The organism is Gilvimarinus sp. 1_MG-2023 (genome assembly GCF_030548285.1).
Map to the genome: position 1 here is coordinate 55,258 of NZ_JAUOSC010000005.1, position 56,491 is coordinate 111,748.

At 51.8% G+C, this 56,491-nt stretch carries 61 protein-coding genes and 3 tRNA genes (2 of these 64 running past the window's edge); 53 read left to right on the forward strand and 11 right to left on the reverse strand.

All coding sequences use genetic code 11. The features are described 5' to 3' along the window. The 7 genes in view from Q4563_RS08060 to Q4563_RS08090 are tightly spaced (at most 52 nt apart) and all read left to right on the forward strand, a layout consistent with a single transcriptional unit that may run on beyond the window. Positions 1-526: the 3' portion of a hypothetical protein gene (locus tag Q4563_RS08060; protein ID WP_303604201.1), read on the forward strand. 29 nt of this gene lie to the left of the window's left edge; only the last 526 of its 555 coding nucleotides appear in the window; the start codon falls outside the window, past its left edge; the stop codon is at positions 524-526. Then, positions 510-2,147 (forward strand): phage terminase large subunit, encoded by a 1,638-nt coding sequence (gene terL, locus Q4563_RS08065; protein WP_303604202.1) that lies wholly within the window; start codon positions 510-512, stop codon positions 2,145-2,147. Before Q4563_RS08060 ends, terL begins: the two co-directional genes overlap by 17 nt. After that, a complete protein-coding gene (locus Q4563_RS08070; protein ID WP_303604203.1) occupies positions 2,147-3,637 on the forward strand; it encodes a DUF935 domain-containing protein in 1,491 nt (496 codons plus the stop codon). Before terL ends, Q4563_RS08070 begins: the two co-directional genes overlap by 1 nt. Beyond that, a complete protein-coding gene (locus Q4563_RS08075; RefSeq protein ID WP_303604204.1) occupies positions 3,634-5,322 on the forward strand; it encodes a phage head morphogenesis protein in 1,689 nt (562 codons plus the stop codon). Before Q4563_RS08070 ends, Q4563_RS08075 begins: the two co-directional genes overlap by 4 nt. Beyond that, positions 5,322-5,615, forward strand: coding sequence for a hypothetical protein (locus Q4563_RS08080; RefSeq protein ID WP_303604205.1), 294 nt, complete (start codon positions 5,322-5,324; stop codon positions 5,613-5,615). The genes Q4563_RS08075 and Q4563_RS08080 overlap by 1 nt, the downstream gene beginning before the upstream one ends. A gap of 52 nt (positions 5,616-5,667) precedes the next feature. Beyond that, positions 5,668-6,057, forward strand: coding sequence for a hypothetical protein (locus Q4563_RS08085; RefSeq protein WP_303604206.1), 390 nt, complete (start codon positions 5,668-5,670; stop codon positions 6,055-6,057). Next, complete coding sequence (locus Q4563_RS08090) at positions 6,035-6,523, forward strand: DUF4124 domain-containing protein (protein WP_303604207.1); 489 nt, start codon at positions 6,035-6,037, stop codon at positions 6,521-6,523. Before Q4563_RS08085 ends, Q4563_RS08090 begins: the two co-directional genes overlap by 23 nt. A 15-nt stretch (positions 6,524-6,538) precedes the next feature. Here Q4563_RS08090 and Q4563_RS08095 read toward each other — a convergent pair whose 3' ends face one another. Continuing rightward, positions 6,539-7,864 carry a hypothetical protein gene (locus Q4563_RS08095; protein ID WP_303604208.1) on the reverse strand — a complete coding sequence of 442 codons (1,326 nt, stop codon included), beginning with the start codon at positions 7,862-7,864 and terminating at the stop codon, positions 6,539-6,541. Between the two features lie 184 nt (positions 7,865-8,048). On the opposite strand from Q4563_RS08095, the gene Q4563_RS08100 reads away from it, so the two are divergent. The 5 genes from Q4563_RS08100 (at position 8,049) to rdgC (ending at position 10,557) form a co-directional block, all read left to right on the forward strand. Further along, positions 8,049-8,261 (forward strand): hypothetical protein, encoded by a 213-nt coding sequence (locus Q4563_RS08100; protein WP_303604209.1) that lies wholly within the window; start codon positions 8,049-8,051, stop codon positions 8,259-8,261. Further along, positions 8,251-8,742: a single-stranded DNA-binding protein gene (locus tag Q4563_RS08105; RefSeq protein WP_303604210.1), complete on the forward strand. Its 492-nt coding sequence runs from the start codon at positions 8,251-8,253 to the stop codon at positions 8,740-8,742. The genes Q4563_RS08100 and Q4563_RS08105 overlap by 11 nt, the downstream gene beginning before the upstream one ends. Next, positions 8,742-9,014, forward strand: a complete 273-nt coding sequence (locus tag Q4563_RS08110) for a hypothetical protein (protein ID WP_303604211.1) — start codon at positions 8,742-8,744, stop codon at positions 9,012-9,014. The genes Q4563_RS08105 and Q4563_RS08110 overlap by 1 nt, the downstream gene beginning before the upstream one ends. Positions 9,015-9,116: 102 nt before the next feature. After that, complete coding sequence (locus tag Q4563_RS08115) at positions 9,117-9,284, forward strand: hypothetical protein (protein ID WP_303604212.1); 168 nt, start codon at positions 9,117-9,119, stop codon at positions 9,282-9,284. A 34-nt stretch (positions 9,285-9,318) separates the two neighbouring features. Beyond that, complete coding sequence (gene rdgC / locus Q4563_RS08120; RefSeq protein ID WP_303604213.1) at positions 9,319-10,557, forward strand: recombination-associated protein RdgC; 1,239 nt, start codon at positions 9,319-9,321, stop codon at positions 10,555-10,557. Positions 10,558-10,604: 47 nt separating this feature from the next. Here the strand turns inward: rdgC and Q4563_RS08125 are convergent, their stop codons facing one another. The 3 genes from Q4563_RS08125 to Q4563_RS08135 all read right to left on the reverse strand — a co-directional run bounded on the left by Q4563_RS08125 (position 10,605) and on the right by Q4563_RS08135 (position 12,689). Then, the gene (locus Q4563_RS08125; protein WP_303604214.1) at positions 10,605-10,994 is read right to left on the reverse strand and encodes a hypothetical protein; all 390 of its coding nucleotides are present in this window, start codon (positions 10,992-10,994) and stop codon (positions 10,605-10,607) included. 131 nt (positions 10,995-11,125) lie between these two features. Next, positions 11,126-11,959 carry a hypothetical protein gene (locus Q4563_RS08130; protein ID WP_303604215.1) on the reverse strand — a complete coding sequence of 278 codons (834 nt, stop codon included), beginning with the start codon at positions 11,957-11,959 and terminating at the stop codon, positions 11,126-11,128. Positions 11,960-12,071: 112 nt separating this feature from the next. Further along, positions 12,072-12,689 (reverse strand): hypothetical protein, encoded by a 618-nt coding sequence (locus Q4563_RS08135; RefSeq protein ID WP_303604216.1) that lies wholly within the window; start codon positions 12,687-12,689, stop codon positions 12,072-12,074. Between the two features lie 100 nt (positions 12,690-12,789). Here Q4563_RS08135 and Q4563_RS08140 point away from each other — a divergent pair, with 100 nt between their 5' ends. The 17 genes from Q4563_RS08140 to Q4563_RS08220 all read left to right on the forward strand — a co-directional run bounded on the left by Q4563_RS08140 (position 12,790) and on the right by Q4563_RS08220 (position 29,272). Beyond that, positions 12,790-13,911, forward strand: a complete 1,122-nt coding sequence (locus Q4563_RS08140; RefSeq protein ID WP_303604217.1) for a phage protease — start codon at positions 12,790-12,792, stop codon at positions 13,909-13,911. A 36-nt stretch (positions 13,912-13,947) separates the two neighbouring features. Continuing rightward, positions 13,948-14,322, forward strand: a complete 375-nt coding sequence (locus tag Q4563_RS08145) for a capsid cement protein (protein ID WP_303604218.1) — start codon at positions 13,948-13,950, stop codon at positions 14,320-14,322. Positions 14,323-14,359: 37 nt separating this feature from the next. Further along, a complete protein-coding gene (locus Q4563_RS08150) occupies positions 14,360-15,289 on the forward strand; it encodes a hypothetical protein (protein ID WP_303604219.1) in 930 nt (309 codons plus the stop codon). Positions 15,290-15,366: 77 nt separating this feature from the next. Continuing rightward, complete coding sequence (locus tag Q4563_RS08155) at positions 15,367-15,666, forward strand: hypothetical protein (protein WP_303604220.1); 300 nt, start codon at positions 15,367-15,369, stop codon at positions 15,664-15,666. After that, complete coding sequence (locus Q4563_RS08160) at positions 15,666-16,088, forward strand: gp436 family protein (RefSeq protein ID WP_303604221.1); 423 nt, start codon at positions 15,666-15,668, stop codon at positions 16,086-16,088. Before Q4563_RS08155 ends, Q4563_RS08160 begins: the two co-directional genes overlap by 1 nt. After that, positions 16,089-16,562, forward strand: a complete 474-nt coding sequence (locus Q4563_RS08165; protein ID WP_303604222.1) for a phage virion morphogenesis protein — start codon at positions 16,089-16,091, stop codon at positions 16,560-16,562. Then, positions 16,555-17,001 (forward strand): phage protein Gp37, encoded by a 447-nt coding sequence (locus tag Q4563_RS08170; protein WP_303604223.1) that lies wholly within the window; start codon positions 16,555-16,557, stop codon positions 16,999-17,001. Before Q4563_RS08165 ends, Q4563_RS08170 begins: the two co-directional genes overlap by 8 nt. Positions 17,002-17,010: 9 nt before the next feature. Continuing rightward, positions 17,011-17,769 carry a hypothetical protein gene (locus Q4563_RS08175; protein ID WP_303604224.1) on the forward strand — a complete coding sequence of 253 codons (759 nt, stop codon included), beginning with the start codon at positions 17,011-17,013 and terminating at the stop codon, positions 17,767-17,769. Between the two features lie 89 nt (positions 17,770-17,858). Next, positions 17,859-21,302, forward strand: coding sequence for a tape measure protein (locus tag Q4563_RS08180; protein ID WP_303604225.1), 3,444 nt, complete (start codon positions 17,859-17,861; stop codon positions 21,300-21,302). Between the two features lie 2 nt (positions 21,303-21,304). Then, positions 21,305-21,694, forward strand: coding sequence for a hypothetical protein (locus Q4563_RS08185; RefSeq protein ID WP_303604226.1), 390 nt, complete (start codon positions 21,305-21,307; stop codon positions 21,692-21,694). Further along, entirely contained in the window at positions 21,691-23,172 is a 1,482-nt protein-coding gene (locus Q4563_RS08190) for a hypothetical protein (RefSeq protein WP_303604227.1), read from the forward strand. Before Q4563_RS08185 ends, Q4563_RS08190 begins: the two co-directional genes overlap by 4 nt. Positions 23,173-23,180: 8 nt before the next feature. After that, the gene (locus Q4563_RS08195; protein ID WP_303604228.1) at positions 23,181-23,600 is read left to right on the forward strand and encodes a hypothetical protein; all 420 of its coding nucleotides are present in this window, start codon (positions 23,181-23,183) and stop codon (positions 23,598-23,600) included. Between the two features lie 18 nt (positions 23,601-23,618). Further along, on the forward strand, positions 23,619-25,373 hold the full coding sequence (locus Q4563_RS08200; RefSeq protein ID WP_303604229.1) for a hypothetical protein: 1,755 nt from the start codon (positions 23,619-23,621) through the stop codon (positions 25,371-25,373). Continuing rightward, a complete protein-coding gene (locus Q4563_RS08205) occupies positions 25,373-26,359 on the forward strand; it encodes a hypothetical protein (RefSeq protein ID WP_303604230.1) in 987 nt (328 codons plus the stop codon). The genes Q4563_RS08200 and Q4563_RS08205 overlap by 1 nt, the downstream gene beginning before the upstream one ends. Then, complete coding sequence (locus tag Q4563_RS08210) at positions 26,359-27,138, forward strand: hypothetical protein (protein ID WP_303604231.1); 780 nt, start codon at positions 26,359-26,361, stop codon at positions 27,136-27,138. The genes Q4563_RS08205 and Q4563_RS08210 overlap by 1 nt, the downstream gene beginning before the upstream one ends. Further along, the gene (locus Q4563_RS08215) at positions 27,138-29,039 is read left to right on the forward strand and encodes a hypothetical protein (protein ID WP_303604232.1); all 1,902 of its coding nucleotides are present in this window, start codon (positions 27,138-27,140) and stop codon (positions 29,037-29,039) included. Before Q4563_RS08210 ends, Q4563_RS08215 begins: the two co-directional genes overlap by 1 nt. Continuing rightward, entirely contained in the window at positions 29,039-29,272 is a 234-nt protein-coding gene (locus Q4563_RS08220) for a hypothetical protein (protein ID WP_303604233.1), read from the forward strand. The genes Q4563_RS08215 and Q4563_RS08220 overlap by 1 nt, the downstream gene beginning before the upstream one ends. Position 29,273: 1 nt before the next feature. Here the strand turns inward: Q4563_RS08220 and Q4563_RS08225 are convergent, their stop codons facing one another. Then, positions 29,274-29,636, reverse strand: coding sequence for a hypothetical protein (locus Q4563_RS08225; RefSeq protein ID WP_303604234.1), 363 nt, complete (start codon positions 29,634-29,636; stop codon positions 29,274-29,276). Between the two features lie 170 nt (positions 29,637-29,806). Here Q4563_RS08225 and Q4563_RS08230 point away from each other — a divergent pair, with 170 nt between their 5' ends. Next, complete coding sequence (locus Q4563_RS08230) at positions 29,807-30,040, forward strand: hypothetical protein (protein ID WP_303604235.1); 234 nt, start codon at positions 29,807-29,809, stop codon at positions 30,038-30,040. Between the two features lie 228 nt (positions 30,041-30,268). Here the strand turns inward: Q4563_RS08230 and Q4563_RS08235 are convergent. The 3 genes from Q4563_RS08235 to Q4563_RS08245 all read right to left on the reverse strand — a co-directional run bounded on the left by Q4563_RS08235 (position 30,269) and on the right by Q4563_RS08245 (position 30,632). After that, positions 30,269-30,344: transfer RNA gene (locus Q4563_RS08235), tRNA-His, on the reverse strand. Positions 30,345-30,461: 117 nt separating this feature from the next. Beyond that, a tRNA-Arg gene (locus tag Q4563_RS08240) sits at positions 30,462-30,538 on the reverse strand. A 17-nt stretch (positions 30,539-30,555) separates the two neighbouring features. Further along, positions 30,556-30,632: transfer RNA gene (locus Q4563_RS08245), tRNA-Pro, on the reverse strand. Between the two features lie 235 nt (positions 30,633-30,867). Here Q4563_RS08245 and Q4563_RS08250 point away from each other — a divergent pair. The 6 genes from Q4563_RS08250 (at position 30,868) to Q4563_RS08275 (ending at position 35,670) form a co-directional block, all read left to right on the forward strand. Then, positions 30,868-31,368: a flavin reductase family protein gene (locus Q4563_RS08250; protein ID WP_215975475.1), complete on the forward strand. Its 501-nt coding sequence runs from the start codon at positions 30,868-30,870 to the stop codon at positions 31,366-31,368. 581 nt (positions 31,369-31,949) lie between these two features. After that, positions 31,950-32,978 carry an NAD(P)H-dependent glycerol-3-phosphate dehydrogenase gene (locus tag Q4563_RS08255; RefSeq protein WP_215975476.1) on the forward strand — a complete coding sequence of 343 codons (1,029 nt, stop codon included), beginning with the start codon at positions 31,950-31,952 and terminating at the stop codon, positions 32,976-32,978. Continuing rightward, positions 32,968-33,351 (forward strand): DUF4389 domain-containing protein, encoded by a 384-nt coding sequence (locus tag Q4563_RS08260; protein ID WP_215975477.1) that lies wholly within the window; start codon positions 32,968-32,970, stop codon positions 33,349-33,351. Before Q4563_RS08255 ends, Q4563_RS08260 begins: the two co-directional genes overlap by 11 nt. A 5-nt stretch (positions 33,352-33,356) precedes the next feature. After that, positions 33,357-33,812, forward strand: coding sequence for a phosphohistidine phosphatase SixA (gene sixA, locus Q4563_RS08265; protein ID WP_303604236.1), 456 nt, complete (start codon positions 33,357-33,359; stop codon positions 33,810-33,812). A 75-nt stretch (positions 33,813-33,887) separates the two neighbouring features. Continuing rightward, on the forward strand, positions 33,888-34,742 hold the full coding sequence (locus Q4563_RS08270) for an alpha/beta fold hydrolase (RefSeq protein WP_215975479.1): 855 nt from the start codon (positions 33,888-33,890) through the stop codon (positions 34,740-34,742). 85 nt (positions 34,743-34,827) lie between these two features. Next, entirely contained in the window at positions 34,828-35,670 is an 843-nt protein-coding gene (locus tag Q4563_RS08275; RefSeq protein WP_303604237.1) for a DUF4892 domain-containing protein, read from the forward strand. A 20-nt stretch (positions 35,671-35,690) separates the two neighbouring features. Here the strand turns inward: Q4563_RS08275 and folE are convergent, their stop codons facing one another. After that, positions 35,691-36,230: a GTP cyclohydrolase I FolE gene (gene folE, locus Q4563_RS08280; protein WP_215975481.1), complete on the reverse strand. Its 540-nt coding sequence runs from the start codon at positions 36,228-36,230 to the stop codon at positions 35,691-35,693. 206 nt (positions 36,231-36,436) lie between these two features. Here folE and prmB point away from each other — a divergent pair, with 206 nt between their 5' ends. The 7 genes from prmB (at position 36,437) to Q4563_RS08315 (ending at position 42,858) form a co-directional block, all read left to right on the forward strand. Beyond that, positions 36,437-37,339, forward strand: a complete 903-nt coding sequence (gene prmB, locus Q4563_RS08285; RefSeq protein WP_215975482.1) for a 50S ribosomal protein L3 N(5)-glutamine methyltransferase — start codon at positions 36,437-36,439, stop codon at positions 37,337-37,339. Between the two features lie 65 nt (positions 37,340-37,404). Further along, complete coding sequence (gene aroC / locus Q4563_RS08290; protein ID WP_215975483.1) at positions 37,405-38,502, forward strand: chorismate synthase; 1,098 nt, start codon at positions 37,405-37,407, stop codon at positions 38,500-38,502. A gap of 7 nt (positions 38,503-38,509) precedes the next feature. After that, positions 38,510-39,286 (forward strand): amidohydrolase, encoded by a 777-nt coding sequence (locus tag Q4563_RS08295; protein WP_215975484.1) that lies wholly within the window; start codon positions 38,510-38,512, stop codon positions 39,284-39,286. Positions 39,287-39,468: 182 nt separating this feature from the next. Further along, complete coding sequence (locus Q4563_RS08300) at positions 39,469-40,473, forward strand: MipA/OmpV family protein (RefSeq protein ID WP_215975485.1); 1,005 nt, start codon at positions 39,469-39,471, stop codon at positions 40,471-40,473. Positions 40,474-40,486: 13 nt separating this feature from the next. After that, positions 40,487-40,867 (forward strand): DUF3019 domain-containing protein, encoded by a 381-nt coding sequence (locus Q4563_RS08305; protein ID WP_303604238.1) that lies wholly within the window; start codon positions 40,487-40,489, stop codon positions 40,865-40,867. Continuing rightward, positions 40,867-41,556, forward strand: coding sequence for a response regulator transcription factor (locus tag Q4563_RS08310; RefSeq protein ID WP_215975487.1), 690 nt, complete (start codon positions 40,867-40,869; stop codon positions 41,554-41,556). The genes Q4563_RS08305 and Q4563_RS08310 overlap by 1 nt, the downstream gene beginning before the upstream one ends. Positions 41,557-41,568: 12 nt before the next feature. Next, positions 41,569-42,858, forward strand: coding sequence for an ATP-binding protein (locus Q4563_RS08315; RefSeq protein ID WP_303604239.1), 1,290 nt, complete (start codon positions 41,569-41,571; stop codon positions 42,856-42,858). 24 nt (positions 42,859-42,882) lie between these two features. Here the strand turns inward: Q4563_RS08315 and Q4563_RS08320 are convergent, their stop codons facing one another. Both Q4563_RS08320 and Q4563_RS08325 read right to left on the reverse strand, forming a co-directional pair. Continuing rightward, positions 42,883-43,620 (reverse strand): TIGR04219 family outer membrane beta-barrel protein, encoded by a 738-nt coding sequence (locus Q4563_RS08320; protein ID WP_215975489.1) that lies wholly within the window; start codon positions 43,618-43,620, stop codon positions 42,883-42,885. Positions 43,621-43,693: 73 nt separating this feature from the next. Beyond that, positions 43,694-44,584, reverse strand: coding sequence for a LysR family transcriptional regulator (locus tag Q4563_RS08325; RefSeq protein ID WP_215975490.1), 891 nt, complete (start codon positions 44,582-44,584; stop codon positions 43,694-43,696). A gap of 154 nt (positions 44,585-44,738) precedes the next feature. Here Q4563_RS08325 and leuC point away from each other — a divergent pair, with 154 nt between their 5' ends. The 10 genes from leuC to trpA all read left to right on the forward strand — a co-directional run. Continuing rightward, positions 44,739-46,169 (forward strand): 3-isopropylmalate dehydratase large subunit, encoded by a 1,431-nt coding sequence (gene leuC, locus Q4563_RS08330; protein ID WP_215975491.1) that lies wholly within the window; start codon positions 44,739-44,741, stop codon positions 46,167-46,169. 11 nt (positions 46,170-46,180) lie between these two features. Beyond that, a complete protein-coding gene (gene leuD / locus Q4563_RS08335) occupies positions 46,181-46,831 on the forward strand; it encodes a 3-isopropylmalate dehydratase small subunit (protein ID WP_303604240.1) in 651 nt (216 codons plus the stop codon). A 37-nt stretch (positions 46,832-46,868) separates the two neighbouring features. After that, complete coding sequence (locus tag Q4563_RS08340; RefSeq protein ID WP_303604241.1) at positions 46,869-47,180, forward strand: hypothetical protein; 312 nt, start codon at positions 46,869-46,871, stop codon at positions 47,178-47,180. Between the two features lie 40 nt (positions 47,181-47,220). Next, positions 47,221-48,297, forward strand: a complete 1,077-nt coding sequence (gene leuB / locus Q4563_RS08345; protein WP_215975494.1) for a 3-isopropylmalate dehydrogenase — start codon at positions 47,221-47,223, stop codon at positions 48,295-48,297. Between the two features lie 120 nt (positions 48,298-48,417). Then, positions 48,418-49,527: an aspartate-semialdehyde dehydrogenase gene (gene asd, locus Q4563_RS08350; RefSeq protein WP_215975495.1), complete on the forward strand. Its 1,110-nt coding sequence runs from the start codon at positions 48,418-48,420 to the stop codon at positions 49,525-49,527. A gap of 331 nt (positions 49,528-49,858) precedes the next feature. Further along, positions 49,859-53,017 (forward strand): FimV/HubP family polar landmark protein, encoded by a 3,159-nt coding sequence (locus Q4563_RS08355; RefSeq protein ID WP_303604242.1) that lies wholly within the window; start codon positions 49,859-49,861, stop codon positions 53,015-53,017. A 70-nt stretch (positions 53,018-53,087) separates the two neighbouring features. Further along, positions 53,088-53,978, forward strand: a complete 891-nt coding sequence (truA, locus tag Q4563_RS08360; RefSeq protein WP_303604243.1) for a tRNA pseudouridine(38-40) synthase TruA — start codon at positions 53,088-53,090, stop codon at positions 53,976-53,978. A gap of 48 nt (positions 53,979-54,026) precedes the next feature. Next, on the forward strand, positions 54,027-54,647 hold the full coding sequence (locus Q4563_RS08365; protein WP_303604277.1) for a phosphoribosylanthranilate isomerase: 621 nt from the start codon (positions 54,027-54,029) through the stop codon (positions 54,645-54,647). Between the two features lie 8 nt (positions 54,648-54,655). Further along, positions 54,656-55,879 (forward strand): tryptophan synthase subunit beta, encoded by a 1,224-nt coding sequence (gene trpB / locus Q4563_RS08370; protein ID WP_215975497.1) that lies wholly within the window; start codon positions 54,656-54,658, stop codon positions 55,877-55,879. Positions 55,880-55,899: 20 nt separating this feature from the next. Further along, positions 55,900-56,491, forward strand: the 5' portion of a protein-coding gene (gene trpA / locus Q4563_RS08375) for a tryptophan synthase subunit alpha (protein ID WP_215975498.1). The gene runs 218 nt beyond the window's last position; 592 of the gene's 810 nt are visible here — the first part of the coding sequence; its start codon is at positions 55,900-55,902; the stop codon falls past the right edge of the window.

A 56,491-nucleotide genomic window follows, 5' to 3' on the forward strand; every position in this document is an offset into this window, starting at 1 on the left:
GATAGCGCGCGATAGAGCCGATATCGCGGATATGTATCTGCGTGGCTGGCAGCAAGTGCGTATTGCAGAGCACCTGACCCAGAAGAGCGAAGACGGTATTCAGTACAGCTTGGATATGGTGCGCCGCGATTTACGTGAAGTGCGCGCTCAGTGGCGTAAGTCTGCGTTAATTGATTTTGATGCGGCCAAGCAAGAACAGCTGGCAAAGCTCGATATGATGGAATGCCAAGTGTGGGATCAGTGGTTACGCTCTTGCGAGGACTACAAAAAGCACACCACAGGCAAGGGCGCTCAGGGCCCAATCGATAAGACTGAAACCGGCGGGCAAACCGGTGACCCGCGGTACATGAATGTACTGTTATCGATCATTGAACGCCGTTGCAAGTTGCTTGGCCTTGACGCCCCGACCAAAGTGGCGCCCACCGATCCTGATGGTAAGGAGCCGTATAACCCACCCAGTAGCGAAGAGGCGACTAAGCGTATTGCCGAGCTAATGGCTAAGTTGAACTATGCAGGCGGCAACTAGAGAGCAAATTGAGCTGCTGACATTACTGGAAGAGCAGCACCGGCAACGCGCCCGCGATGACTTGAATCACTATTGCCGGTATATCGAGATTCCCGGTGTGCCACTGTTGGCCGATAGCTGCAAACTCGGTGACAAGTGCGATGATCCCAAGTGTAAAAATCACGAAATCACGATGGCGTTCTATCCGGATAACGTCGAGCCGGCTGAACACCATGAACTACTTAATAGCGCGCTGCAGAAAGTCGAAGCAGGCGAAATTAAACGGCTGATGGTGTTCATGCCACCGGGATCTGCCAAAAGCACCTATGCCAGCGTGGTGTTCCCCAGCTATTACATGGGGAAGAACCCTTTGCACAATATCATTTGTGCAAGTTATGCCAGCGGCCTTGCCAAAAAGTTTGGCCGAAAGGTGCGCAGCATCTGCAAATCGTCACAGTTCAAAGAGTTGTGGAATTCGGCTCTTAACCAGGACAACCAAGCCGCCAACGATTGGAGTCTGAATAACGGATCCACCTACATGAGCGGGGGGATTCTCTCGGGTATCACTGGTAACCGTGCTGACGGCTTGATTATCGATGACCCCGTAAAAGGCCGTGAGGACGCTGACAGCCCCGTCATTCGAGAAAAAACATGGGATGCTTACCTGAATGATTTGGATACGCGCCTGAAACCTGAAGGCTGGCAGGTGATCATTCAAACGCGCTGGCACGAAGACGATTTGAGCGGCCGAATCCTTCCCGAAAACTACGATGGTGAAAGTGGGTGGGTGAAATCTCGGCAGGGTGAGGACTGGTATGTCATCTGCTTACAGGCCGAATGTGAACGTGAAGACGATCCGTTAGGCCGCAAGATCGGTGAATGGCTGTGGCCTAAGTGGTTCACCCCTAAATACTGGCGCGCGAAAAAGCAAAAGCAAGGTGAACGTAATTGGTCAGCATTGTTTCAGCAGCGGCCCAAACCCTCCGAGGGCTCATTGGTTAAGCGCGCATGGCCGCGCCGGTACCGAACCCCGCCCGTGGCATTTTCTCGCATTGTGTTATCGCTTGATACCGCTTACAAACCTGAACAGATAAACGACCCGAGTGTGATCGGTGCCTGGGGGCAATTGTTCCGAGGTGATATGGCTGGCCATTACTTGCTTGATGTGTGGCGTGACCGGGTGGAGTACCCCGATTTAAAGCGCGCATTAATTGGAATGTATGAGAAGTGGAATCCAAGCGCGGTACTGATCGAAGACAAGGCCAGCGGTCAGTCATTGATTCAAGAGTGCAGGGCAAAAACACAGATGCCGGTTATCGCAATCGATACCGAGGGGCAGAACAAGGTAGTCCGGCTGGTTGATGTCAGTCCGATAATCGAGTCAGGCCAGCTGTGGTTGCCAGAGAAGTCACCTTGGATCATGGATTATGAAAGCGAGCTGTTCGGCTTTCCGCTGGCCACGCACGATGACCAGGTTGATATGACCAGCCAGTACCTAAAGTGGGCCCGCCGGAATGGTGGCCAGATTGTGCACGAAAGTACTGGGGTACAACGGGCCGCACTCAGCGAAGGCGATCAACACGATTACGACGATGACGGTTACAGCGTATCCGGTGGCAATGACTTTGGAGGCTTTTTGTAATGGCGAGTAGCAAACCGACAATGGGCGAGATTGCCCAGGACGATCACGGCATATTCATGGCTCAGGCACACGTTGCGACATTGCTGGATAATCCGGACGATACCGTTTTACGCGCTCGAGGCCGTGATCTTCGCATCTACGATGAACTGCTGCGTGACGACCAGGTGACCAGTACCTTTGGCCAGCGTGTCGACTCAGTTGTCAGTAAGGAAACTGAGGTGATACCCGGCGGTAAACGTGCGATCGATAAGGCCGCGGCTGATTTTATCCGAGAACAGATTGACGGCCTTGGCCGTTGGGACGATATCTACCGCAAAATGAGCTATGCCCTGTTTTATGGCTGGGGCACCGGCGAATGTGTCTGGCGCATTGGCTCGCGCTATATCGAGCTCGCTGATGTCAGGGTGCGCGATCGCTCGCGCTTTCGGTTTAACGCCGATAACGAGCTTGTATTGATCAGTACTAAGCACCCACAAGGCGAAGTGATGCCAGACCGTAAGTTTTGGCAGTTCAATAGCGGTGCCAGCCACGACGATAACCCCTATGGCTTAGGTCTTGCCCACGCCATTTACTGGCCCGTATTTTTCAAGCGCAACGGCATCAAGTTTTGGCTGATGTTTTTGGAGAAGTTCGGGATGCCCACTGCAGGCGTTAAGTTGCCGGCCGGTAAAATTGATGACCCTGCCGAGCGCCGCAAAGCCTTGGCTGTAATCAAGTCGATTCAGGCCGATAGCGGTGTTGTGATCCCTGATGACTTTGTTGTGGAGCTGATCGAAGCATCCCGCTCTGGCACCGCCGATTACGATAAGCTCTGTGAGCGCATGGACAAGGCTATCAGCAAGGTGATGGTGGGGCAGACCATGACTACCGACGATGGCAGCAGCCGTTCACAGGCAGAAGTGCACAAAGATGTTAGCGAAGCCATACAGAAGGCCGATGCCGATTTGATCTGTGGCAGCTTTAACAACACTGTCGTCAAGTGGCTGATTGATTGGAACTTCCCTGGTGCGGCTTACCCGAGGGTGTGGCGCAAAGTCGAGCCCGAAGAAGACCTGGTACAGCGTGTCGAGCGTGACAATAAAATCGCTACCCTCGGCTATGAACCAACAGAGCAATACATTAAAGATACTTACGGTGATGGCTGGGTGAAGAAAGAAGTTGCGCCGTTGCCCCCGCGCGGTGATGGCCGTGGCCCGATGGGGCCTGAGTTTTCCGAGCTGAACGCACTGGCCCAGAAGCGTATCGATAATAGGGCCGATCAGGCGGAGTTGACAGCTGCTGCCGAGGCGTTCGCCACGCAATACAACGAAATGTATGGCAAGCGCGTAGAGCAGCTGTTAGCGGTTTTGGGGGAGACTGACGACTTTACCGAATTTCAAAAGCGCATCACCGAAATGATGGCCGAAGCGCCGGCACCTGGCACTGTTGAGAAAGTCCGTAACGCTACCTTTGGCGCTCGCTTGATGGGATTGCTACGGGGCCAGCGTTGATCACTAAGATTCTTAGTTTTGCCGAGATCCTTGGCCGGTTTGATTTAAAGCCCGCAAAGGCCATCGAATATTTTCAGCAGAAAGGCTTGCGGGAAACGTTCGACTGGCGCGATATGCTCGGTGAAGAGCACAACGGTGCTTTTACCGTGGCCAAGATGATGGACATGGATTTGCTGAGCACTGTGCAGGAGCGATTGCAGCGCGCACTTGATGACGGGTCCACATTTGAAACCTTTGCCCGTGAGCTCATACCACAGCTGCAAAAGTCTGGTTGGTGGGGAAAAAAAGATGTGGTGGATCCGCTTACAGGCCAAGTGATAGAGGCCCAACTAGGAAGCGCCAGCCGCTTAGAGCAGATATTCCGCAGCAACCTGCAGAGCGCATACAGTGTTGGCCGCTGGGACATGATTCAGCGCAATGCTAAGTACGCTCCCTACCTGATGTATGACGCGGTGGATGATCATCGCACACGGGACGAACACAGCAAGTGGGACGAAACCGTTTTGCCTGTCAGTAATGCGTTCTGGTTCGAGTTCTTCCCGCCCAATGGGTACAACTGTCGCTGTGGCACCATCCAAATGTCACAGGCTGATTTAAACGATTACGGTCTCAAGCTATCCCCACCGCCGAAGGTTGCCCGCCGTAAGTGGGAAAACCCGCGCACTGGTAAAACCGAGGTTATTCCGGAAGACATTACACCAGGTTGGAACAAAAACCCGGGCAAGGCCCGTTTATCTTCGCTGGTTGACACCAAAGAGCAGAAGCGCAAAAAGCTACCGCCAGAACAAGCCCAGGCAGTCACCAAAACCCCTGAACCTGAATTGCCTGATATCGGACCGGAATTGAATTATTCCCATGATGAAATGAAACAGCGGGGTGGTGATCAGCTTACTTCGTTATTTGATGAGCGCATGAGCGATGCTCTATACGAAGGCCAGAGCCGCCTGGAGGTTCTGAATCATCTGGTCGATGGTAATTTGGATGATCCAAGGTTGGTTGATTGGGCGGAGGATTTTCAGCAGTCGCTACTGGTGAGGCTGGAGCAGGTGCGACCAATCAGTACTCCGGCCGCTATCGAAGGACGGGGAAAAGGTGTGACTGCGGTTAAGGAAGCCTCTAAGCGCTACCCGGATGATTGGACCAAGGCGACCGATGAAGTTGGCCCGCTCTATGTGAAATATTCAACCTCCCGCGGCTTCGAGGTGAGTATTGATCAGGATTTCACGGGGAAAATCCCAATATTAGGCCGGCCATCTGCCAAGAAGCGTGAGTTCTGGCCCAAAGGCACTGGATTTATTCTCACGGATGAAAGCAGCACGGCTGCCCATGAATATGCGCACCGCATTCAGTTTGCCTTGAAAGGTCTTGATGATTATTTCAACGAAGAGCACCGGCGGCGCACTGCTGGCGATCCGTTGAAGCGGATGCGTGATTTGACTGGTATGAATTATGACCGCCGGGAAGTGACTCGAGAGGATGGTTACTATCACCCATACATGGGCAAAGAATATACAATCGATAAAGAGCGGCCTGCCATGGAGGTTATGACCATGGCATTTGAACCCTTGCTTGGCACTATGAGCCAAAAAAATGCTCTTAACTTGTCTAAACTATTGTCAGTGGATCCTGATATGGCTCAGCTGGCAATCGGGCTTTTATTTTACTATCGCGTGTCGGAGCGTTAATGATTTACAAAGGTATTCTGCAGCCACGAGAGGCGGTAAAGCCGCTTAGCATCGCATGGAACAGTGAAACAGGTGAATTCACTGGTGTTGATGCACAGAGGGCTCAAGCATTTGTCGATACGGTCGTTGAAGACGGCTATGTTGAGGTGTTGCCTTGCTTGAATCACCACTTCAATGGCGAGATGCTTACCGCTGAAGAAGTGGGCACAATTTTGAATGTTATGTGGTTTGCTGGCGAAGTGTTTCCTCTGCTGCAACCTGATAATGATATCCCTGAAGGCGTTGTATCGTAGCGTGTGATTTCAACATCATGACGTGATCCCGCCGGCGCGCTATTATTCCCCCATGTGGCTATTTACTGACAAAGGTTTCATCAGCGTAATTGCTGACTGCATTGATCCAAACCGTGTGATTGTGCGCGCTCACAAGTCTGAGCACATCGAGGCGTTGTTTGGTGAAGAGTGGGGCAGCATCGAGGTGTTGAATCTGGTTCATCGCAGTCCCCGCTTGGGTGCTGATGACTATCGGTTTCGACGCTTTGTGACACGCGATCAACTGCGAGAGGTGCTTTTGCAGCAAGTCGACCGGTTGCAGATTGGCACATTTCGAGATCGGATTCCTGATCACGATTATTTTGATGCCTGCAGCCATGCTAAATATGAAATGTACCGCATGGATAGAACTATACCGCCCGATATCAGGGATCGAATGTTTGGAGAATTTGAAGATGATTAAACTAATTGTTGCCGTTGTATTGATTGCCGGTGCCACCAGCGCCAATGCCGCCCAGGTGTTCAAGTGCACCGATGAAAATGGAAAAGTTGAGTTCAGCCAGCGCCCCTGTGACGAAGCCAAGGCGGTGACAGAAGAGCAGCTGACGATTGAAAATGGCTCCAAAGGCCTGGACGTGGTGGCTGGGGGAGATTGGTCAAAGGTCGAGGCGGAAAATGAAGAGCGGGGCCGTGTGCGCACTATCGACCGGAAGATAAATACCCATCAGCAGAATATTGATATCCTCATTGATGAGCGTGATGCGAAGATTGCCATATTGCGAGGTGAGCAGGGCAACGCCCGAAACAATGCGGCCGGTGCTGCCTATCACAACAGCCTGGCTACAGAGATTCAGACGATCACCCTTGATTACAACAGCCGGATTCAGGCAGAAAGGGACGCCATTGCAAGGCTACGCGAGCAATATTGATGGCGCCCCAATGACCTAGAAAGCGAACCTAAACCCAATTGAAACGGCTGAGCCGACATTAATTGAAGAGCCAGTGAGTATATCTGAATCAACAGCAGCGTCTAATTTTTGATTTTCTTCGTAGGTACCGTTCAGCTCATCAAACTCCTGAAAAGCAACGCCAGCTGAGAACATCAGGTTGGTATTGAAAATCAAACTGTAGCCCGCGTAGGCAAAAATGTCAGATTGATTAACCCCGATTCCACCCGTTGGTCCGGCTGAGTAACGATCATCAGGGCCCCACATTAGGTGTTGGTAAGTAAACATAATCGTAGGGGCAAACAAAATTGAATCTTGGTCACCTTGTTTGGCAACTCTATATTCATATTGAATACCATCATCGCCTTGAACCTCCTCTCTTTTGGAGTACCAGGAGGTCCCTCTGTTATCGATGAATGTGAATCCAACGTGTGTGACAAAACCATTGTCTTTGCTGTTAGATTTAGCTTTCGAGAGCTCCTTGCCGCCCCTTGAAAGGGTTACAGTAACCATCTGAGAAGATTTGACTTGTATTTCTTTTGTGAAAATCGTGCTGTCAATCGCTTTCTGAGCAGACGCTTTTGCTTTATCTATGGTGCAGGCCAGCTTATCAGCTTCTTTAAGCGCCTGAATATTCTTTTGGGCGCCAGCAATGGTTTTACGCTCGGCTTCTATTTTCTTTGATTTTTCTATGATGATATTTGATATTTCTTCGATTTGATCTGATGGGGTTTTAGCGATTTTGGCAGATAATTCGGTTACCTCATTAGTTAAGCTAGTTATTGTTTTTTCACTTTTGGCAATGGTTGCTTCTAATATTTTAATATCTTTTTCGTTGGTTTGAGGTTTTGAGTCGATATAGTCAGCCAGTTTTTTTTGTATGTTGGCTATCGCTTCTGGGACTTCCGCCTCTTTTGTTAGCCCAATTTCCAGCTTTGTGATTTCTTCTTTCAGGTCTTTACAGAAATCTGCAGGTGTTTTTGGGGGCTGCGCGATTTCATTAGTACCAGCCTCCCTTTCGTTTGATTTCTCTCCGAGGACTACTGACGGCAAATATTCAGCCATAGCCTCACGATTGAATTCTAGGGGTGGTACCCCTTCATAATCAGCTTGGATGTCTAAGTGGTAATGCTTCCTCATATGGGGTAGCAGGTTAGTTGCTTTGATAAGGAGGGGGCCAGCTTTAACATTAAAGCTTTGTTCCGTTTTTATGTCTTCAGCCGCGTTTAAAATAATGGACTGGCCGGTGGTTGGGTCGTCTGAGTAGGCGTAGACAGAGAAAAAATAAAGAACGGGAACAACTTTCCATAACCCTTTGTACATATCGAAATCCTCTTCGCTTCCATTGTATTTAGGTGTCACTTACTGTGATTCTGGTCACAAAATATTCTATTTCCAGCAACACTGCAACCAAGAAGCTTCAGGTAGATTGATTAGATCTTTTGTACAGAAAAGCTTGACATTGGGTACAGTTATACTTAACTTTGTGTTCAGAAGGAGTGTACTTATGCGAACAAACCCAATCGAAAAAGCCTGCCGAGTGATCGCCAGCTGCAATACACCGGAACAGCTTGCAGTAGCCGCTCGCTATGCCGAGCGCGCAGCCAAGCATGCCAAAGGCGGCGATGAAGTGCTATTGAGGTGCCAGCTCAGAGCTACCCACGCCATGCTGCCCTTAGCAGAATGTATTGAAGTCCAGGAGGCTGCCAATGCTGTCTGAACTTTGCCGCTTGGGTGCGGATGCTGAACTGAAATACACGCCCGATCAAACTCCGGTCGCAGAGCTGCGCTTGGCCTACGACGTGCGCGTGAAGGGCGAAACCCGCACCCAGTGGATCACGGCCAGCCTGTGGGGTAAGCGCGCTGAAAATACCGCTCCGTACCTGACAAAGGGCAAACAGCTGTTCGTGACCATGGAGAGCCCCTATGTGCGCAAGTGGGACAACGGCGAGGGCGTAAGCGTTATGTCCCGGGTGATTGATTTCAAGTTCGCAGGTGGGCAGCAAGATCAGGGCGGGCAGGGCTATCAAGCACCTGCCCAAGATTATCGCGGGCACTCTGGAAGCAATCAGCCCAACCCAACTTACCAGCAGGGCCAGCCAGCGCAACAGCAGCAACCAGCGCCACAGGGCGGCTTTGATTCCTTTGATGATGACATTCCGTTTGATATCGCTTATCGCGGTATGGGGTTGGTGGTGTGATGACTGAAACCTACGACAAAGAGAGCCGTAAAACTTGGTATGACCCGAACCGGGAAAAGCCGACGCGAGAGCAGCTGCAGCTTGGCTGCCTCCAGCGCATAGCCGATGCCACAGAAGCGATGTGCAAAGACCGCGAGAAGCTAGAGCGCGATTATCGGTATATGCGAGAGAGCCGAGACCGTTATCGGGCTGACTGTGAACGGTTAGAGCGAAGGAATGCCGCGCTGAGAGGTGTTATCACCCGCATGAAGCGTAAGGCTCAAGGTAAGTAGAACCCCACAGGCCGGCTCCCATGGGCACCTTGCGCACCTGGTGGCCCTACAGCCGGGGGCAGCACATGCGACAAGACGGACTAACAGTATAGGAGATTTGTTATGCCAGAGCTATTAGCTCAAATATGGGCCTTAGGTTTTGTACTGTTCATGGCCGACTACCTGGGCAGTTATGAAAACCGATTATTACGCCCTATGTGGCTTTGCATTGCCGCATGTGCAGCGTGGTTTCTGTTGCTGCCGCTTGGGCTTAGAGAACGCAAAATTTAGTCTTTACTCAATACACCATAAACCGAGGTGGCCTATGTTGTTTAAGAACGCATTTATTTATACATTTCCGAGAGTGCCCCTAATCACAGAAGATGCTATTGCTGCAGCTCAGGCGAAGCCGTGCGGGCCTCAGGAAATGATGCGGGTGGGGTTCGTGAAGCCTGCCTGGTCGTACACTTATGTTTTGGAGGAAAGCGGCTATTTGCTTCTGTGCCTGAACGCAGAAGAGAAGATTCTGCCACCGGCGGTGATCAATAAACACACCGATGAAAAGGTGCGGAATGTAGAGGAAACCGAAGGCCGTAAGGTATTGAGTAAAGAGCGCGCGCTGATCAAAGACGAAGTAACCTTTGAGCTGTTACCGAAGGCATTTACTAAGAATCGTCGCACCTACGCTATATTCGATACAGTAAACCACTTCTTGATTGTGGATCAGGCCAGCCCGAATAAGGCCGAAGAGTTCTGTTCTGCGCTGCGTGATGCTGTGGGTTCACTCGAGGTAACCCCCATTCGCTGCGGCGAAAGCCCCGATGTCGTGATGACTGCCTGGGTTGATCAGGAGTCAACTGTATTCATGCCTGGCCAGCTGCGCTTCGGAAGTTGTGCCAAGCTCAAGCACCCGAACGAAGGGCCGTCCTATGCGATCCAGGATGATGACCTTGAAGGCGAGCATGTGCAGGGTCTTATTCAGTCCGGTTTGGGGATTGTTGAGGTAGAGCTGAAAAGCGAGCATCAATTTAATTTCACGCTTACAGACGGCTTCATTCTGAAAGGTCTGCATTATTCGGATTCGCTCATCAGCGAGTCTTACGAACAGGCTGGTGAAGATGGTGATCTGTTTGCTCTGGCCCGCTCTGATTTACTTATAAACGGCCGCACGATTAGCGACACGGTAAAGCTGCTGTCTGAGGCCTTTGGCGGCGCTATCACTGGGCAGCTTGATTTTGACGAACCGAATGACGATCGCGAGCCAACGCCGGAAGACTGGAGGAGGGCTGTTCAGAATGCGGCAGCCGCTGCCAAAGCTTCCCAAGCTGAATTAAAAGAAGTTGAGCAAAAGTACGGCGCCAACTCTGAAGATCCGCTTTACCCCGAAGGTGTTAAGTTCGTGCGAGAGAAGGATCGTGCAACGATTTCTGGGCTTCAACGCGGCCTCCGAATAGGCTACAACCGCGCCGCCCGCATGATCGAGCAGATGGAATCTGACGGCATTGTGTCTGCGATGGATGATACCGGTACCCGGGTGGTGTACCAGGATGATTCAGCGGCTTAGCCACTTAGGAAGATAGCTCCTGTCCTTTGCCGCCTTCGGGCGGTTTTTTAACCAGGGGCTGTCATAGATATCAGGTTAAGTATTTTTAGTATGATGTATAGAAGGGCAAGCATTGCCGTTGCTGTGGTTGATATGACAAAGCTGCTCACTGATTCTCGCGTAAGCGGTTCCTTGTAAACCAAGAATAGGATGGTATAAATGACCCATGAAGAAAAAAATAAACAGATAGCAAAGCCAGATAATCCCCACGCGCCAATGCAAATAACTCCAGCTGCAAAGAGTAAGATCGCGGAAATTCTGGATATAATATCTATATCTTTGATTTTGTTGTCACTGTTTTTCAACCAACTAAAAAACAATTCAAATATTTTTGCTGTTGTGAATATCGCACCTGCAGCTGTTAACCAAAATTGGACCATTGAATTTATGTCTTCCATTTCTCTTCTCCTTTTTACGATGTCTTGTTTAGTCCGTTATCTCCCAGGCTATTTGGCAGATATCATTCAATCTTTGAAGGGTTAGTTATCCCAAGATGAGTGCGATATTTATGTTAATACTTTAGTTCAAGTTACAAATATTTTCTGGCTTTCAAGGGTTCCATTGCTAGCTTTTCAATTTTGTTTTTTTGAGATTGAAATTCTCTTACAAGTCCGGACATGTAGGATTCATTAGGTTTCCTCCTTTCATTGTAATCGTCTTTTAAGGATAGTTTGTTGTAAATAATTTCGTAAATAATAGCCTTCTCGGCCTCTTCTTTTTCAGGGTCTAAAATAACAAGTGTGCGCTTGTAGGTTGTAAATATATTTTCTAGAATTCGTAAAAGCTCTTCGTATGATGATTTAATTTCTTCATTGATGGTTATGCTTGCGTCCAAAACATCAGAATATGCTTTCTCTTTTAACTCTTTATAAACTGATATTTTTCCCTCAATGGTTTTGGATAATGACTCGTGAAGGAGGGGGGTGACTGTGTGTCTGTCGATCATTTTGTTTAGCTTGTCAGGTAGTGTTACATATTCTTTAAATTTATTTTCATCTTCTATTAGATCTATGAATTTGTCTAGTTGAATGTTCTTTACCGTTGATGGCGTTGGAGGTTCATTTTGGCCTTCTGATGGGAACTGGAAGTGATGAAGAGCTATGTACTGCGAAGATAAAGCAGTGGGAAAGTTGCCGAACTTGTCAAGAATTATCATTATTTTTTTTGCTGCGTCCAGTTTAGATCTACCGTCGTGCTCGATCTTCCAAGAGTTTAAACCCTTATAAGCAGCACGTGTGCCTAGTCCGGCGAAAATGGCGATAGTGCAGCTCGCTACTGTTTGAGCAATGGGGATCCAGTTACTGACAAATGTATTGAATGCAGCTTCAATGGTTGTTTTAAAAATAAGTATGAATAGTTCCATGCTTCTCCCTTTATAAGTGAATTCCGGTTCAGGTTATTCGTATAGTGCAATACCGTCGTATGATGTGGTAATAAAACCTGAACTTCCAGGCATATCCTGCAGTAGGCGCCCCCTAGGTGAGTCGCCCCATTTGAAAGTTTTTCCTTTTCCCTCTAGGTAGTTTTATGTGCGTGAAATATACTGTTCCATCTAAACCATACTCAGAGTGCCACCGGTTACTATATATGTCTGAGTATATTATTCTGATTCTAATATCGTGAAGTTCGTCTTGAGGCCGTCGGTCGTTATTTGCCTTAAAGCTATGAAATTTCACAGAGATCAGCGGTTTGCGCTCACCGACCAAAATTGAATGCTTCCCTTCGGCTTCACATACGGTGAAGCTTTTGGGTTTACCGTGATCTAACAGCTTATTCCCAAGTTGCTGTGTTGTAAGGCGATCGTCTTTTATTTGAATAGCTTCTCCATTTTCGTTTAGCCAAACCATAGACTCTATAATGCATGGGCCAATACCAGAATTAAAAAGCTCCCAGGAAACCCTCAGCTTTTCGTGTATATCGCTAGAGTCGATACTCAGCCCCACACCTGGTTGAACAGAAAGTACTCTCTCTTTCTTGTTGGCCCGGCTTTCAAATACAGTGAAAAACAAAGCCAATAGAGCAACGACAATACTTGAAATACCAATAATCGCCTGCCAGTCAGCACTGCACCCCAATTCAATCACTTTCTCCATAACCTTCCCTTAGTTTCCCGGCATTTTTTATCAGTGTTTATCCCTTCCGCCTTCGGTAAAACATCACCATTGATAGTTTTAACCGGAAAAGCGGGCGAACATGAAGCGCATCAACATATTTAGAGCAGGTACCCACACCAGCGCCGGCGGCGCCACTTTGAGCTTTAGCGAGGCTGATTTACAGGCCTCGGTGGATGCCTACGACCCCGCGTTACACGAAGCCCCTATCACCGTAGGCCACCCCAAAGACAATTTACCGGCTTACGGCTGGATATCTAGTTTGGCATTTTCGGAGGAACGCGGCCTTGATGCAACCCCGCATCAGGTAGATGAAGACTTTGCCGAAATGGTGAGCAAGGGCCGGTTTAAGAAGATCAGTGCCAGCTTTTACGGGTCAGACGCCCCCAACAACCCAGCGCCCGGCGGTTACTACTTGCGCCACGTTGCCTTTCTAGGTGCCCAGCCCCCAGCGGTTAAGGGCTTGAAGCCGCTGGAGTTCAGCGAAGTAGAAGAGGGCGTAGTGGAGTTTACCGAGGCTTGGGATACTCAATCCATAGCTGGCATGTTTCGCAAGCTGCGCGAATTCATCATCGATAAGTTCAGTAAGGACGAAGCCGATGCTGTGATTTCGGATTACGCCATTCAGGACTTGGAGGATTCCGTGCGCCGTCAGATGGCCCGTGATGCCGAGCCTGCCCCCGATTTTAGCGAACCCACTGGAGACACCACCATGACCAAAGAAGAGCTTGAACAGCGCGAAAAAGACCTGAAAGCGCGTGAAGCGAAAATTGCCGCTCAAGAAACCAGCTTCAGCGAGCGTGAAAGCACCCTTGCTGCCACCGAGGCCACCCAGCGCCGCGCCGGCGTAGTTGCGAAAGTTGATGCCTTGGTCAAAGCCGGCAAAGTGCTGCCAGCCGAGAAAGAGCGCATCACCGAGTTTGCCTGTTCTTTGGCTGATGACTCAGTGGTTGAGTTCAAGGAGGGAGATGAAGACAAAAAAACAGCCGGGCGTGATCTGCTGTTTGAATTCTTGGAAGGCCTGGAGTCCCGCGTGGATACCACTGAACGCGCCAAGGACGATGACGAGCCAGCGGCCCCAACCGATGCCGGCGCAATTGCCAAGCTAGCGGTTAACTACCGCGAAGAGCAGGCGGGCAAGGGCATTGTGGTATCGGCTTCCGAGGCCGTGGCACACGTCACCAAACAACAGCAAGCCGACTAACGGCGGGCGCTCACTCACTCTGTTGGAGTAACAACCATGCGTACAGACTTATTGATTAAATCATTCCAGGCGCCCACTGCTGTTGCCGGCTATTTGCTGGTTAAGCCGGGCGCTGCTGATGGCCAGGTGGCTGCAGGCTCAGCGTCAACTGACACCTTGATGGGTGTTACCACTCAAATTGGCACCCAAGATAACGGCAGTTGTGACGTGATCTTGGTGGGCCCTACCGAGGTGCGTGCTGGTGCCGCGGTAAGCGCTGGCACTTGGGTTACCGCTGACTCTAGTGGCCGGGCAGTTCCAGTAGGTAGCTCTGCAGGTTGCACTGCAGGTTTTGCTTTGACCTCAGCGGCTGAAGCTGACGACATTTTCAGCATCATGCTTGCCCCTGGCATTAACCCCGCAACCGCGTAAGCGCTGAGCGATAAAATTTAAACCGGAGAACAACACCATGGCTAATGCACCATTTAAAACAGATCAGATCCGCACAGCGATTGCGATTGCCTACACCAATGCGGAGTACATTGCTGATCTGGCGCTGCCTCGCGTACAAGTAGGCGCGCGCGAGTACAAATACACGGTATTCAATAAGAAGGATCGTTTTACCGCTAACGATGCCTCGGTAGGCCGTAAAGGCAAGGTGAATGAAGTAGAGATGGGCGCGGACGAAGCCAGCGGCATGATCCGCGATTACGGATTGGAAGATCCTATTCCGCAGTCTGACATTGATGCCGCCGCTAATACCGATTATGACCCGCTGAGCGATTCAACCGAGTGGCTGACCGATCAGATCATGTTGGGCCGCGAGATTCGTGTTGCCAATATTGTTCACGCAAAAGCGAACTATGAGAACAAAGACACGATCAGCGGCTCTGACCAGTGGACTCATGCGGACAGTGACCCGATTGAGCAGATCACTGATGCGTTAGAGAGCTGCATTGTGCGCCCTAACACGATGACATTAAGCGGCGCTAGCGCGTTGGCTCTGCGACGTAATGCGGCCGTAGTTAAAGCGTTTAACGGCACCTTAGGCGATAGCGGCTTGGTGCCACTGTCATTCTTGCGTGAGCTGCTAGAGCTAGAGCGTATTTTGATCGGCCGCGCTAAGCACAATACAGCAAACAAAGGCCAGGACATGTCGCTGGCTGACATTTGGAAAAACCATTGCGCGTTAACCTACCTGAACCCGCAGGCGCGGCCAAATCGTGGCTTGACGTTCGGTTGGACAGCGCAATTCAAGACCCGCGTGTCCGGTAACCGTATTGATCCAGATATTGGTTTAGAGGGCGGCACTCGCGTTCGCGTTGGTGAAATGGTCGAAGAGAAAGTTGTGTCATCGGATGCCGGTTACTTTTTAGAGAACGTAATCGCCGCAAGCTAAGCCTCCCCAAAAAAGCCTCGGTCACTTTAAATGACTAGGGGCTTTTTTATCCCACTCTAATACCCAGGAGAGTACCCATGGCCACAGCCAGAAAACAATATCATTGCTTGAATGCAGTGCTCCACAACGGCAAGCGCTACACCAAAACTATTAACCTGACCGATGGCGAGGCAGAACCATTGCTGAAGTCACACGCCATTACCAAGCATAACCCTAATGCGAAAGCCGAAGCTGATGCCAAAATCGAAGCGGAGAAAAAAGCCGCTGCCGAAAAAGCGAAGGCTGACGAAGAGGCCAAGCTGAAAGCAGAGGCGGAAGCCAAAGCGAAAGCCGAAGCTGATGCAAAAGCCAAGGCAGAGCAGGGCGATAAGAAGTAATGCCTTATTGCACCCAGCAAGACTTGCAATCACGGTTTGGTGATGCGGAGTTAATCCGTATCGCTGACCGTGATCGCGATGGTGAGATTGATGCTGATGTCGTGAACGTTGCACTGAATGATGCCAGCAACGAAATCGATGCGTATGTGGGCAGTCGGTATTCGGTACCTATGAGCCCGGCACCGGATCTGTTGAAGCGTCTGTGCGCTGATATCGCCCGTTACCGGCTTTACGATGAACGCCCACTGGAAGAGGTCGAGAATCGCTATAAACAGGCTGTGGCCACCCTTCGCGACATAGCCAATGGTCGTGCCTCCCTCAAAGACCCCAGCGCCTCCAGCAGCAATTCAGGTGGCGGCGTGGAAGTTATTAAGACTGATGCCGACCGCGTGTTCACCATGGACTCGCTGCGAGGCTTCTAGGTGAGCATTAGCTTTGAGCTAGACGCCAAGGATGTTAATGCCCTGATCGATAAAGCCATGCGCTTTGGCAAAACCAAGGCATTAATGGAGCGAACCGGCCGGGCTACCCATACAGATACCATGATGAATTTTCGCCGGAGCATGGATCCGTTCGGCAATCAGTGGGCACCTATTACCCACCGTAAGGGCAAGCCGCTGATAGATACCAGGAGAATGCAAAACTCGGTTCACATGGAGGCCAGCGACGAAGAAGCCACCGTGGGTACCAATGTGAAGTACGCCGCTGTCCACAACTTCGGCGCAACCATCAAGCCGCGCAAAGGTCGCTTTCTGAAATTCAAAATTGGCGACAAGTGGGTTTATAAAAAATCGGTCGTGATCCCCGCTCGCCAGTTCCTGGGCTTTGGCCCGCGCGTCATCCGCAAGATTGAGCGCGAAACCTCCCTTTGGGCAGAGGAAATTATCGATGATTAATGATTTTTTGGCCGATGTAACGGCTGAACTAAAAAACCAACTGGCTGAACTAGCCACCGATGTTGAAACCCACCCCGGGCGCTTTACCGAAGATGAAATTCGACACATTGCCCGGGCACCGCGCGCGGTACGTGTGGCAGTAGAGGACATTCTGGAAACCAAGATAAATGCCATGGGAAAACGTAAGCAGCACACAGTTGCTGTTTTTGCCGTGGTTATCTGCAGTGACCAGTATGGGGCAGATCGAGCACAGTCAGCCATTGATGTTGTGGAAAAACTTATCAGTGTTATTTATCGAAACCGGTGGAATAGTGACGACTACCAAGCGGTGCTGGATAACAGCATCAGTGCTCAGAACATTTACAGCGGTGAAACTGAGCGCAGCGGCATTGCCATGTGGGCAGTGACCTGGAACCAAACCATTACCGGAAACCTTTAGGAGCCAATCATGCCTATTTCCGTAGTTCACAAAGAGATGTCGTTTATCGGTGTCGGCGTTGTTTACCTTGAGCTGATTGGCTCGAACACAGGCCTGATCAACATCGGTAACGTGTCCACCCTTGAATACGCTTTTGATGAAGAGAAGCAAGAGCAGCGCAACTTTATGACACCCGGCGGCGGTAACGCCAACGTACAGAGCTCTATCAGCTCGTTCACGGGCAGTATGACACTGGTGGATTACACCCCCGAAAACTTGGCGAAAGCCTTGCGTGGCTCGGTTACGGCCGTGACAGCGGGTGCGGTGACTGAAGAGGCTCACAGCTGCGCTGGTGTTGACGGTGAATTAATCCCGTTTGACTTCCCTGCGGATCACTCTGAAGACATCACAGTGGTGACTACGGCGGATGGTGCACTGGTTCAGGACACTGACTACACAATTTCGAGCACCGGTATTGTTGTGATCGGTACAGGCTCGATCGACAACACCGGCGTGAAGATTTCGTACACCAAAGCGGCTGGTGCAATTGTCGAAGCGCTGGTGGAGTCAGGCCAAGAGTATAAGTTGCACTTTGATGGCTTGAACGATGCGCAAAATGGTAAACCTGTTGCTGTGATTAACCACCGCGTGAAGATCAGCCCAACCAGCGGGCTTGGCTTCTTGAATTCTGAATTCGCAGAGATACCCATCAGCTTTGATGTGATCAGTGATCCGAATGTGACCGGTACAGGTCTATCCAAGTACATGAAAATTGTACAGGCCGCGTAACTGCTCTCCTCGGTGACGGCTTGGCAAATACCGCGATAGCGGGCTCAGGGCACCCAACGCGGTGCCCTTTTTTTTGATCGGATGAATCCATGGCACTGAAAGATTCTGTTCTCAATATTGTTATTAAGGCTAAGAATTTAGCCGGTGACACGCTGCGTAAATTCCGCTCTGACCTCGAGGGTGTGGATGAAACGAGCGTGGATGCGTCCAAATCGGTCGAAGACCTGGGCAAGAGTGCTGACAAAGCGGGCAAGAAAGTAGGCGATGCTGGAAAGGGTGTAGATGATTTAAAGCAGTCACTGGATAAAACAGATCAAAGTGCAACGGATACGGCCAGTGCTCTTGGTAAGTCTGAGAAAGCATTGGACGAAATAGCCAAATCCGGTAGTGAATCAGCTAAGGCTACCGACAAAGCAGGTAAGTCTGCGCAGAAGTTAGGCCAGCGCTACGATGCCGCCGGTAAACCCATTGATTCCGCGCGCAGTGCTATCAATAAAAACAATAAAGAGCTCAGGGACGTAGAGGGCAACAGTCAGAAAGCGGGCACCTCCATTGGCTCACTTACTAAGCGATTATTGGGCCTGGCAGCCGCTGCCGTCGGTATTGGCACCATCACTGGTAAGTTGCGCGAAATGCTTGCCACCGGTGATCGGTTTGAAAAGCTCGAAAAGCAAATGACTGCGACCATGGGGTCTCTGCAGGAAGGCCAGAAAGCCACAGAGTGGATCAAAGACTTTACCAGCGATACACCATTACAACTTGAGCAAGTTACTGAAACATTTACCACCCTGAAAAACTTTGGCCTAGACCCTTTAAACGGTTCTATGCAATCCATCGTTGATCAGGCTGCAAAGCTTGGCAAAGGCTATGAAGGGGTGCGCGGTATCTCTTTGGCTTTGGGGCAAGCCTGGGCAAAGCAAAAGCTACAAGGTGAAGAGATCCTGCAGCTGATCGAACGCGGTGTGCCGGTTTGGGAGTTGCTGGAAGAGGTCACCGGTAAAAATACGGCTGAACTGCAAGAACTTTCCTCTGCTGGCGCACTTGGCCGTGACACCATCAAAGCCTTGATTGATGAGATGGGGCGGCAAAGCACTGGCGCGGCTGCTGCCAATATGTCGCTGCTTTCAGGTTATATATCAAATCTTAAAGATGAATGGGCGTTATTTCTAAATGAGATAGCCCAGGCTGGTGCTCTGGATTATGCAAAAGATCAGCTGAGCAGTTTGCTTGATACCGTCAAAGCTATGCGCGAAGACGGCAGGCTGGGAGAGCTGGCTAAATCGATTAGTGACGGCTTTGTGACCATTGCCGAAGCCACCAAAAGCGTCGTATTGGCAATTAAAGATAATATCGGTGCAATCGGTACGCTAGGCAAAGCCTACTTAGCTCTGAAGATTGCAGATACGGTTACCGGCTTTAAAAGCCTTGCGTTCACTATCGGCACATCACTTGTCTCTGGCACTAAGGCCGCAACGGTTCAAACTAGGCTGTTAGCTAATGCTTTGAGAGCGGTCCCCTATGTATTGCTAGTGGGGGCTGTGCAAAAGGTGATTTCTGCTTACGGGCAAATGCGATCTGCTCAAAACGAATTAGCAAAGTCACAGCGCGCCAATGCCGACACCCAAGCAAAAGCAGCAGCTGCAATCAAAAAATTCAATGATGAGACGGGTCGGTCTGTTACATCACTTGATGAGATTATTCAGGCTCAGAAAGACGGCTCAGCCAAAATCGATGAATATACAGGGAAATGGCGTCTAGCTACTGATGCATTAACTGATGCTGAGAAAGCCCAGCGTGCACAAGCTGAGGCGGCCAAAGAGGCCCGCGCTGAGCAAGAGGCTCTAAATCAAATTCACCGGCAGTTACTTGAGTCTTTCAGGGATACTCGCAATGAAGGTAAATCTTTGGCTGAGGCCATCGAGGCCATGGGTGAAAAGGCCCGTCAGAGTGGCGACCAAGGTATTACAGCATTATCTATCGCCATTGAAAATCTCGCGTTAGAAGGTGAAGCCACTCGGAGCCAATTATCAGCTGGCCTGGGTGAATACCTTGCGTCTTTGAGCGATGAACAGTACACCGCTTTTGGTGAAGCTATTGCCGCTGAGTTTAAGCGTGTGCAAGAAGGCTCAGATAAAACCGCTAACCGGTTGAAGTTTCTGCAAACGCTCTTGGAAGGCCAGCTGGTTGCCGCTGCCAAAAAAGCTGGTGTTGATATAGGCGAAGTACTTCAAGGGGTGGACGAAGAAAGCCAGAAGGCTATCAGTTCATTCAGCGATCTGGCCAGTGCCTTGCAGCATTCCGGTAAGTCTTCCGAAGAAGTGAATAAAATCCTGCGGGCGGGTTTATTGCAAACGCTCGAAAGCCTCGATTCGAGTGAAGAGGTAGAGGCGACAATCAGCGCTATTGAAAAGCTCGGTGAGGCTGGTGTGATCAGCTCAGGGCAGGTTGGTGCCCTTGTTGATCAAATACGCCAAAAGTCTCAACAGTTACGCGAAGAAGCGAGTCAATCAGCTACTAGCCAGATTCAAGGTAATGCCGCCGTCGAAAGTAGTGTTGATGGTGTTACCGAATCATTAAAGCGCCAAGAGCAGCAGGCAGAGGCTACAGGAGGCGGTGCCGCAGCTGTCAACAAAATCTATCAGGCGATACGTTCTACAGTTTCCAGCTTAGGCCCTGCAGCAGAAGCGGCCTTCGATAAGTTGCGTGGTATTGATACCGGCGCGCAGAAGATGACCGGTGAATTTGCCGAGCTTGAGCAAGAAATCAACGATGCGAATAAAGCTATTGAAAAGCTTCGCACACTGTCTGCGGGTGACTTCACTGGTGTTTCCAACTTTATGCGTGAAGTGGCTCGTGATGCAGCTTACGTGCGCAAAGAATATGCAGAGCAAAAGATCGCTCTGGAACAACTGAAAAATCAGTTTGAAGATAACTCGATCTCAGCTGCTGAGTTTGCCCAGCAAGCGCGGGGGGCTCTGAATTCTACCAGTCTGCTAGGTGAGCAGGATTTAGCATATTTACGCCAAGCCATTCGCGATGCTGAGCAGCAAATGGAGAGTTTCAGGGATTCCACCGAAGACACTCTGAATAGCTTGCAGGCAGAGCTTGCACAACTACAAGGGCAGCAAGCTGAAGTGGAACGGCTTAATTACGAAAGTCGCGTTCGTCAGCTAGAAGAACAGCTTGAGCAGGCCCGGCAATCTGGCGATCAAGAAGCCATTGCAAACGCCCAGGCTGCTTTAAAAATTGCGCAAGAGATTTATCAGGTCAAACTCGATCAGATAAGTGCAGAGCAAACGGCTGCAGAACAAAGCAAAGCGGATGCCGCGGCTGATCTGGCCGCTTCTCAGCAACGGGCAGAGGAGCAGGCGAAAGCTGACAAGTCAGAGAGCAGCAGCCCAACCACTAAGCTTGAAAGCATTACGCGCGTAATTCTTGAGGATCAAGCTACTGGGCAAGAAGTTACCGTCGATACAGATAACCCCGATGCGCTTCTTGACACACTTTCACGCTTTGGCCGGAGAGTAACCTAGCAATGATTTCATTAACCGATGGCACTACCACTATCGAATTACCCGGTGATATCCAGTGGGTGAACGAGTTTGATTGGTCGGATATTGAGCAACAGCAAGAATACTCGATTGCAGGCAATCTGATCGTACAGCAAGGCGTAAAGCTGGCTGGCCGTCCTATTAATTTACAAAGCGGGCAGGGCTCTTGGGTGATGCGCTCTGTTGTGCTGCAGCTTCAAGCTTTGTACAACAGCGCCGCGAATCTAACCCTGAGCTTTTGGGGCACTGACTACACCGTTGCGTTTAAGCGTCCGGACGGCTTTAGCGCAAAAGAGGTGACCCGGCTGGCGAACCCTGGCTCTGAACACAACTACACCATCAACTTGGCATTTATTGAGGTGACCACCGAATGACGATAACCAATGAACAAATAGTGCTTGCCGAGTCGCAAGTGATGGCTGATACCGATGACGGTGGCGGGCGCATGAGTGGCAATGTAGTAGAAGATGGCGCAGTGAATAACACCATGCCTGATATTAGCCGGCTTGATCGGGTTTACGGCCGCGTGAATATGCGGAAACTGTTTTTGTCGGTGCGTAGTGCTAACCAAGATACTTTGCTTGGCTCGCATTCAATCTTGCTGCGCCAGCCTCTTGACCCGCGTGTGGGTGTTTCCCTGTTCCAAACCGGAAGCCATACCGACAGGCGAGAGGATGCCCAAAACAAGCTGGAAAGCTATTTGACGAAGGCGACAGAGGCGCGCTTTTGGTTGTGGGGGGATCAACTGGAAGGTCAGCGCGCTATTGCCTGCCTTCAGCGCTTAGATGCAGCGCCTCCGGAGCAAGGTGAAACCTATTGCCTGGTAGAAGTGGACGAAAACGGCAATGACGTTGCCGAACAATATGTGCGTGTTACTGAAGTAGAAGTGGGGCGAGAAACCTTCACTGAGTGGGTGAATAACGCCTATGTTGATTTTGAGTTGCAGACCTTGAACATTTCGCTAGCGTCACAGCTGCAGCGAGATTTCTCTGGCTCCGAACCGCGTCCAACCGGGAAGCAACAACGAAAAGCTAAGACGCTGCGCACACAAGTGGCGGACGCGGCCCGCTATTACGGTGCTAAGAAATTATCTGCTACGGCTTCGCCCGGAGATCAAACCGCGAGCGTGGAGACCGTTTACAACAATTTGGTACCCAGCGCACAGAGCGAAAATGCTTTGACTGACCGACAAGCTGGTCCCGGTCGCCTTCCGGTGATCCCCGCTTCTAATAACACGATTACAATCGATGCTGATGATGTGAGCGTGGATCCGGACGGCTACGCCGTTTACTACTGTGGCCGCGCTATTGTTCCGGGCAGTTTAACCATTGCCGGATCAAACGGTAACTACACAGATGAAGGCGGGATTTTAAATCACACTTCTGGCTCAAATTTAGTTGAAGCCTCAACAGTAGATTATGCCGAGGGGGTTGTGCGGATTAAATACAGTGGCTCTCAACACAGCAACCCAATCACTTTGACGTTCACTCCAGGCGCGGCGCTATTTCAGCAGGCTTATACACTGGCAAATACCGTTAGCCAGCAAAATCGCTCTCTAACATGGGTGCATCAGCTGGCTCCAATTCCTGCCCCTGGCACCTTGGTCATCGAATATCGAGCGCTTGGGCGTTGGGCAACCATAACTGACAGCGGCAACGGCGTTTTAACCGGCGATGGAGTGGGGCGTATCAACTTTGAGACGGGAACGATTGAAGTCACCTTGGCTGGTTTGCCTGATGTCGACACCCAAATAATTTACAGCTGGGGTGATGCGCTTTCTGCTGAGATTGAAGACGGCAGTGTGGCATCACCACAAGCTTATTTTAAAGTTCCATTCACCGGCACAATCTAGGGGGCAGTATGGCTGGCGATTACAAATTAATGATTCAGCGAGACGACACGGACCACCTTAGCGGTCGAAACGCTGTAGAGGGATCAGTGACAATTACTTTTGATGATGACACTTTAACAGATGCGAATGGCGTTCTTTCCGGGGACGGAAACGGAACGGTAAATTATTCCCGTGGTGTTGCCCTGGTTAGACCAAGTGATGCGCCGGCGCCGGAAAATAATAGTTATAGCGTTGACTTTGATCAGTTTAATGGTCCGAACCGTCAGAGCGTAACTATTACGCCAGTTCAGTCATCAATCACTGAAACCCTAACAGGCGGGGCGATTAAGCCCGGGTCTGTCCGGATTTCATGCAATATGAAGCGCTTTAGAGAATACCTAAAACACGAACATTTTGTGTGGGGTGTCGGCGCGGTGAGCAGCGCATAAACTAAGGGGAATGAAATTATGACAGTACAAACAGAGCTTGACCCCGATACCAGTACGCAGAGAGAAGTTTATACCGAAGAGGCTGTCGCCACTGACGACGGAAACGGTAACCTGGTACGAAATGGCGAGGTAGTGGGTAGCGTTAATTACGCGACTGGCGAGATAACTTTTGACTTGCGTGAAACCTATTCATACAGAGTAACAGAGAGAAGTGAATTACCAGACTCGCCGGTTTGGCACGGGCCGGTAGGTTCAACTTCATTTTATTACTCGCCATGGAAGACGCCTGCAAGCACTCTGGAAGAGTATACGAACGATGATATTGAAGTTAGCTACACGTTGGCTTCAGACTTAACGGCCAGTGATAGCAACAGTGTTGATGTGGATACTCTTCAAATTGGCCTATTGCCTGTTCGCTCGCTGCCCATTATCCCTGGATCCGTTTCTTTTGAGTTTGCGGGTAAGCAATACATAGATAAAAATGGTTCGATAATCACTGATTGGAACGCTGCAACTGGTGCTGGTACCAATGTGGGGAGCATCGATTATGGTACCGCTACGGTCACACTGAATGAGTGGCCAGAAGGGGCAGATTTAACCGCCGATATTGAATTGTTGTCGTGCCTGACATGGATGGGGATGCGCCCCACAAATGCAACGATATTCCGAACAGCAGGCTCTCCACTTCGTCAAGGTTCGCTAATCATCAATGCGACAACGGCAGAGCATGAGGAGATTACTGCTTTTGCGGATGAAAGTGGTGCTATAACCCATGCCAAAATTGATTATGGTTATGTCGACACTGAAACAGGCACGGTCTGGATAGAGTGGGCAGAGCCGGTCTTTCCCGACACAGTTAAGTATTCGGCCGTAGCCTACAAATACTTGCCGCTTGATCCTGACTTAATTGGCCTAGACCCAACACGCTTGCCGAGTGACGGCCGTGTACCTGTATTTTTACCGGGTTATGTGGGTGTATTTAGTCACACAATGGAAACTGAAATCGCGAGCCCTACAGCGGGCGCCACACTTGATTTTACGCGCGATCACCAAGCGGAAGTTTGGGTTAAGGGCGCAAACGGTGAAACGCTGGACCCTACCCAATACAGCCTTGACCGCGCTGCCGGCGAATTAACCTGGTCGGATCCGCTAACGCTGGAAACCGCCGGCGGTGACTCGGTGACTACTCCACTTACCGTATTTGATCGCGTTGAAGACATGGTGCTTTTAACCGATGTGCAGGTGTCTGGTCAGGTCGGTTTTAATGCGCCGCTCTCTCAAGAGTATCCCGCCGGCGAAGCCATACTTTCATCAGCAGTTTTGCATGGGGACCTACGTGCCCGAGTGTATAACCTTTTTCACCAGGCGAGCTGGACAGGCGAATGGTCTGATGAGCGCATCGGCGATGACACTACGGCAAAGTACAACAACGTGGCGTATCCAATCGAAATTACTAATCAGGGATCGATTCAGGAGCGGTGGCATATCCGCTTCATTAGTTCCACTAGCTTTCAGGTAGTAGGCGAAACCGTGGGTGTTATCGGTACCGGTTCAACGTCCAGCGACGTGCTGATTGCCAACCCTGCCACTGGTGCGCCGTACTTTACGATTCGCCAAGAGGGGTGGGGTTCGGGCTGGAGTGCAGGCAATGTGGTTCGATTTAACACCGATGGTGCGCAAGCGCCATTTTGGGTTGCTCGAACTATTTTGTCGGGGCCGGCCACTGAAAATGAAGATTCTTTCGCAACGCAAAACCGGGGGGATGCTGACTGATGGCGATTACAGTTTATAAATATGATGATGCCGGCGTGCCGAACCTGTCAGCTCAGCCTGCCGGGCAATCGTTGCAAGCGCTGCTGGAGCATGTGTTGATCGATCAGGGCTGGACTATCGTCCATGATACGACACGACGCGGAACGGCCACCACGACAGACGGGCGAATCATTTTCGAGCGTCCGGACTCCGACTTTGTTTTTTGGATGGATAACGAGGGAAGCTCAGACTTTACAGTCGGCCTGGCTGATGCCGGTTTTCCTGATGGGTCGCTTACTCACCCACAAAGTGGCGACAGGCAAAGCGGTTCGTCAACAAACCTTCAAAAGGTCGACGATAGTTCAACATTCTACTGGGGGCGTTGGTTGGCGCTTTACGATGATGCGAGCCATACGCTTATATATAGATCTTGCTCAGTGTCCGATACAGCATACGGGGCCAGAAGTTTTAATCAGCCCTGGGGCTACATTGGGACACTGGCTACACCAGCATCGGTTGCGTTTGAGCTACCAGTAGCGCTGGTTGGTAGGATAACAACGGGGTCGGCCACAGATAGAAACTGGATGCGCTACCGGCAAGGGACGACGCTAATGAGGCACGACGGGTCTCCATCTTCAGACTCAACGTCGATAAGAGACGGGGCTGGCTTTTTCGACGGGAATGCTGACTTGGGGGGAATTTTGACATCTGGTGGCCCAGCATTCCCCTACATTCCCATGAGTAAAGTTTCTGTTGGCTGCACCTCCGATCTGACAGGGGGCTCTACCAGCCAGTGGGTTGACGTTGGTGTCTTGCGTGGCTGTTTCCGTACTCCTTCGGCATCGTCGTTAGAAGCTTATGATTTTTTCGAGATCAACTTTTCTACCGAAACTGACGGCGCAAACACTATCGACGATCCGTTAACGGTTGATGGCAAGGTCTTTTATTGTATTGCGGTAGGTATCAACCTCTTTATGTCGACTGACTCTGCGGACTGGGTTTTTTGATGATTCAAACGTATCAGTATATTGGTGCAATTAGTCCTAATGCCTACCTGTATCAGCCGTTAGGGACTAATTTGCCGAGCCCCGGACAGCAGTTCGTCATTGCAAAGAGTCCGGTCTCAGGTACCACCATTGGTGCCGGCATATGCGCCGCTGGGAGTCAGGGAGCCCGAATCGATCTGCGCTCCCGAGTGGGCGAAATCGTGGATCTTATCGCGCACGGCCTTAGCGGCGACAACTCACTTTATTACAAGTACGGTGTCGAGGTTACCGACCCGATGACTGTTAGCTTTGATGTCGCCTTCGGTACAGTTGATCAGACAATCAACAGCAAAGTTGCAGGGCAGTTGAGGGTGGCTGGCGAACCTGTAAAACGAGTTTTGCGAGCATTTTCTTATGACTCGGTGACTCACACAACGGCAGGCGCCAGTGTTGATGAGTCTCGCACATTGGGTAGTACGGTCAGCAGTGAGTTAGATGGTAGTTATGAGCTAGAGCTGCAGGGTGGCTTTGAGGGTGATGTGTTTGTGGTCGCCTTTGATGATTACGGGCAGCCATTTACTGCAAGTGCCAGCGTTGCCGAGGGCGATCGTATTCACCCGACAACTCCAAATGGTTTGGTCTATGAAGTAACAGCCGATGGTGTATTGCCGGCCTCTGAGCCCGTATGGAGTACTGATACCGAAAACGCTCAGACCGTCGGTACCGCCTCGGTTATGCCAACGCCATTTTATCGGCCACTTGTGCACGGCCCAGTGACGCCGAATTCTGAGCCGATCTAATGAGCTATCAGCAGCCAGCCAACGCACTGGCCATAGATTTTGATTTAGATGGCGGCGCCTATTGGGTGCCGGTGGATCCGCTCTCCGTCGATTTTGAATTACTGCAATACGTTGGACCAGTTTACCCAGTGCCGCCGGCGATTATGGTCTCCAGCTCGTTAACGGTTATAGCAGCAAGTAAAACACTAAGAGCAAGAAAGGGGCAGGGTTTTGCTTCGGCTGCACAGCGCGAGATTATGCGAGTTCTGAGGGCGGGTAACGCGGTCAATCAACACTACGACCAAAGCCCGCAGCTCTGGGATTCTACCCAGAAGCGAGACGACCGGCACACGCCGCAACGTTGGGGTGATGCTACGCCGTTAGAGCTCGGAGAAACGCCAAACGATTGGGATGCTGTGCCGGTTAAAGATGCCGCAAATGATGGCAGCACGCAGCCGTGGGATTCGCCAGGCGTTAGCTTTAATGATCGAACCGGCTCTGCGTTTAATGTGCCGCCGGCGCACGATGTGGACACCGACAGTCCGCACAATGACAGCGCCCGATACTTTGACCCAATTGATCAATCGCCATATTACAGGCCGGCAAAGTGGCAGAGCGTTGATTTTGAATTGGCGGAAGAGTATCGGCCCCCGGGTGGGTTGGTTACGGATTTCAATCTGGAGCCAGATTTCTTGCCGCCATCAGTGCCCACACGCCCGGTGGATACCAATCACGATTACCAGGGGTGGGATTCAAACCGTCCTACTGATATCCGAATCAAACACCCCTGGGACACCAAGCCGCGTAAAGGTACAGAGGTGGATTGGGATTACGGCGTGGAGCCTAACCCGGATCCAGTTGACCCGCCAGACCAACCCGTTTACCAAAAGAGCTATCGATTTATGAACGCATCGAGCCTTAAAAAACTGCCTGAAGGAACCCCGCTAGAGTTTGAGGATTTGACTATTACTCTGGATGTGGACTCATTCGCGTGGGAGTTCAGTGCGCGGATCTTGAACAGCGCCAGTATGGATTTAATTCGCCCGGGTACCAGTGGGCCGGTGGAGGTTGAAGCCTCGGTGAATGGTCACACCTGGCGCTTTATGGTGGATCAGTACACCCGCGAGCAGAAATTTCCAAAAGAGACATGGCGGGCAACTGGCCCCAGTGTTACCCAGTTATTGGCAGAGCCGTATTCGCCGAAGTCTTCCCGTCAGGTGGACACCCAGACGAACGCGATGCAAGTGGCGCAATCGGTGTTGGATTTGACCGGCTTTACTCTTGAATGGGACCCGGCACTTGCTGATTACACCATTCCTGCGGGCGCTTGGGGCTATGAGAGCAAAACCCCAGTGGAAGTCATCAGCGAGCTGGTAAAGGCTTCTGGTGGCCTCCTGCAGCCCGATATGGAGCAATCCAAGCTGATTGCCCGGCACCGATACAAAAAGGGCGCACCGTGGAACTGGGCGGCGCTGGACGAAGCCGAGTTGGGCGCGATCATTCCAGACACTCTGGTAACCAGCTTGTCCTCGAGCTGGAACCCTGAAGTAGATGCCAATTCAGTCTATGTGTCCGGTATCACCGATGGTGTGGCCGTCGAGGTTCGCCGCACCGGTACCGCTGGCGATAAGCCTGCGGCTGATGTTTATGATCACCTGAACCTATCTACCAGCCAGTGCCGGGGCAGGGGGCTGACCATCTTGGGCCAAACCGGTAACCAAGAGATTGTCACGGTAGAGCTGCCCATCCCCACCAGCGGCGCGCCCGGGCTTGTACTGCCTGGGCACCTAGTCGAATACCGAGATATGCGCGAAGCTGCCAATAGTTGGCGCGCCCTAGTACTGGAATCAACGGTGAAGGTAAGCAAGCCCGGTGGCAGTCGTGCTACCCAGGCATTGAAGCTCGAGAGGCACCATTACTGATGACTACTGTAAACAAGTTTCTGCGCTTTCAGGCACTGCTACCCCAGCGCACTCGATACACCGCTACGATCAAAGCGATTAATTCTGATGGTACCAGCACCGCTGAAACCCGAGACGGTGGGCGTGTCCGTGTTGCCGGCACATCGGTGGCAGTGGACGGCAAAGCGTGGATTGAAGATGGGCGGATTGTGGGTGAAGCGCCGGTGCTAACGGAGTATTTGGAGTTGGTTTAGATTAACGGTATTGCCAAGCTTCAATTTTCCAAGTATCAATCGGCAGATTATACCCATCGATAATACTATTCAGCTTAATCCAGTACTTGTAATCGCCTTTATCTTCCAGAATAAGCACGATGCCGGCGCGCTTATTGGTCTCAAAGGCATATCCGAGAGACTGGCCAATACCCTCACTCCATTTCCTGCCCCAATCATATTCAATGGCGTGTGTATCCGTTAAGCAATCTACCCGAGTGCGATCGGCCAGAACATGCTCCTGTTCACCCTTGCAGTGTTGATTCTGGTACCAAGCTTCATTGCGTTTTTCGGCAGCGAAAACAGCACAGGTAGTAAAAGTTAGTAATAGAGTCAGATATTTCATGTTGACATGATAACTCAAGATTTTGCTTAAAGTCTTTGGTAATCAAGGCTGTATGAAATTTATACACAGGGTATCCCCAGAGCAAAGTCATTGCACTTGTTCTGGGCATTTGCCAAGCCTTAATGAGTGGGGCACTATCGGGGCTCCACCCATTGCAAGAGGATAACGCTGTGAAGCGAATCGAAAGAAAAAAGTTGATGTCTGAAAAGGTCTTACGCGCTAATGGAAGCCCAGACGTGCTGCATGTTTATCAGCAAGTGCATGTGTCTGAATCGCTAGATGGGCCACCAGAGCGAATGAACGGCTTTAAGGAGCGGTTTCTGTCCAATGGTGAATGGGTAAATCCACCCAACGAAAAGGGCGAGCTGAGAACGGTTGCAGGGGAGTTGTTGACTGCAGTCTAGGAGGAAGTGGCTGCCGCCCCGGCAATCCAATGCAAATCCCTGGCTTCCATCCATAGGGCGCCGGTTGGGGCGGCAGTTCGGTAATTGTGGTTAATTGCTGGCTATCTGTCTTGTGGAAAATAGCTATTTTGCATGTACGACATTTCGCACAACAGGAGGATCATCTTCGGAATGATGTTCGGAAAATTGGATATTCAGAATAGGGGCAGGCTCGCAGGCCAGTAAAAATGGGGTGGCTGACGGGGATCGAACCCGCGACCACTGGAATCACAATCCAGGGCTCTACCAACTGAGCTACAGCCACCATTGAGCGGTGTTGTCCCGGTCGGGACGTTTGCTCATGGGCGCTAGGGCTCATGGGCAATGGTTTAGGCGTTCGCTTGCAAGCCTAGCGACGTGCCTAAGCACCTAAGGGCTAAAATGGCACGCCCGGCAGGACTCGAACCTGCGGCCATCCGCTTAGAAGGCGGATGCTCTATCCAGCTGAGCTACGGGCGCATGGCTGGAACTAAAAATGGTCGGAGTGGAGGGATTCGAACCCCCGACATTCTGCTCCCAAAGCAGACGCGCTACCAGGCTGCGCTACACTCCGATATCATCTCGTGCCGTGGTGACCACGTTTCGAGAGGTGCGCATAATACCTACGACTACCCCGGTCGTCAACGAAAAATAGCCATAGAATTAAATAAATTATTGGCATTGATTGTCTGGTCGCCATTTTGTATTGACCGTGTGCAATTTGCCTGCAATACAGTCGTTTTGCCCGGTCGTGCTTGTTTCTATTGGGGCACAACGTCAAAATAGCGGCTTGTTCAATGGGAGTTATTATGCACAACACAGATATTGGCTTAGCCATGAAGCAGGGTATGCGCAGACTGGCCTCAGGGGTGAGTGTGTTATCCACCCGGGTAAATCACGATGAGCGCTTTGCGATGACGGTGTCTTCGGTTACCTCCGTGTCAGATAATCCACCGTCACTGCTGGTATGTATCAATAAGCAAGTGTCATTACAGGGACACATAGAGACGCTGGGGTGTACCTTTGCGGTCAATGTGTTGTCTCAGCAGCAGCAACAGATTTCAAATGTATGCGCAGGGTTTGAGCCGGTGCAGGATCGTTTTAGCGTCGGTAGTTGGCTGGAGGGGCCGGATTCAGTTCCCTATTTAACCGAGTCGGAGGTCGTGTTCTTTTGCCAGTCCGATAAAGTCGTGAGCTACGGCACGCATCATATCGTTATTGCTAAGATCGAAGATGTGTTGGTGAGTGAGCGCCATACCGACCCACTGGTCTACCATAATGGCGGTTACGCTAAACTAAGCCACGCTTAATCGGGCGGGCGTTAAAATGCGCCAGCTGAGGCTTTGTCAAAGCCGCTTGAGTTTTAAATCCGAAAGCTATGATGTCGGTTTGTGCGAGACCAGGCTGTTATTCCAAAGATGACATTTTTGTGTCATTCATATGCTTGATGTGTGAAAGTTTTGTGTCTACGGCGAGTTGGCGGTTAATGTTCACTAACTTTTTATGCACATCTGAGATTATTTTGTGGTGGAAATGCGACAAATCCTTAGGAAAACGTCATAAAACACTGGCAAGCTCTTGTAAGTAATTGAAAGTAAAGGTTTTATTTTATAAGGTTAAAAAATGTTCAATCTGTCGGCTGGCTAGGATTTACGGGGCTCAGATAGGGTTTCCCAAAATTAATCCACTAAGTTATCCACAGAAAGTGTGGAAAAAAAAAGCCTCTCGCTTTTGTGCAAAAAGGTTACAACTTGGTTAATTAAGTAACAGTGTCGTTTGCGAATTAACCTCATCTGATAATGGAAATAAAGGCTTCATACTGACATGCCATTATTTTATATAAATATGAGTGTTAGGGTGTAGAAACAACAATGATTAAGGTGGATAGTGAATGACCAAGCAGTTAAAGGTTGCAGTGCTGGGCGGTGGGAGTTTTGGTACGGCCATTGCCAATATCATCGCTCTTAATGGGCATGAAACCTATTTGTGGATGCGCGATGCGCAAAACGCTGAAGCTTGTCGACAGCAGCATGAAAACACCCGCTATTTACCGGGTTTTACCCTGACTGAGAGTTTACAGATAAGTTCGGATTTAGAGCATGTGATGGCTGCCACGGACTTGGTGTTTGTCTCTATTCCTAGTCATTCTTTTCGCCGTGTCTGTCAGTTAATTAAGCCGCTATTAAAACCCGATGCTGTGGTGATCAGTACCGCTAAAGGGATTGAACCGGGTACTTTTAATCTAATGAGTGATATTTTGCTGGAAGAATTGCCCGGACACGATATCGGGGTTATTTCCGGCCCCAACTTCGCCAAAGAGATTGTGGCGGGTCAGCACACGGCGACGGTGGTGGCCAGTGAGAGCAAGCGCGCCACCGAAACAGTTCAATCTACCTTGAGTTCGGCCACGTTCCGGGTCTATGCCAATGAGGACCGGGAGGGGGTAGAGCTCGCTGGGGCGCTGAAAAACATATACGCCATTATCTGCGGTATGGCCGCCGCCTTTGGGGCAGGGAAAAATACACAGGCCATGCTGCTGACCCGGTCTTTGGCTGAAATGGGGCGCTTTGCCGGGGTGATGGGGGGCAACCCAATGACCTTTCTCGGATTGGCTGGGGTGGGAGATTTGATATTAACTTGCACATCGGACTTGAGTAGGAACTATCGGGTCGGGTACTCTCTAGGCAAGGGACAACCTCTCGATGAAGTCGTGGCGGGGCTAGGCCAAGTGGCCGAAGGTGTGAATACTCTCCAGCAAGTCAAAGAAAGAGCCGATCAACTCGATGTTTATATGCCGTTAGCGTCGGGCCTCTATAGTGTATTGTTTGAGCGCCGGGCCATTGCAGATGTCGTGAATGAACTGATGTTGGGTGAACAAAGTAACGATGTGGAATTTATAGGAAATAATCATGGACAATGAAAAACTAAAATCTAATCTTTTGTCAGCTGATCATTGGATGCGTTTGGTCTTTATGATCCTTTTTTCGGTTATTTTGTATGTGGCCGGTATTGTGATGTCCATTTTGGTCATTGTGCAGTTTGTTTTTGCTCTGATTACCGGCAAAGACAATAGTAACCTCCGTCAGTTAGGGGACTCACTGTCACAATTTATTTATGCCGCTTTGCGTTTTTTGACTTACAACACCGAAGAAAAGCCATTTCCATTTGCCGATTGGCCCGAACCTGCGCCAGTGGTGGTGGAGGAAGAGGTTGGTGAGGTTAAGGTCGAGCCTGCACCTCAAGTGGAGTCAACCAGTCCTACCGAAGAGCCTGAAGACAAGACCGGCCAGTAGCTCTTATGCGTTTGTTTGTACTTCGACACGGGCAGGCAGAGCCCTACCGTGTCGATGATGCCAGCCGCACTCTAGTGCCCTCGGGCGCCGCCGATGTGCGCAGGGTAATAGAAAAACAACAACAGTGTTTAACGGATGTTCCTATCTGGTGTAGTCCTTACATCAGGGCCAGACAAACGGCTGCTATTGCGGCGAACTGTCTGGGACGCTCCTCAGAGCCCGATGCTATTGTGAATGATTTGGTGCCTGAAGCATCAGTGCCGCGCTTAATAGAGAGTCTTTACCAGTCACAATTGCCATCTCTTTTAATAGTCAGCCATCAGCCGCTGGTGGGGGATCTCCTGCAGAGGTTGTGTGCCCAGCTAGAGCCCACACCTATGCATACCGCCAGCTTGGCCTGCGTGAGTTTAGAGATTGTTGCCGCTGATTTTGGTAAGCTCAATTGGTTGGTGCACGCATAGCCTTGTTTGAACAGCTAGTGTTCGCCTTTCTCATCGCTCGTCTACACTCCTAGAAAGTTTAAAGAGGATGGTTCTATGTCGTCAGATGCTGATGCCCTTACCCTTGAGGTCGATGGCTTGCACGTGGCCGCCCAGTGTTGGGGCGAGCCCGATGCAGCGCCTGTTTTGGCGCTGCACGGTTGGCTGGATAATAGCGCCAGCTTTTGCCGTTTAGCGCCTAGGCTGCAAGGTGTTAGAGTGGTTGCCCTGGATATGGCCGGGCACGGCCAAACGGCTCATCGCCCCGGCAGTGCCCCTTATAATATCTGGGAAGATGTGGCCGAGGTGATGGCAGTGGTAGATCAGCTGGGATGGACGAGCTTCTCCTTGCTGGGCCACTCTCGCGGAGCCATTGTGTCCAGCTTAGTGGCGGCCGCATTTCCAGAGCGAATTGATAGGCTAGCGTTAATTGAAGGAATTTTCCCAGAGCCTGTGGCCTCGGTTGATGCGCCGCACCAACTGCGCAACTCCATTATCGAGTCGCGCAAGTTGGCGAATAAACCACTCAGACTTTTTTCCGACCTAGAGGCGGCGGTGAAAGCGCGCATCAATGGCATGTTTCCGCTAAGTGATCGAGCTGCCAGAGCATTAACCGAGCGAGGGGTACAGCCGGTTGATGGCGGTTATCGCTGGAGTACCGATCAGCGATTATTGGCTCCTTCATCGTTTAAATTCACCAGGGGGCAAATCGATGGGTTTATTCGTGCAATTGAGTCTCCCACCCGAGTGATTTTGGCCGAAGAAGGCATGCCCAAACTTTACCCAGGCTACAAAGAGGCAGTGCAGGGTTACTCTCATCTAGAGCTGTTTGAACTGCCGGGCGGGCATCATTTACATTTGGAAGATCAGGTGGACGACGTTGCAAAATTGGTTAATGAATTTTTCACATAAAGCGACTCGATACCGCTTAATAACCCTTGGCGGATTACTGTGTCTTTGTTTTGGTACCTATGTTCAAGCTAAAGAAATCTGGCCTGTGCCTCTGCAAGATTTCCCCGAGGCGCGGCAGGTGTTTGCATCTCATAAGCCCGTTAATGATTATGTGCTTGCGTTGGGGAATTACAAAAAAGTGGGCGGCCTGTGGCGGGTGGATGAACAGCGGTTAAGCGGTGATCTTTATCGCAAAACTTACCAGCTACCAGAAAATCACAGCGCGGAGAGCGGCTACCATTTTGTGGTCGAACAATTGCAAAATCTCTCGGTACGCGAGCTGTACACCTGTCGGGCTCGCGAGTGCGGCGATTCCAACAGTTGGGCCATTAACCATTTTGAAGTCTTGCAACTGTATGGGTTGGATCAGCACCAGTATTACGGCGCCTTCGAGTTAACCTCCAGCGAATTCGCCGGTATGTATGTCACGGTTTACAGTGTGCTGCGGGGCAATAAACGCGTGTATTTGCACGTTGAGTTGCTGGCGAGTGATCAGGCTAGCCGTTATCAGGCGGCGGCGAATCCTGCCACCATGGTGCGACAATTAACCCAAAAGGGCTTCACGGTTTTTGCCGGGTTGCGCACAGAGTCTGGACAGAAGGATTACCAGCTGGCACCTAATCATGTGCAGGCTCTGGCCGAGGCACTTGGCAGCGAGCCTCACTTAGTGGTGGCCTTAGTGGGGCATAACCATGAGCGTCTGCCACTTGCCGAGCAACTGAATCGCTCGCAGCACGCGGCGCAGCTGCTGCAAACGGCGTTGCAGGCGCAGGGTGTAGCTAAAGATCGCCTGCTGGCGAAAGGCGTCGGTGGTTTGGCCCCGGCGGGCAAGGGGAGTGATCAGGTGCGACTCGAGGTGGTGTTGTTGCCTACCGAAAGTGCACCCTAAGGTGATCTAAGTCCACGCTATTAGCGCAGCAGCGATAAAAACTCGGTGCGGGTCGCTTGGTTGCTGCGAAAGCTGCCCAACATGGCCGAGGTTTTCATCGCTGAGTTTTGTTTTTCAACCCCGCGCATCATCATGCACATGTGTTTGGCTTCAATGATGACCCCCACCCCTGAAGCGCCGGTAATCTCTTGGATTGATTCGGCAATTTGCAGGGTCAGTTGTTCTTGTATTTGCAGGCGCCGGGCAAACATATCCACAATGCGCGCTACCTTGGACAGGCCCAGCACATGGCCGGTCGGTATATAAGCGACATGCGCTTTACCAATAAAGGGCAGCATGTGGTGTTCGCACATAGAGTAAAGCTCTATGTCCTGCACCATAATCATTTCGTTGGAGTCCGACGGGAAAAGGGCGCCATTGACCACCTCTTCCAGCGACTGTTGATAGCCTTTGGTTAAAAACTGAAAGGCTTTGGCAGCCCGCTTGGGGGTATCGATCAGGCCGGGGCGGCTTAGATCTTCACCGATGCCTTCGATGATGTGGGCAAAGTGCTCTTGCATGAAATGAGTCCTGCTCGGGGCTGAGTCCTACCGGTTGGTCATAGTCGTTCAAAGGGTTGCCGAGTGCTAAGTATAAAAGCCCTGCAAGCATTTGTAACGGGGCGGCAACATTACGCCAACTCGACCACTAGGTAAAGCTTTTGCGCGCAATTGCCTGTTCTTGGTCTCGATAAGCGCTACAATGCGCCGATCGATAAGGAGCTTTCATGGAAAACCACACCAAATCCGATATCTTGACGGAGCTGGCCACTATTCGCGATTTTATTCGCTATGGCGCCAGCCGGTTTAATGCCGCTCAGCTGTATTTTGGCCACGGTACCGACAATGCCTGGGATGAAGCCGTGCAAATCGTTAGCTGGGCGGTACACCTGGCGGGCTTCGATAATCCGAATATTCTGGATTCTAGGCTAACCTACGCCGAAAAACGTCAGGTACTCGACGCCATAGAATTGCGTATTCAAGAGCGGATTCCCGCCGCGTATATCACCGGTAGAGCGCTGTTTTGCGGGTTGGACTTTTATGTCGACTCGCGTGTGTTGGTGCCGCGCTCACCGATCGCAGAGCTGATTGAACAATCCTTTGCGCCATGGCTAAGCCGCGAACCCGACTATATTTTGGATATGTGCACCGGCAGTGGCTGTATTGGTATTGCTTCTGCGTTGGCCTTTACCGATGCCCAGGTGGTATTAAGTGATATCAGCGAAGACGCTTTGGCTGTGGCTGAGCGCAATGTCGACCGCTACGATTTAGGCCACCGGGTGGCGCTCTACCAGTCGGATTTATTTGCCGATTTACATGAGCAGTGCTTCGACTTGATTGTCGCCAACCCTCCTTATGTTGACGCTGAAGACCTGGCCGGTATGCCGGCCGAGTATCACGCTGAGCCCGAGATTGGTCTCGGCTCGGGCGGTGATGGGCTCGATTTCACTCGTCGCCTGCTGCGCGAAGCCCCCGATTATTTAAACGACGGCGGCCTGCTGGTAGTTGAGGTGGGCAACAGCGCTGGGGCCTTGGTGGCGGCCTTCCCCGAGCTGCCCTTTACCTGGGTAGAGTTCGAGCGCGGCGGTCACGGTGTGTTTGTTTTGACCCGCGAGCAATTGACAGGGTGAGCATTTGCTCAAGAGTGCGTATAATCGCAGCCCTTTTAAAGATTCAGTATTAAGGCGTCATTTTTATGTCCGGCAACAGTTTTGGCAAGCTTTTCACGGTAACCTCTTTCGGCGAGAGCCACGGTTTGGCCCTCGGCTGCATAGTCGATGGTTGCCCACCGGGACTGGCGCTGACCGAAGCCGACTTACAAGAAGATTTGGATCGCCGCCGACCGGGCCAGTCGCGCTACACCACCCAGCGCCGCGAAGCCGATCAGGTGAAAATTTTATCCGGCGTTTTTGAAGGTAAAACCACCGGTACGCCCATTGGTTTGGTGATTGAAAACACCGATCAGCGCTCCAAAGATTACTCCAATATCAAAGATCAGTTTCGCCCGGCTCACGCCGATTACACCTATATGCATAAATACGGTGTGCGCGATTATCGCGGTGGCGGTCGCTCATCAGCCCGCGAGACAGCCATGCGCGTTGCCGCTGGCGCCATTGCGAAAAAATACCTGAAAGACTTCTTTGGCGTACAGGTGCGCGGTTACCTGTCGCAACTAGGCCCTATTAAGGCCGAGACGGTTGATTGGGATCAAGTCGCCGAAAACCCATTCTTTTGCCCCGACGCCAGCAAAGTGCCAGAAATGGAAGAGTATATGCAAGCGTTGAGCAAAGAGGGGGACTCGGTTGGCGCCAAGATTACCGTAGTGGCCGAAAACGTCGCCCCGGGCTTGGGTGAGCCTATTTTCGATCGCTTGGATGCCGAGATTGCCCACGCTCTTATGAGCATCAATGCGGTTAAAGGGGTAGAGATTGGTGCCGGCTTTGACAGCGTGGCGCAAAAGGGCACTGAGCATCGCGATGAAATTCTCCCCGAGGGCTTCGCCTCCAATAACGCCGGTGGTATTTTGGGTGGTATTTCCACCGGGCAGGATATTGTGGCTCACTTGGCCCTTAAGCCGACCTCGAGCTTGCGTACTCCGGGGCGCAGTGTCGATGTACACGGCAACGAGGTCGAGGTTGTTACCAAAGGTCGGCACGATCCTTGTGTGGGGATTCGCGCCACGCCCATCGCCGAGGCGATGCTGGCCATTACCTTGCTCGACCACACCCTGCGCCAGCGCGGGCAAAATGGCGGTGTTGAGCACTCAGTGCCGGTGATTCCCAAAGGTCACTAGGGGGAATATGCAGGATTTAACGGTCGCTTTACTGCAAAACACCCTTGCCGGTAATGAGCCGGCGCTGAATCGGCAGCGTTTTGCAGACCTTATGCCGTCCTCGGGGGCGGCAGACCTTATTGTATTGCCCGAGGTATTCACCACGGGCTTCCATCCCAAAGCGCGTTTGTCGGCCGATGTGCACGGCGCGGCAACCTGTCAGTGGTTTCTTGAGCAGGCCGCCCTGCGTCGCGCCGTCGTGACGGGCTCCATCGTGATGCAAACGCCAGAGCAAGCGTTTGTAAACCGTATGCTGTGGGCTTGCCCCGAGGGAAGCCTCAGTCACTACGATAAACGCCATCTGTTTCGTATGGCCGATGAGCACAAACGCTATCAGGCCGGTACCGAACGAGTCATAGAGACCGTGGCCGGTTGGCGTATTCTGTTGCAGGTATGCTACGACCTGAGATTCCCTGTATTTAGCCGTTCGCGCAACGACTACGATGCCATTATCTATGTGGCTAACTGGCCCGAGGCCCGGCACGAGCACTGGCGGGCGCTGTTACAAGCCCGTGCGATTGAAAACTTATCTTATGTGATTGGGGTTAATCGGGTGGGGGTTGATGCCTATGATCAGCCCTACGCTGGGGGTAGTGTCGTGTTTGGCCCCGACGGTGAGTGTCTGCTGGATGCGGGCGATCAGATCGGTTGTCATACCTATACCTTGTCTGCCGAGGCACTGGCCGCCTACCGCCAACGCTTTCCCGCCGATCTGGATTCCGATGACTTTACTCTACACCTATAATCAATAAGCTAGTCGGTATACACGTCGATTTTGCATCCAGTGGCTAAAATCGCGGTTGTTTTCTTGTGCAGTTTTGCCTTGAAGTAACAAAGTGTTACAAATCTGGGGCGGGTAAAAGTGGATTTAGGGGCGGTGAAGTTTTTATAGTAGGGATACTGGCTAACAATAGGGCTTATTCAATCGTGCGCACTTGGTTTTCTTTTCTGCTTTTGGCTTTGCTGGCGCTTAGTGCCCAGGCTGATACTTCCACCGAGCCGTCATGCAACTCGGAACAGGCCGATTGCGTAGCAGTGGGTAGCTGGCAGGTGTCGGTCGGTGTTGGGTTAGGGGTACGTACCAACCCGCTGATCGGTGGGGACAACATCCCCCTTGTACTTCTGCCCAGTGTCAGTTACTACGGTGAGCGTTTCTTTTTCGATACCACCTCCATTGGTTTTACCCTGCACGAAGATACGCACTCTATGTTTAACCTTGTTGCGACAGTGGGGTTGGACAGTATGTATTTTAGCGATATTAGCTTGGGCAACTTTGTGATTGAAGGCACCGGTGGTGGTTTTAACCTAGGCGGTTTAGGACTCACCAGTGCTCTGGATGGCGACGCCGCCGAAGACTTAACTTTAGCGCCACCGGTGGATGAAACCCGAACGCCCAATACATACGATATCGATGGCCCCAATGAGTTTTTTCATAAACCCGAATTAACGAGCCCCCGAGGCGAACCGCAAACCATCTTTGTTGAGCAGATCGCTGATCGCAAGATGGCGGGTTTGGCGGGGCTGGAATACAGCTACTCGCTCGGTGCGACTCAAATAAGCGTGCAGGCATTGCAAGACTTTACCCACGTTCACGATGGGCAAGAGCTGCGCTTCGGCCTTGATCGTCGTTGGCGCCTAGGGCGCAATCAAATAGCATTGGCCGGTGGTTTTGTCTGGCAGTCGGATCGGGTGGTGGATTATTACTACGGCTTAGGCGAACGCGATGTGGGCGATGCATCACAGCTGTATTATCGGGCCGGCGATGCAGTGACTCCCTACTTAAGAGCCGATTGGTTGAGACCCGTCACGCCGAACTGGACGCTGCAAATGACTTTGCATCAGAAATGGCTAGGGCGATCTATTCATCGAAGTCCCTTGGTGCAAGACAGCACCTCGACCACGGTATTTGTGGGAGGGGTCTACCATTTTTAAGCAGGGATTTGGCTTGAGTTTGGCGCTTGCCATCAGCGGCGTCTGCTCGGCACAGGATGGCCAGACCAATAAGCAAGTGCAGTTAACAGTTAGGCCCAGTTTGTGTATTTTAGAGCGCGGCCAAACCCATTGTCGGAACAACGTTGAGGTGCACTGGCAGGCGGCTCGCCAATACTCGGTATGCTTGTTCGCCCAGGGGCAAGCCGAGCCGCTCGACTGTTGGGAAAAAAGCCGCCACGGGGCTTATTCCTCGCAATTGCATACCGAAGACGATATAAACTTTCAGTTAATTAAAGTGGCTGACCGCCAAGTGCTGGCCAGTCACGCCTTTGAAGTGGTGGCCGATGCCCAGCGCTATCGGCGCCGGCGCCGCAACCCCTGGAGCTTTTTCTAATGAGTGTTGTTTTACTGGCAGAAGATGACGAGCGACTGGCCTCACTGGTGAAAGACTACCTAGAGGCCAATGGCTTAACCGTGGCGGTTGAAGCTTTTGGTTTACGCGTTCCGAGGCAGGTGCAGAGTATGCAGCCCGACATTCTGATACTCGACCTTAACTTGCCCGGAAAAGACGGTATTAGCATTTGTCGTGAGGTGCGCGGCGCGGGTTTTTCCGGGCCTATTTTGATGTTAACTGCCCGCGACACCGACGCCGATCAGGTGCTCGGCTTTGACGTTGGCGCCGACGATTATGTAATAAAGCCGGCCGAGCCCCGTGTGCTTTTGGCTCGTATTCATGCCCTGTTACGCCGCAGCCAACAGGTGCCGGCCGAGCAAGAAGACATTGTGATGGGCTGCTTGTCGATTCGCTCTCAAGCGCGCGAGGTTACCCTTGATAATACGCCGGTGGCGTTGTCCAGCCACGAGTTTGATTTACTACTGACACTGGCACGCCAGGCCGGCAAAGTACTTAGCCGCGAGTACTTGTTTACTACCATTTGCAATCGCGCCTATGACGGTTTGGATCGAACCGTGGATGTGCGCGTGTCTCACTTGCGGAAAAAACTTGGTGACAACAGCGAAAACCCAGCCCGAATTAAGACGGTGTGGGGGCGTGGCTATATGTTGGTGCCGGATGCCTGGTAGGCGGTGGGCACAGTGCTAAAGCGAGCATTCTTTACCCTTTATTTATTGGTTGTGGTGGCGATTTTGCTCGCCGGCTGGGGCTTGGATCGCCTGCAGCAAACCCTGACCAATGAGAGTGTTCTGGGCACCACCGACAACGCCTTTTTTCAACTGTTGGCCTCGCACGCGCAGTTATTGCCAGCGCATCAGCGCCAAGAGTATCTTGCCGATGAATTAAACAAACTGGGTATCTCCGGGCATGTTTATGGTTTGGCCGATTTGGCCAGCACTGGCTTGGCCGAAGAGCTCGCCACGGGCGAGCCATTGGCACTCAATACCGACGATGGTCGGGAGTTATACGTCAAGCTGGCTGACCTTCCCTTTATTGTGCGAATCAAACTGGCCGAAGAATCTCAAGCTTGGCAGCGTTTGTTATTAGTGGCCTTTTATCTCTTTCTCGCCGTGGTGATTTATTTATGGGTCTGGCCTTTAGTGCGCGATTTAAAATCACTGGAGGCACAGGCGCGCCGGTTTGGTCGCAACGACTCTCAGGGCATTGCCCTTAACCCCGGCTCGCCGGTGTATTTATTGGCCTGCGAGTTTAACCGAATGCAGCAGCGCATCGATGAGTTGTTGGCCAGCTACCGGGAAATGACCTACGCCGTATCGCACGAATTGCGCACGCCTTTGGCACGAATGAAGTTTGCTCTTGAGCTGGCCGAGTCTGCGCCTAATGACGAATCCTGTCAGCGGCAGTTGGCGAGTGTGCGCCAAGACGTGGCCGATATGGACGATCTTATTAACCAATTGTTGAGCTACGCTGGGTTCGAATCGCAAACCCAGTCATTGGTGCAGCGTCCAGGTGCGGCTGGCGCCATGGCGGCCCTGGTTGAGCAACAGGTGCGGCGTTTGCACGAACAAAATCCGCAGATTCACTTTCACGTTATCGATTCGCTGGGTGACAGTGAGTTGTACTGTGAATGGCATTTGTTTGAGCGAATTTTACAGAACTTATTGGGCAATGCTCGGCGTTACGCCCAGCAAAATGTTCGGGTGGAGCTGTATCGTGAAGGTGAAGAGTATGTTGTGGCGGTAGAAGATGACGGCAAGGGGGTAGACCCTGCCGACCGCGACAAAATATTTGATTCGTTTGTCCGGTTAAAGCAGCAGCCGGGTAAAGACTGTAAAGGGTTTGGTTTGGGCTTGGCGATAGTGCGGCGCATTATGGGCTGGCATAACGGCCAGGTACACATTGTTGATGCTCATCACTTGGCTGGTGCGCGATTTGAATGCCGTTGGCCCATAGCGCATCTCTCAGATTGAGGTGTGCGCTATGGGTGATCCCCGTTAAAAATGAAACGCGAATCCGGCAAAAGGTCCGGATAGATTTAGATCCACTCCGAAGCCTTTATCGAGCGTAAAGTTGAGCTGGCGATAGCCTGCCTCGAACCCTAAATCCACGACAGCATCAAACAGATATCGCACTTTGAAGGTGTTATCGCTAATGGTGTAGTCGTTAAATTCGGTGTAGTTGATTTCCACTCCGGCCGACCAACCGGTGAATGGAAGCTCCGCCGCGGCCAATACATAACCCATAGGAAGCGCATCGTCGAGAGTCATCGAGTGATTGACCAGCTCCCCCCAGCCACTGTCTAAGCCCAGCAGGTTACCCAGATTTCCTGCTGCGACCGATATTTCACCATCGTAGTGGCGCAGCGATAAACCGGCATCCAGATGCACCCAGTTGTCGAGCAATTCGTAATAGGCGGTGACATCAACATGGGTTAAGTTGATAGTCGCCACTCCGGCTTCAGCGCCGGCCAGTTCCCAGCTTTTGCGGCTGCTAATGTCGGCGTAACTGACTCGGGCATTGGGAATCAGCGGCACGGGATGCTCGACGTATAAGCGGGCGTACTGACCGTCTTCTTGGTTAAAACCTAAATCGTCGGCGCTGGCACTGCCCATATCGCCACTGTAATCGGTGCGCCATACACCGGCTTCACCTTTGGCGCCGATAAAATCGGCCAGGGTGTAAGGTGAAAATACAAGGGCGGAGGCCACGGCGCCGATTTTTAACCACTGCATGGTGTTTACCTTTTCGTTGTGAGTCTGTCGCCACCTGTTTGAGTGATCAAGGTGGCGGTATTATGGGCGGGAATCATAGCATTGCCGAGTGATCGTCAACACCGCCTGCCTGTAAACTTTCGATAAATTTCTGTGCGGGGTTACTCTGATGGCGATTGCGGTGATAAATAACACCGAGTCGTCGCGACAGCGCCGGACTGCCCAGTGTTAAAGAGCATAAGCTGGCATCCAACATTGAGGTGGGCAACACTCCCCAGCCCAAGCCAATAGCGACCATCATTTTGATCGTGTCCAAATGATTGGTCACCATATCGACATTGAGGGTGAGCGACTGGTCGGCAAACATCGAGCCGACTAATGCCGTGGTGTAAGTATTGCTGTCGGGCAAAATGGCTTTGTGTTGGGCGAGGTCAGACAAATTAATATGGCGCCCAGCCAAAGGGTGAGAGGGGCTGGCGACAAAGTGCAGCTCGTCGTGCCACACCGGAATTTGCTCAATGCCGGCGGGGGCGGTATCGGGCAGGGTAATCACACCCAAATCAAACAAGCCTTGCTCGACCGCCTCCAGTGCTTTTTCCGAATCGAGAAAATGCAAATCCAGATTCACATCAGGGTATTGGCTCGAAAAGCGTTGCAGCACCGGTGGCAAGTGGTGCAGGCCAATATGGTGGCTGGTAGCAATGCTGAGCTTACCGGCGATGCGGTTGTTTAACCGGTCAATGGCGTGCTCGGCTTCGCTTACCAGCTCAAGGATGTGTTCCGCTCGCGGTAGCAGCGTATTGCCGGCGTGGGTTAGCGACAACTGTTTGCCAATTCGGTCGAACAATTTAGCCCTCAGGCTTTGCTCTAGCAGGGCAATGCGTTTACTGACCGCAGGCTGAGTCAAATGCAGCCTTTCTGCCGCCAGAGAAAAAGAGCCCAGTTCGGCGACCGCCATAAAAGTAGTGATATGTTGAGTGTCCATACGGGCATTTTATCTATTCCTAAAAGGAATGCAAAACATAAAAAATATAAATTTGTTTTATTGTTGGGTGAGCTTTACCATAGCCTCAACACTGTAAAAGTGACGACAATGACAGGCGCTAAGCGCCGCTACCGTGAAAGTTGGAGATTGAGCAATGGCCGCAAGAACCCTTTACGACAAACTTTGGGATACCCATTTGGTGCAGCAGCGCGCCGATGGCTCCGCGTTGATTTATATCGACCGCCATATTGTGCACGAGGTGACTTCGCCGCAGGCATTTGAGGGTTTGCGCCTGGCTGGCCGCAAGCCCTGGCGGGTGGATTCGGTTCTGGCAACGCCAGATCACAACGTGCCCACCACCGCCAAAGAGCGCGCTTCAGGCGTTAGCGGTATTGAAGATCCAGTGTCGCAAATTCAGGTTAAAACCCTCGATGATAACTGCGATGAGTTCGGCATTGTCGAATACAAAATCAACGATCGTCGCCAGGGCATTGTGCACGTAGTAGGGCCTGAATCCGGCGCTTGCTTGCCCGGTATGACCATCGTTTGCGGCGACTCACACACCGCGACCAACGGTGCATTGGGTGCCTTGGCACACGGCATTGGCACCAGTGAAGTGGAGCACGTATTGGCCACTCAGTGTTTGGTGGCGAAAAAAATGCAAAACATGCTGGTGGAAGTCAACGGTGAGTTAGGCCCAGGCGTTACATCCAAAGACGTTGTTTTGGCCATTATCGGCAAAATCGGCACCGCCGGCGGCACAGGCTACGCCATTGAGTTTGCCGGTGATGTATTTCGTGCAATGAGTATGGAAGGCCGCATGACCGTCTGTAATATGGCCATTGAAGCGGGCGCCCGCGCCGGCATGGTAGCGGTGGATGACATCACTCTCGATTACGTGAAGGGTCGTATCTACGCGCCGACCGAAGCGCAGTGGGCTCAGGCCGAGGCGGCTTGGCGCGATTTAAAATCCGATGAAGGTGCGCACTTTGATGAAGTGGTCACGCTTAACGGCGCGGATATTTTACCGCAGGTTAGCTGGGGTACCTCGCCCGAAATGGTAGTGGGGGTGGATGATGTGGTGCCAACACCGGCCAACGAGGCCGACCCCGTTAAGCGCGAGGGTATGGAGCGCGCCTTGGAGTATATGGGGTTAACGGCCGGGCAGGCGATTAAAGATATTAAGCTCGATCAGGTGTTTATCGGCTCGTGCACGAATTCGCGCATAGAAGACATGCGGGCCGCCGCCGAGGTTGTTAAGGGGCGTCAAAAAGCCGCCAGCGTTAAACAGGCGATGGTGGTGCCAGGCTCCGGTTTGGTCAAGGCGCAAGCCGAAGCCGAAGGTCTGGATAAGATTTTTATTGCCGCGGGTTTTGAGTGGCGCGAGCCGGGTTGCTCCATGTGTTTGGCCATGAATGCCGATAAATTAGGCGCCGGTGAGCACTGTGCCTCAACCTCTAACCGCAACTTTGAGGGGCGCCAGGGTTATGGCGGGCGCACGCACTTGGTAAGCCCAGCGATGGCAGCCGCTGCAGGTATTGCCGGTCACTTTGTCGATGTACGCGAATTTGTCGCCCAGGCTTAAGGGGAAAGAAAATGAAAAGTTTTACCAAAATCACCGGTATTGCTGCGCCTATGGATCGCGCCAATGTCGATACCGATATGATTATTCCCAAGCAGTTTTTGAAGTCTATTAAGCGTACCGGCTTTGGCAAAAACCTGTTTGATGAGTTGCGTTATTTGGATGAAGGCAAGCCAGATCAAGAGTGCACTGGCCGCCCATTGAATGCAGAGTTTCCGCTTAACCAAGAGCGCTATCAAGGAGCCAGTGTTCTGTTAACGCGCAAAAATTTCGGCTGTGGTTCGTCGCGCGAGCACGCGCCCTGGGCGCTGGACGATTACGGTTTTCGCTGTGTTATCGCCCCGAGCTTTGCCGATATTTTTTATAACAACTGTTTTAAAAACGGCCTTTTACCGCTGGTGTTGAGCGAAGAGGACGTGGAAACTTTATTCCAGCAAATGTACGCCACACCCGGCTACCAATTAACGGTGGACCTGGCTAACCAGCAAGTGGTTACCCCAGGGGGCGATGTGTTTACCTTTGAGGTTGATGAGTTTCGCAAGCACTGCCTGATTAATGGTTTGGATGATATTGGCTTAACCCTTGAGCAGGCCGATGCCATTAAGGCTTACGAGGCAGAGCGTCGTCAAACAGCGCCGTGGTTGTTTGATGCGGTGAAAAATTAGTACGAGTAAAAATCTATAAAACACAAAGGAGCGTGTTGTGGATCGTTTTCATATTGCTTTGGCGGTAAAGGATTTAACCGAATCTATTGCCGATTATTCCATGCGCTTAGGTGGTAAGCCTAATGTGGTGGTGGGCGGTAAGTACGCCATGTGGCGTACAGCGTCGTTAAACTTTTCAATCAATCAGCTCCCCGAGCAGGCCGGCCAGTTGCGTCACCTCGGATTTGAAAGTGATGCCGCTACAGGCTTTTCTTGTGAAACGGATGTCAATGGCATTGAGTGGGAATTGTTTTCGCCGGTGGCGCAAGACACTAAAATATTTGAAATTTATGGCGCGTCGGTGGAGTAGTCAATCCGCGATCTCGCCTTTAACCTAATTAGGAGTGAGTGTGTCTAAGAAAGTAATGATTTTACCGGGTGACGGTATTGGTCCGGAAATTGTCGAGCAAGCGTGTCGTGTACTTGAATCTGTTAATACGAAGTTCAATTTGGGTTTGGAGTTTGTCGAAGAGCTAATCGGTGGCGCTTCGATTGATGCCCACGGTGAGCCTTTAACCGATGCCGCTGTTGAGCGCGCACGCGGTTGCGATGCCATTTTGTTGGGTGCCGTCGGCGGCCCAAAGTGGGACACCATTGATCGCGCCATTCGCCCTGAGCGCGGCCTGCTAAAAATTCGTTCGCAGCTGGGCTTGTACGCCAACTTGCGCCCGGCACTGCTGTACCCGCAATTGGTGGAAGCGTCTAGCTTAAAGCCCGAGGTTGTTTCGGGTTTGGATATTTTGATTGTGCGCGAGCTGACCGGTGGTATTTACTTTGGCGAGCCGCGCGGCATTCGCACCCTAGAAAATGGCGAGCGCGAAGGCTTTAACACTTACAAATACTCCGAGAGTGAGATCGAGCGCATAGGTCGAACCGCCTTTGAAATGGCGCGCAAGCGCGATAAAAAAGTCTGCTCGGTGGATAAGGCCAATGTGCTGGAAGCCACCATCTTGTGGCGTGAAGTCATGGATCGCCTGGCGCCGGAGTACCCCGATGTCGAGCTGTCGCACATGTACGTCGATAACGCCGCCATGCAACTGGTGCGCGCGCCCAAACAGTTCGATGTATTGGTGACCGGCAATATGTTTGGTGACATTTTGTCCGATGCCGCTGCCATGCTCACAGGCTCCATTGGCATGTTGCCCTCAGCGTCTTTGAACGAGCAGGGCCAAGGTATGTATGAGCCTTGTCATGGCAGTGCGCCAGATATCGCCGGCCAGGGGATTGCCAATCCTCTGGCAACGATTTTGTCAGCCTCCATGATGTTGCGTTACTCGCTGGCGGAAACTGAGGCCGCCGATGCCATTGATGCGGCCGTTGGTAAGGTGTTGGATCAAGGCTTGCGCACTGCAGATATTGTCACCGACGGCACCGAAAAAGTCGGCACCCAAGCGATGGGGGATGCCGTACTAAAAGCCTTGCCATAAATAATTGGTCAGACCAATTGTTTGCAGTTAAGGGCTATTTACGGCAAAATTAAAGGCTGATCTCGCTTGCCCACAAGGCGCTGAGGTCGGCTTTAATTCATTTAAACCAGAGAGTTAAACATGAAAGTAGGTTTTGTAGGTTGGCGCGGCATGGTCGGCTCCGTACTCATGGAACGCATGGTTGCGGAAAACGATTTTGAGGGTTTAGAACCCGTATTTTTCACCACATCTAACGTGGGTGGTCCGGCACCAAAAGTGGCCGAAGGCTTACCGCCCCTCAAAGACGCCTACGCGATTGACGACTTAAACCAAATGGACGCCATTATCTCTTGTCAGGGTGGCGACTATACCAAAGCGGTATTCTCTGATTTACGCAATGGCGGCTGGCAAGGCTACTGGATTGACGCGGCCTCCAGCCTGCGCATGGCTGACGACGCCATCATTGTGCTGGACCCGGTAAACCTCAACGTTATTAAAGACGGTTTGTCACGCGGCGTGAAAAATTACGTCGGTGGTAACTGTACCGTTAGCTTGATGCTAATGGGGCTGGGTGGCTTATTCGCCAACGATCTGGTGGAGTGGGGAACCTCCATGACCTACCAGGCGGCCTCTGGCGCCGGTGCACGCAACATGCGTGAGCTGATCGAGCAAATGGGTACCATTCGCGATGCAGTGGCCCCCGAACTGGCCGACCCGGCCTCTGCTATTTTGGATATCGACCGCAAAGTGGCCGAGACTATGCGCTCTGGCGACTTCCCGGTAGACAATTTTGGCGCGCCCTTGGCCGGTAGCGTGTTGCCTTTTATCGACAGTCAGCTCGACAACGGCCAGAGCCGTGAAGAGTGGAAAGCTCAGGCCGAAACCAACAAGATTTTGGGCAACACAGGCAACCCAATTCCACTGGACGGTACCTGTGTGCGTATTGGCGCCATGCGCTGTCACGCTCAGGCATTGACCCTGAAACTGAAAAAAGACGTGCCATTGACTGATATCGAACAGATGTTGGCCGAGCACAACGAATGGGCCAAAGTGGTTCCCAACGATAAAGAGTCCACTTTGCGCGACCTGACGCCAACGGCCGTTACCGGCACTTTGACGGTACCGGTGGGGCGCTTGCGTAAATTGAGCATGGGGGGTGAATACCTCAACGCCTTTACCGTGGGTGATCAACTCTTGTGGGGTGCGGCTGAGCCTCTGCGCCGTATGCTGAAAGTGTTGCGCGAATCGTAATTCTTTAAGCTCCCACCGAAACCCCGGCAAGCCCTGCTTGCTGGGGTTTTTTATGGGTGGGGTGTGACCGAGGGCGCAATTTTTACCATTTTTACCGCGTTTGGTTATTTTTTCATTGAAAAAGCCTGCCTAAAAAAGCCGTCTAAGCTGGGTAAGTGTTGATAAAAAGCTATTTATAATGAATACTTACAGCCGATACTGAAGAATTATTCGAGGTTTTGGGGCCTCTTACCGAATCAACATTGGCTGGCCGCGTAAAAATTAAGTGGCTGACAGGACGTCGTAGGGCTGGGTCGTCGGAAGGCTGGGGATAATATAAAAGGAAAGTGCTATGCAACTTCGTAAGCTGTTAATACTGCTTGGGGTCTTGTCGCTACTGGTGTCGCGTTCAGTGATGGCACTGGGTCTAGGCGATATCAAGCTCAATTCATCCCTGAATGAGCCGCTCGATGCCCACATCAATTTAATTGATATTGGTGAGCTGGACTCCGACCAAATTATTGCACGACTGGCGGATGAAAAAGATTTCCGACGCTTGGGTATTGAACGAGAGTTCTTCTATACCCAGCTTCGCTTCAATGTCATTACCGACCAATCCGGCGGGCCGTTTATTGCGGTGACCAGTAAAGACCCTGTGCGAGAGCCATTTATAAGCATTGTGGTGGAAGTGCGCTGGACCAGTGGTCGCCTGTTGCGCGAATACACCGTATTACTGGATTTGCCCGTTTTTGCCGATGAGGCCGCACGCCCCGTTGAAGCAACAGCCACACCATTGCGCGACACCAGCACCCCTGTAAAGAGTGAGCCGGTACGGACTGCGACAGAGCCCGGCGCCGTATCGGCAAATCGCTCTAATGCAAGTGACGTGTACGGGCCCGTTAAAGCAAATGACACCCTGTGGGAGATTGCTCGCGATGTAAGACCTGGGCGCGAGTCTATCCAGCAAACTATGTTGGCGATTCAACGCGCCAACCCCGAGGCCTTTATTCGCGGCAACATTAACTTGTTGCGTAAAGGCCAAGTGCTGCGCATTCCATCCTCGCAAGAAATTAATCGGATGTCGAATCGCCAGGCTATCACTCAAGTGGCGCAACAAAACCGGGATTGGTCCGGTAACGCAATGGGTGCCCAGCTGGATGCATCCGGTCGCGGCTCCTCGATTGATCGATCTGACTCTTCTAGGCGCGGCCAAGTTAAGCTGGCTGCACCGGGTACAACCGGCGCGGGCGGCACCGCTCAAGGTGGTGGTTATGGTAATGGCGACGCGGGCGAAATTGCCGGCGAACTGGCCGCTACCGAAGAAGAATTAGAACGCAGCATGAGTGAAAACAATGAGTTGCGTTCACGGGTAACCGATCTGGAAGAGCAGATTGAAACCATGGAACGCCTGCTTGAGGTGAGTAACGAGCAGTTGAGTGCTTTACAAACTGGTAGCGCCGAGCAACAACAGGCGGCCAACGATGCCGAAGCCGCACAGACTGAAATCGACACTGAAACAACAGGTACTGTGGTAGCAGCCACCGAACAGGCCGCGTCATCCGTGACCAGTGAATCGGCCGTTGACGAACAAGAGCCCGAATCAGAGACGGAAGTCACTGCGGTAGAGGAAAAAGCCAAAGCCAGTAAAGTGGTTCGTCGTCCGCCAGAGCCGAGCTTAATGGATAAGCTGATGGCTAATATCCTTTGGATTGGCCTCGCGATCATTGGTTTAATCGTTGCTGTCTTTGTTATTTTGCGCAAGCGCAGCGGTACAGCAGACTCCGAAGAAGAATTCACCTCCGAATTTGACGACTCAGTATTTAATACCGAAGACGACGAGCCGGAAGAAGATCAGCCGGTTGATGATGCCGATGAAAGCTTTGAAGAAGCTTTCGCTGAAGAAGTCGATACCACCCCAACAGAAGCGGAAACCGGCGATGTAGTGGGTGAAGCGGATATTTACATCGCTTACGCCAAGTACGATCAAGCCGAAGAAATGCTGTTAAATGGTTTGGAAAAAGAGCCTGGCTCACAAGCTATTCAGCTGAAACTGTTGGAAGTGTACGCTGAAAGCGACAATCGCTCCGCTTTTAACGAGCGTTACAGCGCACTGATACCGCAGGCCGATGCTGCGACCACAGAAAAAGCCAACGATTTGCGCGCACAATTTGGCCCAATGGATGACGCCGATGATATGGGCGCGGCAATGGAGTTGGACGACCTCGGTTTAGATCTGGAACAGAATGAAGAGACGAGCCCTGTAGCCGACACACAGCCCGAGGCAGACAATGCCCTAGAGTTGGATGCTGAATTGGACAGCGAGTTGGATCTCGATGGTGCATTTGAACTCGATGATCTTGAACAAAGTGCCGAAAATGACAGCAGCAACAGCGAAGAGCTGCTTGAGTTGGGTACCGAGGAAGACGAACTAAGCCTGGACGATTTCGACTTCGAATTGGATGACACCGAACAGAGCAGCCCTGAAAAAGCCGCTACCGATGAAGTGGATCTTGATGGTTCAGCCACAAGTTACGACTTGTCTTTCGACGCTGAAGAAACCGAACTAGATTCCGATGCCGAGTTGCTCGACTTTGATCTTGAGGATGACGAGACCGACAGCGCAGCGCCTTTAACCGAAAGTGCGGAAGATAAACCAACCGCTCTGGCAGACGAAGAGCCACTGTTGGATTTAGATACGCTCGACATCGAGCAGGATGTTCCGGCTGATACTGATGAAGCGTCCGATGATGTCTTCACGCTCGATCTCGATGACAGCGAAGAGTTAGCGACTTCGGATGATTCTACCGACCTCGACGACCTTAGCTTTGATTTGGAAGATGACACCACGGCCGCCGAGCCATCCGAGCTAGACAGCTTGGGTGATCTTGATCTGGGCGATCTGGAGCTGGAAGGTGACGATACCCCAGCGGCTGAATCAGAAGCACCGTTGCTGGATGAAGACTTTGATCTGAGTCTGGATGAGACGCCTGCCGCCGATGCAGTTAAGGCCGACGCTGACGAAGAAGCTGTGCCTACTTTGGATTTGGCCGATGATGATGCCGATGACTTTGATCTCGACCAGGCCATGGGTGATGTCGACCTAGAAGCATTGGATCGTGAAATGGCCGATCTCGATACTCCGACACAACCGGATGCGCCAGTGGCCGAACCCGCTGCCGATGAAACCTTTGCCGGTGTCGAAAGTGACGAGATGGATCTGTCTGTGGATGAAGACGATGCATTCGACGAAGCTTTAGGTGATCTGGATGTTGGGCTCGATGTTGATGATCTGCCCTCCCCAGAGTCAGTATCTGACACATCCGATGACGACGAAGATCTCGACTTTTTGGCCGATGCCGATGAAGCGGCTACCAAGCTAGATCTGGCGCGCGCCTATATTGATATGGGTGATATGGAAGGCGCCAAAGATATCTTGTCTGAGGTTGTTGAAGAAGGTACCGATGAGCAAAAGCAAGACGCTCAGTCGCTGCTGGAAAAAGTAGACAGCTAAGCGCTGACTAGAGTCAAAAGGCCTTGTACGTTCAAGCGTGCAGGGCCTTTTTTTTCATATGAGAAGCAACATGGGTGAGTACTCCCGCAACGGCGAAATTCTCGCCGAGACACATTGGCCCGACACTATGCACCGCATTGCTATGGCGGTGGAATATAAGGGCAGCAGCTTTCACGGCTTTCAGGTTCAGCCCGGCGGCTTAAGCACCGTGCAGGGGGCATTGCATAAGGCGCTGTCCATTATCGCAAACGAGCCTATTGCCCTAGTGTGCGCTGGACGCACCGACGCCGGGGTACACGCCAGCAACCAAATCGTGCACTTTGATACCCTAGCCCAGCGCCCAGAAAAAGCCTGGACTCGCGGGTTAAAAGCCTATTTGCCCGACGATATCTCGATTCACTGGGCCACCGAAGTCACCCCGCAATTTCACGCCCGCTTTAGTGCCCAAGCGCGCACCTACCGTTATCTGATTGCCGATGGTTGCGCTAAGCCCGCGCTGCTACACGACCAGCTTACCTGGAGTCGCGATCGGCTCGATATTGATCGTATGCGCGAGGCCGCCCAAGATTTAGTCGGCGAGCACGATTTCACCTCCTACCGCGCGGTGCAGTGCCAAGCGCACTCGCCAGTGCGCTGCATCGAACACTTAACATTGGTTCGCAAAGGCGAGTTAATCGTGTTGGAGGTTCGCGCCAACGCTTTCTTGCACCACATGGTGCGCAATATCGTGGGCGTGCTGATGGCAATAGGCACTGGCAGTAAGCCGGTGGAGTGGGCGCGCGAAGTGCTCGAAGCCAAAGATCGCCGTCTGGGGGGCGTAACGGCCCCACCTTATGGGTTATATCTGGTGCAGGTGGAATACGACCAGGGGTTCGCTCTGCCGCAACGCTTACCGGGGCCACTGTACTTTGATGAGCCGGTGGGTTATTGGCATTCTGACGGCGAGGCAAAATTCTGCTAAAATCCGCGCACTGAGTTTTTGCAAGGTCGAGTCATCTTTTTTATGAGTGTGCGCGTAAAAATCTGTGGGATTACCACTGAGCAACAAGCTCGGCAGGCTGTAGCGGCTGGCGCAGACGCCGTTGGCTTGGTGTTTTACCCGAAAAGCCCGCGTGCCGTGACCCCGGAGCAAGCGCGTGCCATCGCCTTGGCCTGTGGGCCCTTTGTGACCGTGACGGGTTTATTCGTCAATGCGGGCAATGATTTTATAGCCTCAGTGTTGAGTCAGGTTCCACTGCAGTTATTGCAATTTCACGGTGATGAAACCGCAGCCGAATGCGAGTCTTTTCAGCGCCCTTATATGAAAGCCCTGCGTATGCGCCCCGACCTCGATCTTGAGGCGAATATACAAGCCTATACAGGCGCCAGTGGTATTTTGCTCGACGCTTATCGCCCTGATGTTCCCGGTGGTACCGGAGAAACTTTTGACTGGCAGCGGGTGCCTAAGCACTCAGCGAGCCCTATTGTGTTGGCCGGTGGTTTAACGCCGGAGAATGTGGGTGCTGCCGTGGCCGCCACTGGCTGTTATGCCGTGGATGTGAGCGGTGGTGTCGAGGCCAGCGCCGGGGTTAAAGACCCCGAGCGCGTAAAGAATTTTATCGTCAATGCCAAAGCGGCAATCTATAAGTGAGTAAAATCGTGAATGATTCAACTAAGTCTGCAGTGGATTACAGCGCGTTTCCCGATGATCGTGGCCATTTTGGTCAGTTCGGTGGGCGCTTTGTGTCGGAAACCCTGATTTACGCGCTGGACGAATTACAAGAAATTTACAGTTCATTAAAAGACAACGACGAATTTCAGGCGGAATTTGATAAAGACTTGGCGCACTACGTGGGCCGTCCATCGCCGCTGTACCACGCCGAGCGCTGGAGCCGTGAATTGGGCGGTGCGCAAATTTACCTAAAGCGTGAAGACCTCAATCACACCGGTGCTCATAAGGTAAACAATACCATTGGCCAGGCGCTGTTAGCCAAAATGACCGGCAAGAGCCGTGTGATTGCCGAAACCGGTGCGGGCCAACACGGTGTTGCTACCGCCACGGTCGCTGCGCGTTTAGGGCTTAAGTGTCAGGTGTATATGGGCGCGGAAGACGTGCGTCGCCAAGCGCTTAATGTGTATCGAATGAAGCTTTTAGGCGCTGAGGTTATTCCTGTTACCTCGGGCTCAAAGACCCTAAAAGACGCCATGAACGAAGCGCTGCGCGACTGGTCTACCAACGTCGATGACACCTTTTATATTATTGGCACGGTGGCCGGTCCACATCCATACCCGAAATTAGTGCGCGATTTTCAGGCTGTTATCGGCCGCGAGGCTCGCGCCCAGTGTCTGGATATGACCGGTAAACTGCCCGATGCTCTGGTCGCTTGTGTCGGCGGTGGTTCCAACGCGATTGGCTTGTTCCACCCGTTCCTTAACGACGACACCGTTGCTATGTACGGGGTTGAAGCCGGTGGCGATGGGGTTGAAACCGGTCGTCACGCAGCGCCTTTGAACGATGGTGTGCCCGGCGTGTTGCACGGCAACCGCACCTATTTAATGGAAGACGAGAACGGCCAAATCATCGAGACTCACTCGGTATCCGCCGGGCTCGATTACCCAGGCGTTGGCCCCGAGCACGCTTGGTTAAAAGACCTGGGCCGGGTGAAATACGTGCCAATCAACGACCAAGAAGCCCTGGCAGCCTTTCGCAAAACCACACGTACCGAGGGTATTATGCCGGCGCTCGAGAGCAGCCACGCCTTGGCCTACGTTGAAAAACTGGCGCCAACCATGAGCCCTGAGCAAATCATCATTGTGAACCTGTCGGGACGCGGTGATAAAGACATTCTGACGGTCGCTGATATCGACGGTATCACGGTTTAAGAGAAGAGCTGGAATTACACATGAGTCGTATTAGTCAAACCTTCAGTGAACTGAAACAAAACGGCCGCAAAGCGTTAGTGGCCTACATCGTTAACGGTGACCCCACCCGCGAGGCCACACTGCCGGCCATGCATAAAATGGTGGAGCAGGGGGTCGATATTATCGAGCTGGGTGTGCCATTTTCTGACCCGATGGCCGAGGGGCCGGTGATTCAAAAAGGCCACGAGCGCGCGCTGGAACATCACGTCAGCCTGACCGATACCATGGCTGTCGTAGCGGAGTTTCGCAAAACCAACCAGAGTACACCGGTACTGCTGATGGGCTACGCCAATCCGGTAGAGCGCATGGGCTACTCAGTGTTTGCCGACAAGGCAGAGGCGGCCGGTGTCGATGGCCTTTTGACCGTCGACTTACCTTTGGAAGAATTAACTGACCTTAAACGCGAGCTCGACAGCCGCGATATCGACAATATCTTTTTGCTGGCGCCCACCACCCGTGTTGAGCGCGCCCGCGATATTGCCGCCAACGCCAGTGGCTTTTTGTACTATGTGTCCCTTAAGGGGGTGACCGGTGCGGGCCACCTCGATGTGGACTCGGTAAAACAAAAACTGA

What these genes read in the sequence shown, in the direction of transcription:
- Q4563_RS08155 (WP_303604220.1), top strand. Translation starts at nt 15,367, where the DNA reads ATGGCCACAGCCAGAAAACAATATCATTGCTTGAATGCAGTGCTCCAC.
- Q4563_RS08200 (WP_303604229.1), top strand. Translation starts at nt 23,619, where the DNA reads ATGACAGTACAAACAGAGCTTGACCCCGATACCAGTACGCAGAGAGAA.
- Q4563_RS08175 (WP_303604224.1), top strand. Translation starts at nt 17,011, where the DNA reads ATGCCTATTTCCGTAGTTCACAAAGAGATGTCGTTTATCGGTGTCGGC.
- Q4563_RS08190 (WP_303604227.1), top strand. Translation starts at nt 21,691, where the DNA reads ATGACGATAACCAATGAACAAATAGTGCTTGCCGAGTCGCAAGTGATG.
- Q4563_RS08260 (WP_215975477.1), top strand. Translation starts at nt 32,968, where the DNA reads ATGGACAATGAAAAACTAAAATCTAATCTTTTGTCAGCTGATCATTGG.
- Q4563_RS08110 (WP_303604211.1), top strand. Translation starts at nt 8,742, where the DNA reads ATGACTGAAACCTACGACAAAGAGAGCCGTAAAACTTGGTATGACCCG.
- truA (WP_303604243.1), top strand. Translation starts at nt 53,088, where the DNA reads ATGGGTGAGTACTCCCGCAACGGCGAAATTCTCGCCGAGACACATTGG.
- asd (WP_215975495.1), top strand. Translation starts at nt 48,418, where the DNA reads ATGAAAGTAGGTTTTGTAGGTTGGCGCGGCATGGTCGGCTCCGTACTC.
- Q4563_RS08295 (WP_215975484.1), top strand. Translation starts at nt 38,510, where the DNA reads ATGCAGGATTTAACGGTCGCTTTACTGCAAAACACCCTTGCCGGTAAT.
- terL (WP_303604202.1), top strand. Translation starts at nt 510, where the DNA reads ATGCAGGCGGCAACTAGAGAGCAAATTGAGCTGCTGACATTACTGGAA.
- Q4563_RS08100 (WP_303604209.1), top strand. Translation starts at nt 8,049, where the DNA reads ATGCGAACAAACCCAATCGAAAAAGCCTGCCGAGTGATCGCCAGCTGC.
- Q4563_RS08250 (WP_215975475.1), top strand. Translation starts at nt 30,868, where the DNA reads ATGCACAACACAGATATTGGCTTAGCCATGAAGCAGGGTATGCGCAGA.
- sixA (WP_303604236.1), top strand. Translation starts at nt 33,357, where the DNA reads ATGCGTTTGTTTGTACTTCGACACGGGCAGGCAGAGCCCTACCGTGTC.
- Q4563_RS08170 (WP_303604223.1), top strand. Translation starts at nt 16,555, where the DNA reads ATGATTAATGATTTTTTGGCCGATGTAACGGCTGAACTAAAAAACCAA.
- Q4563_RS08355 (WP_303604242.1), top strand. Translation starts at nt 49,859, where the DNA reads ATGCAACTTCGTAAGCTGTTAATACTGCTTGGGGTCTTGTCGCTACTG.
- Q4563_RS08095 (WP_303604208.1), bottom strand. Translation starts at nt 7,864, where the DNA reads ATGTACAAAGGGTTATGGAAAGTTGTTCCCGTTCTTTATTTTTTCTCT.
- rdgC (WP_303604213.1), top strand. Translation starts at nt 9,319, where the DNA reads ATGTTGTTTAAGAACGCATTTATTTATACATTTCCGAGAGTGCCCCTA.
- Q4563_RS08320 (WP_215975489.1), bottom strand. Translation starts at nt 43,620, where the DNA reads ATGCAGTGGTTAAAAATCGGCGCCGTGGCCTCCGCCCTTGTATTTTCA.
- Q4563_RS08115 (WP_303604212.1), top strand. Translation starts at nt 9,117, where the DNA reads ATGCCAGAGCTATTAGCTCAAATATGGGCCTTAGGTTTTGTACTGTTC.
- Q4563_RS08135 (WP_303604216.1), bottom strand. Translation starts at nt 12,689, where the DNA reads ATGGAGAAAGTGATTGAATTGGGGTGCAGTGCTGACTGGCAGGCGATT.
- folE (WP_215975481.1), bottom strand. Translation starts at nt 36,230, where the DNA reads ATGCAAGAGCACTTTGCCCACATCATCGAAGGCATCGGTGAAGATCTA.
- leuC (WP_215975491.1), top strand. Translation starts at nt 44,739, where the DNA reads ATGGCCGCAAGAACCCTTTACGACAAACTTTGGGATACCCATTTGGTG.
- Q4563_RS08325 (WP_215975490.1), bottom strand. Translation starts at nt 44,584, where the DNA reads ATGGACACTCAACATATCACTACTTTTATGGCGGTCGCCGAACTGGGC.
- Q4563_RS08070 (WP_303604203.1), top strand. Translation starts at nt 2,147, where the DNA reads ATGGCGAGTAGCAAACCGACAATGGGCGAGATTGCCCAGGACGATCAC.
- Q4563_RS08105 (WP_303604210.1), top strand. Translation starts at nt 8,251, where the DNA reads ATGCTGTCTGAACTTTGCCGCTTGGGTGCGGATGCTGAACTGAAATAC.
- prmB (WP_215975482.1), top strand. Translation starts at nt 36,437, where the DNA reads ATGGAAAACCACACCAAATCCGATATCTTGACGGAGCTGGCCACTATT.
- Q4563_RS08205 (WP_303604230.1), top strand. Translation starts at nt 25,373, where the DNA reads ATGGCGATTACAGTTTATAAATATGATGATGCCGGCGTGCCGAACCTG.
- Q4563_RS08220 (WP_303604233.1), top strand. Translation starts at nt 29,039, where the DNA reads ATGACTACTGTAAACAAGTTTCTGCGCTTTCAGGCACTGCTACCCCAG.
- Q4563_RS08255 (WP_215975476.1), top strand. Translation starts at nt 31,950, where the DNA reads ATGACCAAGCAGTTAAAGGTTGCAGTGCTGGGCGGTGGGAGTTTTGGT.
- Q4563_RS08145 (WP_303604218.1), top strand. Translation starts at nt 13,948, where the DNA reads ATGCGTACAGACTTATTGATTAAATCATTCCAGGCGCCCACTGCTGTT.
- Q4563_RS08310 (WP_215975487.1), top strand. Translation starts at nt 40,867, where the DNA reads ATGAGTGTTGTTTTACTGGCAGAAGATGACGAGCGACTGGCCTCACTG.
- Q4563_RS08180 (WP_303604225.1), top strand. Translation starts at nt 17,859, where the DNA reads ATGGCACTGAAAGATTCTGTTCTCAATATTGTTATTAAGGCTAAGAAT.
- Q4563_RS08140 (WP_303604217.1), top strand. Translation starts at nt 12,790, where the DNA reads ATGAAGCGCATCAACATATTTAGAGCAGGTACCCACACCAGCGCCGGC.
- Q4563_RS08080 (WP_303604205.1), top strand. Translation starts at nt 5,322, where the DNA reads ATGATTTACAAAGGTATTCTGCAGCCACGAGAGGCGGTAAAGCCGCTT.
- Q4563_RS08185 (WP_303604226.1), top strand. Translation starts at nt 21,305, where the DNA reads ATGATTTCATTAACCGATGGCACTACCACTATCGAATTACCCGGTGAT.
- Q4563_RS08225 (WP_303604234.1), bottom strand. Translation starts at nt 29,636, where the DNA reads ATGAAATATCTGACTCTATTACTAACTTTTACTACCTGTGCTGTTTTC.
- Q4563_RS08210 (WP_303604231.1), top strand. Translation starts at nt 26,359, where the DNA reads ATGATTCAAACGTATCAGTATATTGGTGCAATTAGTCCTAATGCCTAC.
- Q4563_RS08215 (WP_303604232.1), top strand. Translation starts at nt 27,138, where the DNA reads ATGAGCTATCAGCAGCCAGCCAACGCACTGGCCATAGATTTTGATTTA.
- Q4563_RS08270 (WP_215975479.1), top strand. Translation starts at nt 33,888, where the DNA reads ATGTCGTCAGATGCTGATGCCCTTACCCTTGAGGTCGATGGCTTGCAC.
- Q4563_RS08195 (WP_303604228.1), top strand. Translation starts at nt 23,181, where the DNA reads ATGGCTGGCGATTACAAATTAATGATTCAGCGAGACGACACGGACCAC.
- Q4563_RS08150 (WP_303604219.1), top strand. Translation starts at nt 14,360, where the DNA reads ATGGCTAATGCACCATTTAAAACAGATCAGATCCGCACAGCGATTGCG.
- Q4563_RS08160 (WP_303604221.1), top strand. Translation starts at nt 15,666, where the DNA reads ATGCCTTATTGCACCCAGCAAGACTTGCAATCACGGTTTGGTGATGCG.
- Q4563_RS08125 (WP_303604214.1), bottom strand. Translation starts at nt 10,994, where the DNA reads ATGGAAGACATAAATTCAATGGTCCAATTTTGGTTAACAGCTGCAGGT.
- Q4563_RS08085 (WP_303604206.1), top strand. Translation starts at nt 5,668, where the DNA reads ATGTGGCTATTTACTGACAAAGGTTTCATCAGCGTAATTGCTGACTGC.
- aroC (WP_215975483.1), top strand. Translation starts at nt 37,405, where the DNA reads ATGTCCGGCAACAGTTTTGGCAAGCTTTTCACGGTAACCTCTTTCGGC.
- Q4563_RS08130 (WP_303604215.1), bottom strand. Translation starts at nt 11,959, where the DNA reads ATGGAACTATTCATACTTATTTTTAAAACAACCATTGAAGCTGCATTC.
- leuD (WP_303604240.1), top strand. Translation starts at nt 46,181, where the DNA reads ATGAAAAGTTTTACCAAAATCACCGGTATTGCTGCGCCTATGGATCGC.